Here is a 56,858-nt window from a genome sequence, read left to right on the forward strand (position 1 = left end):
CACGTTCCGGACCGGGCCCGCGGGCCCGTCTCGGTCAGACGGTGGGGTCGGGCATGATCTCCCGCACCTCCTGCGCACAGCGGCACGCGGCAGCGATCTTGGCAGCCCACTCCAGCGCGTCCTCACGCGAGGGCACATCGATGACCGCGAACCCGCCGAGCACCGCCTTGGTCTCCGGGTACGGGCCCTTGGTGACGGTCCCGTCGGTGGACACGACGCTCGCCCGCTGCCTTTGCAGTCCACCACCGAACACCCACACACCGGCGTCCCGGGCCTCACGCACCACCTCGAGCGAGGCCTTGGCCACCTCGGGCAACTCCTCCTCGGGGAAGGTCATCGCACCGTCATCGAACGAGATCAAGTACCGCGACATGCAGGGCTCCCCTGGTAGAGGCCGCCTTCGGCCGCCTCTCACCCTACGACCAGCGCCTCCCTTCAGGACCGGCGCTTCCCCACCTCCCGACACGTGCCCGGGGGGCGGACCCGCCGCCCGCGCGGACGCCGGGAGACGTCAGCGGGCGGCGGTCCGCACCCGGCCGGGGTCGGGTCAGGGCAGGACCAACAGCGCGTTGCCCAGCTTCCGCTCCCCGGTCGCGTCGGAGGGACGGTTGACGACGCCTCCCTCGGCCGTGGTCATCACCGACGACCCGCCGCCGTCGAGGTTCAGTGCCTCCCTGGCCCCCAGGAGCCGCATCAGCTCAGCGGTCTGCGTGGTGCCCAGGCCCTCGCTGTAGCCGGCCTGCCGGCCGTCCACGACGACGAGCATCAGCCGACCCCGTTCGTCCACGCCGATCGCCGACCGTGGGGCGGCACGAATCGCCCAGTCGTAGGTGAGGGTCCTGTCGCCCCCCTCGTGGAGCAGACCGTCGGCGACGGCGTTGACCGACACCCGACCGTCCCGAACGAGGGTCGGTCCGACCTGGAGGATCGTGGTGTCGGGAGTGAGCGGCACCTGGTGTCCCCGGCTGTCCTCGACGCGTTGGGTGACGGTCAGTCGGGTGCCGACCCGCGCGTGGGCCAGCAGCCAGTCGGCGCTGTCGCCGATGGCCTGGATGGTGGAGCCGCCCGCGGGCGCGGCGGCGCCGCGGGTCATGTTCACCGCGGTCACCGTGCCGGTGTGGTCGAGCACCACCTCGGCCCCGGTCCCGGTCGGCGGAGCGCCCCACTCGGGGGTGAACCTCACCAGTTCGCTGTCGTCGGTGCACACCAGGTCGTGCTGCGGGCGCTCGGTCGGCCGGTCCCCGCCCACCCCGCCGCAGTTCTGGATCACCCCGGGGATTCGGTTGACCCCGTCGATCTCCATGGTGTCGCCGCCGGACCGGACCGTGACGTGCGCCGTGTAGGTGTCGACGTCCGCCTTGCGACCACCGTGGGTGAGCAGGACGCCGGCACGCCCCTGGGTCGCCGACCCGAGGACCTCACCGTCCTGGACGAACAGACCGGCGGGGGCTCCCTTGTAGAACCACTGCGCGTTGACGCCCGCGACAGCGTCGGCCGCGGAGGCCAGTTCCGTCAGCCGTTCCGCACCGTTGAGGGTCGGGCCGAAGTCGACGCCGACCGACCCGGTGAACTCACGGAAGTCCACCCTGAGCACGTGGACCTTCTGGGGCGCGTCACTGTCGGTGCCGTCCTGTGCCGTGTAGCGGTTCTGGGCGGTGAAGCCGGCGGCCTTGACCCGGGCCAGGGTGGCCTTCGCGGTCGCCTGGTCCGCCCAGCGGCCGACCCGCACGATCCAGCCCAGGTGTCCGGCCGGGCGGTCCGCCCACTCCGGCGCGAGGACCTCCTCGACGCGCGGCTCGAAGCCCTTGGCCCGCAGGGCGTCGGCGACCCGGTCGGCGGTCTGCCGCGGGCCGATGCTCATGGTCTTGCCCAGGAACGGGCCGTCGGGGGTCGCGGGCAGGGCGACGTGGACGGTCCACACGTCGTCGGCGTCCCGCGCGCCCAGTTCCAGTGAGGTGAGGGTGACGCCCGGGGCGATCTCCTTGGTCTTGGACGGTGCGCTCGTCGGCAGCGAGGAGCCGAAGAACGGCGCGTCCCCGGGCTGGGAGGTGGAGCCGGGTTCGGCGACGAGCACGGCCAAACCCAGGGCGGAAGCCGTCGCGGTGGCGAGCGCGACGAGATGGAGTCTTCGGATCATCCACTTTCTCTCTGTGTCGATCGGGACCGCAGGAACTGCACGGACCGTACCGCCAACGGCAAATGACTGGGGATCAGCCCGCCCGCCCGGGGTCGCCACGGCGCCGGTCCCGGCCGGACCCCCCGGACCGGTGCCCGGGGCCGTCACGCCACGGGAGGCGTCCGGGAGTCGCGGACGCTCCCTCGTCTGCCACCGTGCGCCGGCGTGCGGGCCGCCGTCCTCGGGCAGCCTCACCACGGCCCCGAGCTGGAAGGACGAACGCGCCCATGCATGGACCGCCGCTCGTCGGTTGGCTGCTGGTCGTGCTCACCGGCGCCACCGGCCTGTACGGGGCGCACCGGTTCCTCAGGCGGCCCTCCGCGGCCGGCTCCGGTGCCGCTCGCCGGGCCGCGGGCAGCGAGGCCCTGATGGGGCTGGGGATGGCGCTGATGGCGGTGCCGCCGACCGCGCTGGACACCCGTCCCTGGGGGCCGTGGCTCTTCGCCTGCTACTTCTCCGCGTTCGGCGTGGCGGCCACGGTCTGGGCCGTGCGCGCGCGGGCGGCTGGTCACCGGGCCCACCACGCCCACCACGCCCTCGGCGCCGCGGCCATGGTGTACGCGGCGTTGACGATGGCCGTGGCCGCGGAGGGCGGAGGGCACGCCGGGCACCGCGGGGCGTCCGGTCTCCCCCCGCTCACCGGGGCGCTGCTGGTGTACTTCGCCGGATACGCGCTCTGGGCGGGCACCCGTCTGGTGTCCGCCCGGCCGGAGACCGGGGACCGACCGGGCTCGGGGGGAGCGGCCCCGGGCGAACGGCTGGCGGCCCCCGCCCCGGCGTACCCCGCGGCGTGCGAGGTCTGCCGTGGGATCAGCATGCTGGCCATGGTGCTCACGATGTGACCTGTCGGCGACGGTCCGTGCCGGGCCGGGACCGCCGACCGGGAACCGCCCGACCTGTTCCGGTCCGCGGTGTCCCCGGAGGCGCTCGGGGCCCGGTCGGCCAGGGGCCGGCCAAGATCGTGGTCTACGTCACTTCCCGGTCCGTCGCGTACCGGCGGGTCAGCCCGCGCCCTAGGGTGAGGCCATGACGGTCCTGTTCGCGCTGCTGTGCTTCGGCGGGCTGGTCGCGGCCGTCGCCCCCCGTCTGCTGTCCCGTGCCGACTGGCAGGAGCGCGAGCCGGTGCTCGCGCTGTGGGTCTGGCAGTGCGTGGTGGCCGCCGTGCTGCTCGCCTGCGTGGCGGCCCTGGCACTGAGCGCCGCCGCGGCCTGGCAGTCCGTGCGCGGCCAGCTCTTCGCGTTCGCCCCGCCCGGAGTGGAGGCCGCCTACGGGCTCGGCGACTACGGGCGGTGGGCGGCGCTCTTCGCCGGTCTGCTGGCGCTCGGCGGAGCCCGTACCGCGACGACGCTGGTCCGGGAGGTCCGCGCGGCACGGGCGATCCGCCGCAGGCGCAGGGCGGAGCTGCTCAGACGGGTGCCGGTCCTGCCGGCGGAGCTGGACGCACGGCGTCCGGGAGCCGACCGGCCGACCGAACGCCTGGTGGTGCTGGAGAGCGAACGGGCGGAGACCTGGTGGCTGCCGGGTCCCGAGCCGCAACTGGTGATCACCACCGCGGCGCTGCGCCGGCTGGGTGGCCGCCGGCTGGACGCGGTGGTCGCCCACGAACGGGGGCACGCACGGGCCCGTCACCACTGGTTGCAGTACTGCGCGTCGGCGCTGGCCAACGGGTTCGGGCAGGTCCCGGTGTTCGTCGGGTTCCGGGAGCAGGTGTACCGGCTCGTCGAGCTCGCCGCCGATGACTCCGCCTCGCGCCGGCACGGCCGGCTGACCACGGCCCTGGCGCTGGTCGAGCTCAACGAGGACCGGGGCTCTTTCGGGCCGTGCCCGCCCCCGCACACCCACCTGCCGGTGCGGGTGCACCGCCTCCTGGACCCCAAGCCCCGGCTGCCCCTGGTCAGCCGGGTACGCCTGACCGTCCTCGCCCTGTTGGTCCCGGCCGCACCACTGCTGGTCACCTTCGGGCCGGGTCTGCACGCGATGGCATGAACGGCGCCCGGGTGACCCATCCCGCGAGCGGCGGGGGCACGCCGCCCGGCTCCCCGTCCGGGGCGGCGAACGACGCCGTCGGTGACCGCCGGGCCCGCGCCTGGTGCCTGTCGGTCACCGCCGTGTTGCTGGTCTGCGGCGCGGTGCTGACGGCGCTCGTGGAGGGCGGCTGGGGCCCGTTGGCCGACGCGGACCGCACCGTCGCGCAGGAACTGCACCGGGCCGCCGTCGGCCATCCCGCGTGGACGAGGACCAACCGGGTGCTGACCGACTGGGTGTGGGACCCGATCACCATGCGGTTGCTGACCCTGGCGGTGGTCGGCTACCTCGCCTGGCGGCGTCTCGCCCGCCTCGCCCTGTGGGTGCTCACCACCTCACTGGTCGGTCTCGGCCTCCAGAGCGCGGTGAAGGCGGCGACGGCGCGTCCCCGTCCGCACTGGCCCGACCCGGTGGACTCGGCGCACAACTGGGCGTTCCCTTCGGGGCACGTGATGACCGCGACGCTGACCTGCGCGCTGCTGGTGGCGCTGTACGCGTGGTGCGGTCCACGGGGCGGCGCGGGGCGGGCCGCGGTGTGGGGGGCAGGGGTGTTCTCCGTGCTCGGAGTGGGCTTCACCCGGGTGTTCCTCGGGGTGCACTGGCTCACCGACGTGTTCGCCGGGTGGCTGTTCGGGGTGGCCGTGGTCACCGGCTGCGCCGCGGCGTTCTCCCCCTGGCGGGGCTGCCCCGCCCCGCGATCGACATGACAGGATCGCTGTGACGACGGGCCGTCCCGGTGGCGGGTCCCCCGATTCGCCCGGGGGAACCCTGCGAGTGGGGAAGGAGCGTCGCAATAGGCGATCCCCCGCGTCGCCTATTGCCACGCCCTTCCCGTTCTCAGGCGTCCGCGCAGGGCCGCCCAAGCCAGCGCTGAGTATATTGGCTGGTAGCCAGTCAACGCAGGAGTTAAAGCATGTCCCCTCGTCGCGCATCGGTCAACGAGGAGATGCGGCGCCGCTCGCGCGAGCGCCTGCTCCAAGCGACAATAGACCTGGTCAGCGAGCGGGGTTACGACGAAATTACCCTCGGTGACATCGCTGAACGCGCGGGTGCCGCCCGCGGCCTGGTCTCCTACTACTTCCCGAGCAAGCGCCACCTGCTCCAGTCAGCCGTGCACCGGCTGATGAACATGGAGGTGGCCGGCGCGCTGGAAGCGGCCCCTCCCGACGCCTGCGGACCCGATCTGCTGGCCCGGCTGATCGACTGCATACTCGCCCTGGCCACCGACCGGCCCACGCTGTTCCGGTCCCACATGGCGTCGATCCTCGCCCCGGACACCGCCGGCTTCGTGCAGTGCCCGGAACAGCAGCGGTTGGCACGGTTGATGGAGGACACGCTGGCCAGGTCCGGTGTCCAGGACCCGGAGAAGGACTACCCGATGCTGCGCGCCCTGCTGATGGGCGCCGTGGTCGGGCTGCTGCTGCCCGGGGCGGAGATGCCGTTGCCGCGGATCAGGACCGAGCTGTTCCGGTGGTACGGGCTGGACTGGGAGTTGGGTGTGCTGTCGGCGACCGTGCCGCCTCCGGCGTGAGCCCCACGTCACCGTCACGGCGCGGTCAGTTCACCTCGGCCGCGGCACAACTGCTCCCGGCACGTGGGGTCTTCAGGTCCGTGAGGTAGTCGTCCACGGTGTCCCGTGTGCAGTCGCTGCGGCCGTAGACGCTGTGTCCGGCGCCCTCGTACGGCACCAGGACGGTCCTCCCGCGGGTCTGCCGGTGCACACCGGTGGCCCACGCGTAGTTGTTCGCCGGGTCGTGCCGCGAATGCAGCATGAGGATCGTGGGCGCCTCGGGGACGCGCAGGCGGTGCTGCGGGTTGTTCACCTCCTCCGGCCAGCCGACACAGCCCGCCACCGCGGCGTGGATGCGGGGTGAACCACGCATGTGCGGGGCGGCCGCGAGTTCTTCAAGGGTCTGACGAGTTGGGTCACGGGCGTTGCCCTCGGCTCGAATGTGGCAGCGGGCCGAACGGGGACACAACCGCGCGAGACGGGAATCAGGGAAGGCACCGGGACGCGGTCGGGGTCGTCCTCGGGGCGGCAGCTCAGGGGTGGCCCGACGGACCCCTGAGTTCCCCCTCATCCAGTGCGGCTCCACCAGGGCCGCGGGGCAGTGGCGGCAGGTGGAGCAACAAGATCCACAACTGGGTCCCGGGCCGGGTCCGGCGGGACTAGAGTAACTCCACGTGGCTGGACGACCGTTGAGTGAGATCGTGGAAGCAGGCTGGGCCAAGGCCCTGGAGCCGGTGGCCGACCGCGTCACCGCCATGGGGGACTTCCTCCGGGCGGAGATCGCCGCGGGTCGGACCTACCTGCCGGCGGGCCCGAACGTGCTGCGCGCGTTCCAACAGCCGTTCGACGAGGTGAAGGCGCTGATCGTGGGGCAGGACCCCTATCCGACCCCGGGCCACGCGGTGGGGCTGAGCTTCTCCGTGGCGCCCGAGGTGCGCCCCCTGCCCGGCAGCCTCATCAACATCTTCCGGGAGTACTCCACCGACCTCGGACTGCCCGCGCCCTCCAACGGTGACCTCTCGCCCTGGACCCGGCAGGGGGTCCTGCTGCTGAACCGCGTCCTGACCACGGCCCCGCGCCGGCCCGCGGCGCACCGCGCCAAGGGCTGGGAGGAGGTCACCGAGCAGGCCATCCGGGCGCTGGTGGCCAGGGACAAGCCGCTGGTGGCGATCCTGTGGGGGCGGGACGCCCGTGGCCTGCGCCCCGTGCTCGGCCCCCTGCCAGCCATCGAGTCGGCGCATCCAAGCCCGATGTCGGCCGACCGCGGGTTCTTCGGCTCCCGACCGTTCAGCAGGGCCAACGAGTTGCTGCTCGGTCAGGGCGCCCCGCCGGTGGACTGGCGCCTGCCGTGACCGGGGCCTCCGACACGGCGGCGGGCACGTCTGGCACGCCTGGCGACGGGCCCGGCGACGGCTGGGTCCTCGGCGTGGACTCCGGTGGCTCGGGGGTGCGGCTGGCGCTGGCCGACAGGGGTGACGGTCCTGGCGCCACGCTCCGGCGGGAGGTGCCCGTTCCGATCAGCACCTCGGGGGCCGGGATCGACGCCGCGGGGCTCCTCGCCGTGGTGCTCCCGGCCGCGCGGGAACTGCTGGCGGCCGCGGGAGCCCGGACGGTCTCCGCCGTGGCGGTGGGTGCCGCCGGCATGGCCACCCTCGGGGACGACCTGCGGACGAGACTGCCCGGAGCCTTCACCGAGGCGTTCGGGGCGCGGTGGGTGGTGCTCGCCGCGGACGCGGTGACGGCCTACGCCGGAGCGCTCGGTGACCACCCGGGGGCGGTGGTCGCCGCGGGCACCGGTCTGATCGCGCTCGGCACCGACCTGAGCGGGTGGCGGCGGGTGGACGGCTGGGGTCACCTGCTGGGCGACTGCGGCGGCGGCGCATGGATCGGCAGGGCCGGCCTCGAGGCGGCGCTGCGGGCCCACGACGGCCGACGGGGTGGCTCGACGGCGCTGCTCGAGGCCGCCCGCGCGCAGTTCGGCGATCCACAGGACCTCCCCGGCCAGCTCTATCCCCGGGCGGACCGGCCGGCGGTGCTGGCGTCGTTCGCCCCACGGGTGGCGGACCGCGCCCGCGACGGCGACCCGGTCGCGTCAGCGATCATCCAGCGCGCCGGTGGTCACATCGCCGACGCGGCAGCCGCCGCCTGCCCCGCGGACCGGCCCTGCCTGGTGGCGCACACCGGGGGTCTGTTCGGCATGGGCGAGCTGTTGCTCGGTCCGGTGCGCACGCACCTGGCCGAGGCGCGTCCGCTGGCCCGGCTCGTCCCGGCCGGGAACGCCCCCCTGCACGGCGCCCTGCGGCTCGCCGCAGGGGTGGCCGAGGGGACCCTGCGACTCCCGGTGGAGCCCCCGCTGCTCCGGGTGATCGACCGGTGCGACCCGGCCGCACGCGGGTGACGCGGCGAACACTCCCGCTGGCGGCCCGTAACACCGCGCCAGTCCTTTTGCGACATCGCCGCACTTCCGGGCGGGTGCCGCGCGACCAGGCACGAGCCAGCCACTACGATCCTCGGTCATGAGTTCTCCTGCTGGCCCTGGAAACGGTCTGCCCGTACGAATGCCGCGCCCCCGACAGCCAGGGCGGCACCGCAGGCCGGAACCGCTGTCGGCGCCGGAAGGCGCCCCGGCGCTCGTCCTCGCCGTGCCCGGCCCCTCGTGTGCTTCCGCCCGCGCCCTCGCCGAGGAACTGGTGAGCCTGGTCCGTGCCGACCTGCCCGGCCTCGACGCGCGGTTCGGCTTCCTCGAGGCGGCGGGGGACGAGCCCGACGCCACCCTGGATCAGGTCCTCGCCCAGGCCCCGGACGCGGTGGTGGTGCCGCTGCTGGCCGGACCCGACGCCGAGTTCCTGGGCCGGTTCCGCCAGGTCCTGACGGAGAGCCAGTCCTCCGCCCGGCTCACCGAGGTCCTCGGGCCGCACCCGCTGCTCGCCGAGGCCCTGCACGTGCGGCTCTCCGAGGCGGGGCTCGCCCGGGCCGACCGGGCCCGTCTGTTCACGGTGGCGACCGCGGCCGACGGCATCATCCTGGCCGTCCGCGGCGGCGAGGAGGCCCTGGAGGCCGCCGGGATCACCGGGGTGCTGCTGGCCGCGCGGCTCGCGGTGCCGGTGATGACCGCGGCGCTGGACGTCGAGGGTTCGGTGCGGCACGTCGCGGGCCAGTTGCGCTCCTCGGGGGCGCAGCGCCTGGCCGTGGCGCCCTGCGTGATCGGCCCCGAAGTCAGCCCCGAACTGCTGGTGGGTGCCTCGACCGAGGCGGAGTGCGCGGGCGCCGAGGCGCTGGGCGCCTACTCCTCGGTGGGCAAGCTGGTCCTGAACCGCTACACCTCGGCGCTCGGCCTGGACACCGCGCAGCTACGCGCCCCTGCCCGCTGACCCGTCACGGTCCGGCGGCCCCGGGCCGTCGTCCGGCCGCTCGCCGTGCCCTCAGGGACGGCGAGCGGCCGGAACGGACTCCCAGGCCGCGCTCAGTCGAAGACCACGCACGTCGGGGCGGCCACCCGCAGGGCGCCCCGTTGCTCGGGCAGCCCGGTCTCCGGGTCCACGGCGAACCAGGCCACCTCCCCCGACCTCTCGTTGGCCACGTACAGGCGTCGCCCGGACGGGTCGGCGGCCAGGTGCCGCGGCCAGTCCCCGCCGCAGTCCACCACGGCGAGCGGCTCCAGCAGCTCGCCCGCCGGGGTCACGGCGAACGTGGTGAGGGTGTTCCCTCCCCGGTCGGCCACGTGCAGGAACCGCCCGTCGGGCGAGACCACCGCGTTGGACGGGAAGTGCTCCCCCGCCGCGCCCTCGGGCACCAACGGGACGTCAGCCACCAGCCGGAGCCGTCCGGCCACCGGGTCCCACGCGCAGGCGGTGACCGTGGGCGTCAACTCGTTGACCAGGTACAGCATCCGCCCGCCCGGGTGGAACACCAGGTGGCGCGGTCCTCGTCCGGGAGCCGTCACCAGGACGTCGTGCGGGCGCAGCGACACCCCGGTCGCGCCGAGCTGGTACACGTGGACACCGTCGGTGCCCAGGTCCACGGCGAGGGCCCAGCGGCCCGAGGGGTCGGTCACCACCTGGTGGGCGTGCGGACCGTCCTGGCGGTCCAGGACCGGCCCGGTGCCGTGGTGGTGGAGCACGCCCGCCACCGGGCCGGGCCGCCCGTCGTCGCCGAGGGGCAGGACGCTGACGCTGCCGGAGCCGTAGTTCGCGGTGAGCACCGCCCGTCCGCCCGGGGTCAGCGAGAGGTGGGTGGGCCGATCGCCCGCCACCGGTCCTCGGCCGAGCCGTTCGAGCTGCCCGGGGTGCCCCGCCCGGAACGCGCCGACCGCGCCCCGCGGGGTCTCGGACACGCAGTACAGGGTGCCGCGGTCGGGGGACAGTGCCAGGAACGACGGATCGGCCTCGGCGTCGCTGCCTCCCGCCGCCCGCAACGCACCCGTGTCCTCGTCCACGGCGGCCACGGTGATGCCCGCGCCGCCGGACGAGGTGTAGGACCCGATGTACGCGAACCTTCCCGCGCTGGACCGCCCAACCACTGTCGTCCGCCTCCGCTCGCTCCTGGCCCTCACCCGTTCCCCGGCAACGCCGGCCCGCGCCCGGCTGCCCTTCCGCAAGCATCCCGCACCGGACCCGCGGGGCGGCAGCCGGGCGGCCCCCCGCCGCCGGGGGCCGGCTGTCCGGGGCCGGCCGTAGGGTGCCAGGCTGGTACCCGTGAACCACGCACTCCCCGCGGTCATCTTCGACCTCGACGGCACCCTGGTGGACAGCGAACCCAACTACTTCGAGGCGACCCGGCAGGTGCTCGCCGCGCACGGCGTCCACGGCTTCACGTGGGAACGCCACACCGACTTCATCGGCATCGGCACCCGGGAGACCCTGGACGCGCTCCGTGCGGAACACGGCCTCGGCACCCCCGTGGACGTGCTGCTGGCCGAGAAGAACGACTGTTACCTGCGGCTGGCCCGGCGCTCCACCCGGGTCTTCCCCGGGATGCGGACGCTGGTCGAGCTGTTGCACGGGGCCGGGCACCGGCTCGCGGTCGCTTCGGGCTCGTCCCCGACCACCATCGACCTGGTGCTGGGGACCACCGGGCTCGGCCCGTGGATACCGTGCCGGGTCTCCGCGGAGGAGGTGGAGCGGGGCAAGCCGGCCCCGGACGTGTTCCTGGAGGCGGCACGGCGGCTCGGCGTCGCCCCGCGGGAGTGCGTGGTGGTCGAGGACGCCCCGCCGGGAGCACGGGCCGCGCACCGGGCCGGGATGCGCTGCCTGGCCGTGCCGTACCTCCCCGAGCAGGCGGACGACCCGGCGTTCGCCACGGCGGGGCTGCTGGTGCACGAAGGACACCGGGCGTTCGACCCCCGGGCCGCCCACGACTGGATCACCCGCGGCCCGGTGGACCCCGCCCGGGGGGCGGGGATCGCCAGGGGGTGAACCGGCGCAACGGGGCGGACCAGCGCTTTGCTACGGTTCAGCGCGTGGGTACACACTTTGATGTCGTCGTCCTCGGCGCGGGCCCCGGTGGGTACGTCGCCGCGATCCGGGCCGCTCAACTGGGGCTGAGCACAGCCATCGTCGAAGAACGCTACTGGGGCGGGGTCTGCCTGAACGTGGGCTGCATCCCGTCGAAGGCGCTGCTGCGCAACGCGGAGTTGGCGCACATCTTCACCCAGGAGGCGAAGACCTACGGGATTCGGGTCGATGGCCAGGTCAGCTTCGACTACGGCGAGGCGTTCCAGCGCAGCCGCCGGGTGGCCGACGGCCGGGCCAAGGGTGTCCAGTTCCTGATGAAGAAGAACAAGATCACCCAGTTCGAGGGCCGGGGGAGCTTCACCGACGCGAACACCATGACGGTGACGCGCAAGGACGGCAGCAGCGAGACGGTCACCTTCGCTCACTGCATCATCGCCACCGGCGCCTCGGCCAGGCTGCTGCCCGGCACCTCGCTGAGCGAGCGCGTGGTCACCTACGAGGAGCAGATCCTCTCGGACAACCTGCCCGGGAGCATCGTCATCGCGGGGGCCGGCGCCATCGGCATCGAGTTCGCCTACGTGCTGCACAACTACGGCGTCAAGGTCACCATCGTGGAGTTCCTCGACCGGATGGCGCCGCTGGAGGACGAGGAGATCTCGGCCGAGCTGGCCAAGCGCTACCGCCGGCTGGGGATCGACGTCCTCACCTCCACCCGGGTGGAGTCCATCGACGACTCCGGGGACAAGGTCCGGGTCACCGTCACCAAGGACGGGCAGCAGCAGGTCCTGGAGGCGGACAAGGTCCTGCAGGCCATCGGTTTCCAGCCGCAGGTGCAGGGCTACGGCCTGGAGAACACCGGGGTGCGGCTCACCGAGCGGGGCGCCATCGACGTGGACGGCCGGGGCCGCACCAGCGTGCCGCACATCTTCGCCATCGGTGACGTCACCGCGAAGCTGATGCTGGCGCACGCCGCCGAGGCGATGGGCGTCGTCGCGGCCGAGACCATCGCCGACGCCGAGACGATGGAGCTCGACTACGTGATGATCCCGCGGGCGACGTACTGCCAGCCGCAGATCGCCAGCTTCGGCTGGACCGAGGCGCAGGCCCGGGAACGCGGCTTCGACGTGCAGGTCGCGAAGTTCCCGTTCATGGCGAACGGCAAGGCCCACGGGTTCGGCGACACCACCGGGTTCGTGAAGGTCCTCAGCGACGCGAAGCACGGCGAGCTGCTGGGCGCACACATGATCGGCCCGGAGGTCACCGAGCTGCTGCCCGAGCTCACCCTGGCCCAGCAGTGGGACCTGACCGTCCACGAGGTGGCACGGAACGTTCACGCCCACCCGACGCTCAGCGAGGCGGTGAAGGACGCGATCCACGGACTGGCCGGCCACATGATCAACATGTAGGACAGTCCGTGGTGCCGCCGGTGGCGGTATCCCCGCACGGAACGGGCCTACCTGGTGCGATGCACCAGGTAGGCCCGTTCCGTGCGGGCTTGCGACCCGTGGGGGCGGCGGGCCGGAGCTTCCCCGGCGCGAACCCACGGGTCTCCCCGTGTGTGTCAGGCCGGTGCGTCCGTGGGTTCAGGTGAAACACGAGGATGCCGACCGGGCAGAAACAGCGCGGGCCGGCAGGCTGTGGCTGGCGGCCCCGACATTCACACCGGTGGCTCGGTGAAGAGTTGCAGCAGCCAGTGGGCGCTTTCTGCGGCGCCCGTGGTTGTGGTTGCTCCGGGGAAGAGGCGGCCCCAGGAGCACGCGCGGCCAAGAGCACTCAGTCGCCACGCCAGGGTCACCGCGCGTCGCAGTTCCGCGCTCGTCCGACCGCCTCCCGTCCAGGGTTCCAGGTAGGCGTCCCGGAGCCGTGGCAGAACTTCGGAGCCGTATCGTGCACTGGCTGCCCGGGCCGCGACCGGGAAGCTGCAGAAGGGGTGGGAGACCGCGGCGTCGCCCCAGTCGAAGAATATGAATCGGCCTGGCTCTGGGTTGAACAGCTGGCCGTCGTGCAGGTCGGAATGGTCGAGGGAGTCAGCGATGCCCACGTCGGCAAGTTCCGTGCACCAGTTCACCAGGCGCGGCCGGAGTTCATGGAGTCTCTTGAGGTCGTCCGGCCGAAGTGCGGTGTTCTCCGCGACGACCCGGTCGAAGACGTCAGGAAGCGCGGTGGTGCGCGCGCCGGGGACACCGAGCAGTTCCATCTCGTGAGCGTGCGGAGCAAGCGCGCGCTGCATGCTCGCGTACTGGCCCAGGAGCTCCTCCCAGACCCGTGGATCGGCGGGGCTGCGGTTGAGCAGGTCCCCGAAGAGCTCGCCGCCGTGGGGAAGCAGCGACCAGCCGTGGTCGACATCGACGGCGAGGGGTTGCAACACGTGCTGCGGCACCCAGTGGGCCAGGGCCGAGGTCAGCGTCGCCTCGAAGGCGCTGGCGGGCGGGTTGGCTTTGAACCACACGGCGTTGTGCCCCTCGACCGGCAGGCACACCAGAACAGACCACGGTCGTAGCCGCACGCTCCGTTGCCCCGTCTCGTGTAGGCCGCGAGCAGCGAGCTCGCGCTCAGCCCATCCGAGGGCAGCGTCTCGCCAGGCTTCCTGCTCCCAGGGCGTGACCGCATCTTGGTACTGGCCCCGGTCCACGACCGTCGACGCGTCATGTCGCATCGCGCCATCCCAGCATCGTGCCCGCCGGTTCGCCATCGATTTTCGGCGGTGAGGTTGCGGGTGCCCCGGGTGGTCCAGGGCTTGCCGGCCGGGCAGGGCGGCGTCCCTGGGTCCCCGCGGGCGGTTCATCTCGTCGATCGGCGCCGACCCGAGCCTCCTCGACTTCACCCGATCGCAGACGATCGGACGAAGTGAGAACTGCACCATCCTGAAGTCGCGTCACTGACTCGAAGTACCCCCAAGGTGACAGAACACCCCAGGCCACGTGGGCAGAGACCCAGCGGGGCTCAGCGGAACTCTCGGATGTCGCACAGAAGCCGGTTGGCCGGGAGGTCGCGGTGCGCCCCCCGCCCGGTCAGCCCAGGAAGCTCAGTCTGACCTGGCGACGCGGGTTGTCCACGTTGGTGTCGACCAGCACCACCGACTGCCACGTTCCCAGCGCCAGCTCCCCGCGGACGACCGGGAGGGTGGCGTGCGGGGGGACCAGCGCGGGCAGCACGTGGTCCCGCCCGTGTCCCGGGGTGCCGTGCCGGTGACTCCACCGGTCGTCCGCGGGCAGCAGGTCCCGCAGCGCCGCCAGGAGGTCGTCGTCGCTGCCTGAGCCGGTCTCGATCAGGGCGATGCCCGCGGTGGCGTGCGGCGTGAAGACGTTCAGCAACCCGTCGCGACCCGACGCCACGTCGTGCAGGAACGCCGCGCACTCCCGGGTGAGGTCGTGGATGGACTCGCTGGCGCCGGTGATGACGTCCAGGGTGCGGGAGGTGAAGGTCTCTGCCATGGCTCCATGGTCTCGCGGTCCGGCGCGCCGGGGCGAGCGGCCGGACGCCCCGTCACACCGGGCGCTGGACGGCCACCCGATCGGCGGGCGCACGCCACTCCGTCCGGGCCCCCGGTCCGGGGAGCCACCGAGCCGGGAGCAACGGAGAGGTGCCCCGCCGGCCGCCGCGCAGCGGCGCTTGCATAGCCGGCGGGGGAGGGAACGGTGGAGGGGTGCCCCGCTCAGCGGGGGGCGGGCCCACGGGGCCCGGGGGCGGCGCAGTGCTGGCGGAGCCGGGCGGCCCGGGGAACCCTGGTGCGGGCGCCCTCGTCCTGGAGGATGGCCAGGGCCTCGTCGAGGGGTGCGCGGGCCTGCTCCGGGCTGCCCGCGGCCAGGCGCAGCTCCCCCAGGTCCACCAGGGCCTGCGCCAGCTCGCAGCGGTCGGGCAGGGCCCGCAGGGCCGCGACGGCGCGGTCCAGCGTCCGCCCTGCCTCCCGGGACCGGCCGAGGGCCGCGAGGGCGCGGCTGCGGTGCCGGTCCAGCACGGCGGGGGCGAGCCGGTCCGCGGTGCCGTGCACCAGCTCGGCGGCGGCGTCGAACAGGGCGAGGGCGTCCTGGGGGCGCCCCTGACCCAGCCGGACCAGGCCGAGCCCTTCCACCGCCGCCGCCTCGCCACGGGGGTGATGGGCGCCGCGGTCCAGCCGGGCGGCGCCCCGGAACTCGTCCTCGGCCTGCGCCAACCGGCCCAGTGCCAGGGAGCCGGTCCCTGTCTGCACGCGCATCCTGGCCTCGGCCCGGGGATCGGCGCAGCGGGCCGCGGCCCGCACCCCGCGGTGGTGCAGCGCCACCCACTCCCGGGGTTGGCCGAGGCGGTCGTGGAACGTCCACAGCGCCTCGCAGAGCTGCCAGACCAGGGTGTCGCAGCCGTACTCCTCGGCGGCGCGCACGGCGGCTTCCTGGCCGCCCCGGTCCCCCAGGAGGTCGTACAGCGCTCGGCCGCCGCGGCGGTCGGCGGGGGCCTCGGCCGGGGGCCCGAGCCGCCACCTGCCGGGGGCCGCGGACGCGTCGAGGCGGATCACGTGCCGCAGGTGGGCCTCGAGCATCCGCCGGACCGCGGCCCGGCGGGCGGCGGGCGGCTCGTGCCGGAGCGCCTCGGCCGCCGCGTGGTCACGGACCACCGGGGGCATGCGGTACCGGCCGGCGTCGGCCGGTGCGAGCAACGCGGCGCGGGTCAGCTCGGCGAGGCACCGCGTCACCACGGCGGGACCGGCCTCGACCGCCGCGGCGGCCACGGCCGGCTCGAACCGGGGCTGGGCGTACAGGCCGAGCAGCCGGTAGAGGCGGGCGGCCGGTGGGCCGAGGGCCCGGTAGGCGGAGTCGACCCCGGCGAACCCGGCCGCGGGCGTCACCGCGCGCCCGGCTCCGGCGCTCGCCGCCCCCTGCCCCACGATCGCCTCCGTTCGCCACGCGGTTGACCCGGTGTCACCACCGTAGGGCCCAGCACTGACACTGACGCCGGGTACTCGGGTTCCGGTGGTCGCTCGGGTTGGCCTGACGGCCCCGCAGGTCCGTTACCCGTTCCCCACGGCCCGGTGGGCGCCCACCCGCGCACCGGTCCCGGTCAGCGGTTCGCCGTCGAGCAGGTGTTGCCTGCCCCAGGCACCCAGCGGTGCCAGGGCGTCGTTGAGGGAGACGCCCCTCGGGGTCAGCGAGTACTCGACGCGGGGAGGGACCTGGTCGTACACGTGCCGGTGCACGATCCCGTCCTCCTCCAGCTCCCGGAGCTGGGAGGTGAGCACTTTCTCGGTCACCCCTGGAATCAGCCGACGCAGTTCGCCGAAGCGGGACGGCTTCTCGTTGAGGGCCCAGAGGACCAAAACCTTCCATCTCCCGCCGATGACGTCCATGGCCGCGTCGATTCCACAGTGATGGGCTCCTGGCCGCCGACTTGTTGCCATGCCGTTCCCTCCTGTCGGCCCGCCCCTCGGAAAGCCACTTACCTGGAAGTGCGTACTTGATTGTTTCGTGGGCCGCGCACAGCCTAACTGCATGAACATCAGTACGGATACACGAACTCCGCTCACCCTTCTCGGAACTGGCGCCATGGGGACGGCGCTCGCCCATTCCTGGCTCGGGGCCGGGCATCCGCTGGCCGTGTGGAACCGCACCCCCTCCCGGGCGCAACCGCTCGCCGCCCAGGGGGCCGAGCTCTTCGCGTCCGCGGCCGACGCCGTCGCCGCGAGCCGCCTGGTGGTGGTGTGCCTGCTCGACGACTCCACGGTCGGCGAAGCCCTCGCGGGCGTGGACCTGCGGGGGAAGGACCTGGTCAACCTGACCACCGGCACACCCGCCCAGGCCCGGTCCCGCGCCGAGTGGGCACAGGCGCGCGGGGCGCGTTTCCTGGACGGCGGAATCATGGCGGTCCCGCCGATGATAGGCGCGGCGGGCTCCGGTGGATATGTCTTCTACAGTGGTTCACGTACCCTCTTCGACACCCACCAGGAAGTCCTGGCCGTTCCGGCCGGCACTCTCTTCGTCGGTGCGGACGCCGGATTCGCGGCGCTTCACGACGTCGCGCTGCTGAGTGCGATGACGGGGATGTTCGCCGGCGTCGCACACGCCTTTGCGCTCCTTCGAAAGGACAATGTCCCACCGAGGGAATTCGCGCCCCTGCTCGCCGGTTGGCTCACCGCCATGACGCCCTGGGTGCACAAGGCAGCGGACCAACTCCAGGACGGCGACTACACCAAGGACGTGGTTTCCAATCTCGCCATGCAGGTCGCCGGAAGCGCGACGCTGCTGCGCACGGCCGAGGAGCAGCAGGTGAGTTCGGAACTGCTCGTCCCCTACCTGGCACTGATGGAGCGGCGGCTGGCCGGGGGACACGGCGAGGAGGACATCACCGGGGTGATCGACCTGCTGGCGCGGCCCTCGGTCGCCTGACGGGAGGCGTCCGGCTGACCGGGGGCTGGGCGTCGGCGGCACGCCCGTCCCCGGGCGCGGTCGTCGGCGGCACCGGGCGGGTGAGGACCGGACGACCGGGTGACCCGGTCCTCGACGACCTATTCGGCGAGGAACTCCCGGTCCCCCATCACCACCACCGGGTGCTGCGCCGGGTCCAGGGTGCGCAGCAGTTCGCGCATGGCGGCCCGGGAGACGCTGACACAGCCGGAGGTGCCGCTGCCGTGGTCGAGGTGGAGCCATATCCCACCGCCCCGGCCCTGGCCCAGGGGACGGGTGGGGTCCAGCGGGGAGGTGCCGGGCACCCGGTTGTAGTCGATGGCGATGACGTGGTCGAAGTCGTGGTGGGTCCGCGGCGCCCAGGTGGCGGGCGGGGTGAACGCCGGTGAGGACGTGTAGGGCAGCTTGGCTCCGGGGTCGGGCAGCACGCCGCCCGCGTCGCTGAGGGTGAACACACCGCTCGGGCTCTTCTTGTCGCCCTCGTGGTGTTCGCGGGTCCAGCCGCGCCTCCCGTTGTGGGCGGGCCAGCTCTCGGCCCGGTGCCAACCCCCGTCCCGGCGGAGGTAGAGCGTGACGGTGGAGCTGGCGGACGCGGCGTCACCGCCGTGGACCACGACGACCTGGGTGCTCCGCGCCGGGACCCGTTGCCGCAGTCGGGGGCCGAGGTCCGGAATCTGGCGGGCGTCGGTGGACGGTCCGGGCGTGCCCGGACCGTGGTGCGGGCCGGCGGTCCGGTCCCCGGCCCCGTCGCGGGCGGGGCCGCCGTCCGGGCCACCGCAACCCGCCAGGCCGACCCCCAGCAGGGTCGCCGTGGCGAGCGCCACCGCCGCACGTGTCCGGCGCGAGCCGTGGCTTTTTTCCCGCCCCCGGCGGGTGTGCCCGGCCGGGCCGGGACTCAGGCCCCACATGGCGGTCTCCCCCTTGTCTGCCCCTTCGTGTCCTGATCTTATGATTCCATCGCCTGTTGTCCGTCACGCCCGATCGCCCCCGGCGGCCGAGGTCGAGGCCCCCCTGGGCTTGGGCCCACGGTTGCGGCTAAGGTCAATAAGAACGATTCAATTGCCACTGGGGCACCCTCGAGCCAGGAGGCGTGATGCGTGTCGCCCTCTTCGTGACCTGCGTCAACGACACGCTGTACCCCCGTACGGGGCAGGCGACGGTCACGCTGCTGCGCCGTCTCGGCGTTGACGTGGAGTTCCCGTCCCAACAGACCTGCTGCGGCCAGATGCACTACAACACCGGTTACCGGCACCAGGCGGAACCGCTGGTGCGGGACTTCGCGGAGACGTTCGCCGACTACGACGCCGTGGTGGCCCCGTCCGGGTCGTGCGCCGGGATGGTCCGGGACATCCATCCCCGGGTGGCCCGGCGGTCCTCCGGGCGGGTGGACCCGGAACGGGTGGACGCGGTGGCACCGAAGGTGTACGAGCTGTCGGAGTTCCTGGTGGACGTGCTGGGGGTGACCGACGTGGGGGCCTACTTCCCGCACCGGGTGACGTACCACCCCACCTGCCACAGCCTACGGCTGCTGAAGGTCGGCGACCGCCCGACCCGGCTGCTGCGCGCGGTGCGGGGCCTGGACCTGGTGGAGTTGCCGGGCGCGGACGAGTGCTGCGGCTTCGGCGGAACGTTTGCCCTGAAGAACTCCGCGGTGTCCGCCGCGATGTGCTCGGACAAGCTCAGGCACGCCGCGGACACCGGAGCCGAGGTGCTGTGCGCCGCCGACAACTCGTGCCTGATGCACCTGGACGGCGCCCTGCGGCGGCAGCACTCGGGGGTGCGCACCCTGCACCTGGCGGAGATCCTGGCCCGAACGGAGGACGACCCGCACGGCACGAGCTGGTCGCGGGCGACAAGGAGCCTGGCGTGAGCGTCGTTTCCCTGGGCATGCCCGCGTTTCCCACGACCGCGGAGTCCGCCACCCGCGACGCCCAGTTGCGGCACAACCTGCGGAACGCCACCCACACCATCCGGGACAAGCGCGCCCACGCGGTCGCCGAACTCGCCGACTGGGCCGAGCTGCGGGCCGCCGGGGCCGCCATCAAGGACCGCACCCTGCGCCACCTGGACCACTACCTGGTCGAGCTCGAGATCGCGGTCACCAGGGCGGGCGGCCAGGTGCACTGGGCGAGCGACGCCGCCGAGGCCAACCGCATCGTGACCGAACTGGTGCGGGCGACCGGCGAGACCGACGTGGTCAAGGTCAAGTCCATGGCGACCCAGGAGATCGGACTCAACGAGGCGCTGGCCGACGCCGGGATCACCGCCTACGAGACGGACCTCGCCGAACTCATCGTGCAGCTCGGTGACGACCGTCCGTCCCACATCCTGGTGCCGGCGATCCACCGCAACCGCGCGGAGATCCGGGACATCTTCCGGCAGGCGATGGGCCGCTGGGGCCGTCCGGCGCCCGAAGGACTCACCGACCGCCCGGGCGACCTGGCCGAAGCGGCCCGGCTGCACCTACGGGAGAGGTTCCTCACCGCCAAGGTCGCCGTCTCCGGCGCCAACTTCATGGTCGCCGAGACCGGCACCCTGGTGGTGGTGGAGTCCGAGGGCAACGGCCGGATGTGCCTGACCCTGCCGGAGACCCTGATCTCCGTGGTCGGCATCGAGAAGGTGGTGCCGACCTGGCAGGACCTCGAGGTGTACCTGCAGTTGCTGCCCCGTTCCTCGACCGCCGAGCGGATGAACCCCTACACATCGACCTGGACCGGGTGCACCGAGGGCGACGGACCGCGCCAGTTCCACCTGGTACTGCTGGACAACGGGCGCACCGCCACCCTCGCCGACGAGGTGGGCCGCCAGGCGCTGCGCTGCATCCGCTGTTCGGCCTGCCTGAACGTGTGCCCGGTCTACGAGCGGGCCGGTGGCCACGCCTACGGCTCCGCGTACCCGGGGCCGATCGGTGCCATCCTCACCCCGCAACTCCGGGGCATCGCCAGCGCGCTGGACGCCTCCCTGCCGTACGCCTCGTCGCTCTGCGGTGCCTGTTACGAGGTCTGTCCCGTGGCCATCGACATCCCCGAGGTCCTGGTGCACCTGCGGGAGCGGGTCGTGGAACGGAGTCGCGGACACCTGGGCGAACGCGCGGCCATGCGGGCGGCCCGTTGGGTGTTGCAGGACCCGGACCGGCTGCGCCGCGCCCAGCGGATGGCGGCACGAACCCGACGTCTGCACCCGAAGCGGCTGCCGGGTCCCGGCGCCGCGTGGACCGACACCAGGGACACCCCGCAGGTCCCCGCGGAGTCCTTCCGCGACTGGTGGCGGCGCACCCAGGAGGAGGAGCGGTGAAGTCCAGTCGTGAGGTGGTCCTGGCCAGGGTGCGCGCCGCGCTCGCCGACGTGCCGCGGGACGAGCTGCCGGAGGACGTCCCGGTCCCGCGGGACTACCTGCGTTCCCACACCGACCCGGACCCCGGGGTCGTCGCCGACCTGCTGGCGGAGCGCCTCGTCGACTACGGCGCGGTGGTGCACCGTCCCGCCACCGAGCAGGAGCTGCCCGAGCTGGTGGCCCGCGTGTTGCGGGACCGCGGGGCGAGCACCGTCGCGGTCCCCGAGGGACTGCCCCCGGCATGGCTCCCCGCCGCCGACGGGGTGGAGTTCGTGACGGACGACGGCACGTTGACGGCGCAGCGGCTGGACCGGCTGGACAGCGTGGTGACCGGCTGCGCGGTCGCCATCGCGGAGACGGGCACCATCGTGCTGGACGCCGGCCCTGGGCAGGGCCGTCGGCTGCTCACCCTCGTGCCCGACCACCACCTGTGCGTGGTGCGCCCGGAACAGGTGGTGGCCTCGGTGCCGCTCGGTGTCGCGGCGCTGTCCGCGACCCGCCCCCTGACCTGGATATCCGGTCCGTCCGCGACCAGCGACATCGAGCTGAACCGGGTCGAGGGCGTGCACGGGCCCCGCACCCTGGAGGTCGTCCTGCTGGACCACTGAACGGGTGGACCGGCACGGCCGCGTTCGCGCGGCCGGTGCGCCGCCCCCGCTCGTGAACCGGGAGCGCGAACCCGGGTCGTGGGTCCGGCACGGCGGGCGCGGGACGTGGTCCGGTGGGGGAAAACCCTTTGACGCCGCCCCGTGTTTTCGCCACCCTGACACGGCTCCGCATCCCGACCGGTTCCCATGCCTCACCGGACCTCCAACCCGGGCGTCGTCAGACCCGGCCGACCCGTTTTGGGACGTCATGTCACTGCGCAACCTGCCCCACGCCGACCCGGGCGTTCCCGACACCCGTTCCGGATTCCGGTTCCTGCTGTGGCTGGGGCGGAACCAGGTGCGCGGGCAGGTCCTGGCGATGTTCTGGTTCACCCTGTACACCGGCGCGCTGGCAGGGGTTCCGGCCCTGGTGGGTCTCGGCGTGCAGGCCGCGGTGGACGGGTCGGGGTCGCGCATCGTCGTCGCGGGGTGCCTGACCCTGGCGCTCGGCGCGGTGATCGCCGTCTCCGACTCGCTCGGTCACTGGGCCGCCGTCACCAACTGGATCACCGCCGCCACCCGGGTGCAGCAGCTCCTGGCCCGCAAGGCCGCCGAGCTGGGCTCGGTGCTGACCCGGAGGGTCGCCGCGGGCGAGGTGGTCGCGGTGAGCACCGGCGACGTGGAGAAGATCGGCTGGTTCGTGGAGGCCCTGGCCAGGTTCGCGGCGGCCGTCCTGGCCTGTGTCGGCCTGGTGGTCGCCCTCCTGGTCTTCCAGCCGGTGCTGGGCCTCGCGGTGGCCGTGGCGCTTCCGGTGCTCACCCTGGCCGTGCTGCCGTTGCTGCCGCCGGCCCAGCGCCGCGCCGACGACCAGCGGGAGAAGGCAGGACGGGCGACGGAGCTGGCCGCGGACACGGTGGCCGGGCTGCGGGTGCTGCGCGGCATCGGCGGTGAGGACCTGTTCCTGCGGCGTTACCGCGACGCCTCGCAGGAGGTGCGGGCGGCGGCCGTGCGCAGCGCCCGGATGTGGTCGCTGATCGCGGCGATCCAGGTGGCGCTGCCGGGTCTCTTCCTGGTCGGGGTGGTCTGGTACGGGGTGCGGCTGGCCTCCGACGGCAGGATCTCGGTGGGTGACCTGGTGACCGCCTACGGGTGCATCGCCTACCTCCTCCTGCCGCTGCGCATGTTCGAGGAGATCGCGATGGCCTGGACGTTCTCCAGGACCTCGGCGACGCGGGCCGCCCGGGTGCTGTCCCTGCGCCGGGACACCGAGGTGGACGTCGCCGACGGGGTGCCGGAGGTCGAGGCGTTCGCCGGGGGCGACCTCGTGGACCCTACCTCGGGGCTGACCGTGCCGGCCGGTTCGTTCACCGCGGTGGTCTGCGGCGACCCGGACACCGCCGGGCGGCTGGCGGACCGGCTCGGCGGGCACAGCCCGGACGGCGCGGGCGCCGCCTCGCCGCTGCTGGGCGGGGTGGCCCTGGACCGGGTCCCGTTGGAGACGGCACGGACCGCGGTGCTGGTCCAGGACAAGGACCCGGTGCTGCTGTCCGGGACGTTGCGCGACCTGCTGGACGTGCCCTCCTCGGGGGCGGTGACACCGCAGGCCGCACTGGCCGCGGCGGAGTGCGCCGACGTGCTCTCGGTCCTGGCGCGGACCCTGCCCGGCCCGGACGCGGGGGCCGCGGCCGGGGAGCGGGACGCCATGGGGGCCCGGCTGACCGAACGCGGCAGGTCGCTGTCCGGGGGGCAGCGGCAGCGGCTGGCGCTGGCCCGTTCGCTGGTGGTGGACCCGCCGGTGCTGGTCCTCGACGAACCCACGAGCGCGGTGGACGCGCACACCGAGGCGCGGATCGCCCGCGGGCTGCGGACACTTCGGGAGGGGCGCACCACGGTGGTGTTCACCTCGAGCCCGCTGCTGCTCGGCCTGGCCGAGCGGGTGGTGTTCGTGCCGGAGGGCGAGGTGGTCGCCGCCGGGCGCCACCAGGACCTGCTGCGCACCCACCGGGGCTACCGGTCGGTGGTGACCCGCGTGGAGGACACCGCTTCCGACGACCACACGAGGAGTCCGCGTGAAACGGCCTGACCACGATCCCGCGGCGCCGCAGGAGGCCGACCGGCTGCCGGTCGGCTCACCGAGGACGGTGCGGTCCTACGTCCGTGAGCTGGGCAGGCGGCACCACAGGGCCTTCGTCGTCCTGATCGTGGTCAACTCGGTGGCCTCGGTGGCCTCCATGGTGGGTCCCTTCCTCCTCGGCGACCTGGTGAACGACCTGGCGTCCGGCGCCGAGGACCTCCCCGTGGAGCGCACGGTCGCCGTGTTCGCCGCCGCGCTGGTGGTCCAGGCGGTGTTCGTGCGGCTGACGCGGCTGCGCGGAGCGGTGCTCGGCGAACGGATGCTCGCCGACCTGCGGGAGGACTTCCTGGTGCGGTCGGTGGCGCTGCCGCCGAGCGTGCTGGAGCGGGCGGGGACCGGGGACCTGCTGTCCAGGATCACCACGGACGTGGACCGGCTGTCCAACGCGATGCGCGAGGCGGTCCCGCAGTTGTCCATCGCGGTGGTCTGGACGGGGTTGCTGCTCGGAGCGCTGGCGGTGACCGCTCCCCCGCTGGCCCTGGCGTCGCTGGTGGCGGTGCCGATCCTGCTGGTCGGGTGCCGGTGGTACTTCAAGCGGGGGCCGTCGGCGTACCGGTCGGAGGCGGCCGGGTACGCCGCGGTGGCGGCGGCGCTGGCCGAGACGGTGGACGCGGGGCGGAGCATCGAGGCGCACCGCCTGGGCGGGCAGCGGGTGGCGCTGAGCGACCGGCGGATCGGCCAGTGGGTGGCCTGGGAGCGGTTCACCCTGTGGCTGCGCATGGTGTTGTTCCCGGTGGTCAACGCCACCCACACGGTGGCCCTCGCCGCGGTGTTGACGATCGGCGGTGCCATGGTGCTCCGCGGCTGGATCACCGTGGGGGAGCTGACCACGGGAACGCTGTACATCCAGATGCTGGTCGATCCGGTGAACATGCTGTTGCGCTGGTACGACGAGTTGCAGGTGGCCCAGGTCTCGCTGGCCCGGCTGGTGGGGGTGCGGGAGGTGCCCGCGGGGTCCGGGGACGACCGGGTGACCCCTGCCGGGCGGACCGTGCTCGCCGACCGGGTCCGCTTCGGCTACCAGCGGGACAACGACGTGCTGCACGGGGTGAGCCTGACGGTGCGGCCGGGGACGCGGATGGCGCTGGTGGGTCCTTCGGGCGCGGGCAAGTCCACGCTGGGGCGGTTGCTGGCCGGGATCTACGCGCCCCGCGCCGGCGCGGTGACGCTCGGCGGGGCGGCACTGTCCGAGATGCCGGCCGAGCGGGTGCGCAGCCACGTCGCCCTGGTCAACCAGGAGCACCACGTGTTCGTGGGGTCGCTCCGGGACAACCTGCTGCTGGCGAGGACCGACGCGGGTGACGCCGAGCTGTGGGCGGCCCTGCGGGCGGTGGACGCCCACGCCTGGGCCGAGGCGTTCCCGGAGGGCCTCGACACCGAGGTGGGTTCCGGCGGGGTGGCGCTGACGCCGGCGCAGGCCCAGCAGGTGGCCCTGGCCCGGCTGGTCCTCGCCGATCCCCACACGCTCGTCCTCGACGAGGCCACGTCACTGCTGGACCCCAGGGCCGCTCGTCACCTGGAACGTTCGCTGGCCCGGGTGCTCGAGGACCGCACGGTGGTGGCCATCGCGCACCGGTTGCACACCGCGCACGACGCGGACCTGATCGCTGTGGTGGAGGACGGCCGGATCGTGGAGCTGGGCAGTCACCAGCAACTGGTGGCGGACGGCGGCGCCTACGCGGCGCTGTGGCGGTCCTGGCACGGGGACCGGGCAGAACGGGACGGGGGCGCCGCGGAACGCGACCTGGACCGGGCGGAACCGGGCGGGGACGGCCTGGTGGGCCGCGCGGGGGCGCTGGAGGCCTGAGTCCACGCCGGCCCGGGCGGGCTCCTGGCCCCGGCACGCTGCGCCGCCCACAGATGAAACGTCGCCGTTCCATCTGTGGGCGGCGTAGGGGCAGCCTCGCGATGGTGATCGGCCTGGCGGTCGGCATCGACCACGCGCTGTTCATCGTCTCCCGCTACCGCTCCGAGCTGGCCGAGGGCCGCGAACGCGGGGACGCCGCCGGGCTGGCCGTGGGCACCGCGGGCTCCGCGGTGGTCTTCGCCGCCCTGGACGCCCTCACCCTCATCCCCGCCCTGCTCGCCTTCGCCGGTGCCAGGGTCGTGCCGCGACGGGCACGCGGGGACGCGGGGACGCGGGGAGCAACCGCCCCGGTGGTCGGCGCCGGAAGGACACGGCGGGCCGGTCCGCGGCCCAACGGCCCGCTCACCGGCCCCCTGGACGGCCGAGCAGGGCACGGAGCCGGCCGGGGGGCAGCCCCGTCTCCGCACGCAGCACCCGGCTCATGTGGGCCTGGTCGTAGAACCCGGTGTCCGTGGCGAGGGCCGCGAGGTCCGGTTCGCCCTCGAGCAGCCGTTCCAGGGCCGCGGCGACCCGCAGCCGGGTGCGGTACTGGCTGAGCGTGACACCGGTGACGGCCCGGAAGGTCCGGCTGAGGTGGTACGGCGAGCAGCCCAGCCGGCGCCCGAGTTCGGTGAGGCCCACCTGCCAGTCCTGCGCCAGCGCCGCCCGTGCCTGATCGACGAGGCGGCGCCGGGCGGCGTCGGTCGCCGGCGCCCCGCTCGCCGCCCGCCGTGGGGCGAGGCCGGCGAGGACCTGGCCGGCCAGGGCGACGGTGCGCTCGGTGAGCTCGAAGGCGTCGGCGTGGCCCCGCGCCCGGGTGAGCAGCAGCCGCTGGGCCAGCGCGGCGGCGGGGGTGGCCAGCGCGAACCCGGCGGGCGCGGTGGGGTCGCCGCCGAGCATGCCGGCGAGCAGCGGCTCGGACAGCACGATCTCCGTGTAGGTGTCACCCCCGTACGGATGCGCGAACTGCTGCTCGGTGCCGAGCCGTTCGACGAAGACGGTGGCCGGGTCCATGACCTGGGTGACGCCCTCGGCCCTGGCCAGCACCATGCCCCGGCGGACCAGGACGAGTCCGAAGACCGTCGCCGGCCGGGTCTCGCTCCACCCGTGGGGAGGGCCGGCGCAGTCCACGTCGGCCAGGTACAGGTCGTCGTCCCGCAGCAGGGTCCGTCGGTGCACCGTCATTCGCCGCCCCCGTCCGTCCGGCTTGTGCCACGCGTCCGCCGTCGGACAAGACGGTACAAGAGGCCGCTGGGTCCGCCGCGCCAGCATGCGACGCACGACCACGATGCTGGAGGCCGAGATGAGCAACCCCACCTATCCCCGCCACCGCACCCGCAGAGGGGTGCTGACCGGTTCCGCCGCCGCGCTGGGAGTCGCCGCGCTGCCCGCCTGGACCCTCCCGCGTTCCCACGGCGGTCTCGAGGTGCTCGCCCTGCTCGACGCCGCCGGACCGTTCCCCTGGAAGAGCGCCGCCGCGTTCCCCGACGCCACCACGGACGACTGGGCGCGGGCGAAGCGTCTCGACCCGGCCGCGTTCGGGCCCGACGACGGCTGGAACCTCGTCTTCCGGTGCTTCGCGGTCCGCCGCCCCGGCGGCCGGGTCACCCTGGTGGACACCGGCGTCGGCCCCGAGGGCAGCCCGGCGTCGAGCTGGGCGCCGGTGCCGGGACGACTGCCCGACGCGCTGTCCGAGGTGGGCATAGCGGTGTCCGACGTGGAACGGGTGGTGCTGACGCACCTGCACGAGGACCACTACGGCTGGGCCGTGCTGCCCGACGGCACCCCGATGTTCCCCGACGCCCGCTACGTGGTGCAGCACGCCGAGGTCGCGTCGTTGGACGCTGGCTCCTCGTCGATCAGCTACGTGGTCGATCCGCTGCGGCGGGCCGGGCAACTGCACGAGGTGCAGGGCCGGGTGCGCGTCCCCGCGGCCGGCGGGAGCCTGACGCTGTTGCCGACCCCCGGTCACACCGTGGGACACCAGTCGGTGTTGGTCGAGGGCGGGCGCCGGCGGATCCTGATCACCGGTGACGTCCTGGTGCACGCCGTGCAACTGGCGGCCCCCGAGGTGAGTTACGCCCTCGAGGCGGACCCCGCGACGGCCCGTCGCAGCCGCCTGGCCCTGTTGGAGCTGGCCCGGGAGCGCCGGGCGCTGTTGGCCACGGCGCACCTCAACCACCCGTTCATCGAACCCCGGTGACGCCGGGTCGGACACGGAGGTCGGTGGGGCCGGCGCGTTCGGCGTGCGCGGGTGGGTGGCGTCAGTACAGGATGCCGAGCGCGCCGGCCCCGCTGACCCCGCCGACCACCAGGAAGGCCGGCATCAGGACCTTGTTCTCCACCCAGGCGCCGGCGCGGAACCGCATCGCGCGGGGCGGGCCCAGCGGGTACCAGCGTTTGCGACCGATCGGTATCGGCCAAAGGATCGGGCACCCCGAGATGGTCAGTGCGTCACCGACGCAGTGCACCAGCACCCCGAGCGCCACCGGGAGGCCCAGCCACAGGTACTCCTGCCCCGGGTCGGTGAAGAGCCAGTCCGCGCCGTCCTCGACGAGCACGTCGGACATGACGTAGGTGCTGGCCGCGCCGAGCAGCCACACCAGGACGTCGCTGGAGGCCCGTGCCTGACGCCACAGCAGCCCCTCGATGGCGAGCACCATGTGCACGAAGAGCACCACCAGCACCGCCCAGCGTCCCCCGAGGACCGCCAGCGCCGAGGTGCCGGCCCCGAGCAGCGCCGCCCACACCCAGGTGTGGGTGAGGGTGCGGTGCCCGCCGGAGCGCCGGGGGTCCCCGGTCTTGCGGGTCGCCCGGTAGACGCCGTAGGAGAGCTTGTCGACGACCCCGCAGGCCACCTTGGACACCGGTCCGAAGGACCGGGATATCGTCGCCGCCTTGTGGTCCAGGTCGGGGGCGAGCGCCGCACCGGCGCAGATGATCGCCCCGATCAGCAGCACCGGCCAGGGCATCGGCTCCCCCGCCGCCTCGGTCACCGCCCCGACGACCAGCCACGCGGTGGCCCCGGACAGCGAGTGCGCGGGCCCCATCATCGTCGTTTCCCCCCCAGGTGCGCCCGAACCCCCCGGTCCGGCGAGGGCAAGGCTAGCCGGCTGGCCGACACGTTCGATCATCCGGGGCTCGGCAGGCACTATGGGGAGTGTGAGCCTCATCGACCGGTTGCCAGACAGCCCGGACCCCGACGCCCTGTTCGACGCCTTCTCCTCCTGGGCCAGAGACGGCGGGATCACCCTGTATCCCGCCCAGGAGGAGGCGTTGATCGAGGTGGTGTCGGGGTCCAACGTGATCCTGAGCACACCGACGGGTTCCGGGAAGAGCCTGGTCGCCGCGGGGGCCCACTTCGCGGCCCTGGCGGACGGTCGCCGTACCTTCTACACGGCCCCGATCAAGGCCCTGGTGTCGGAGAAGTTCTTCGACCTGGTCAAGGTGTTCGGCACCGAGCGCGTCGGGATGATGACCGGCGACGCCAGCGTCAACCCGACCGCGGACATCATCTGCTGCACCGCGGAGGTGCTGGCCAGCATCGCCCTGCGGGACGGCGAGCGGGCCGACGTCGGCCAGGTCGTGATGGACGAGTTCCACTTCTACGCCGAGCCGGACCGGGGCTGGGCCTGGCAGATCCCGCTGCTGGAACTGCCGCACGCGCAGTTCCTGCTGATGTCGGCGACCCTCGGGGACGTGGAGCGCTTCGAGCGGGACCTGACCCGGCGCACCGGCCGCCCCACCACGGTGGTCCGGTCGGCGACCAGGCCGGTCCCGTTGGCGTACGAGTACCGGACGACCCCGCTGCACGAGACACTCCAGGAGCTGCTCGAAACCCGGCAGGCACCGGTGTACATCGTGCACTTCACCCAGGCGTCAGCGATGGAGCGCGCCCAGTCGCTCATGAGCATCAACATGTGCACCCGGGCGGAGAAGGACGCCATCGCCGAACTGATCGGCAGGTTCCGGTTCACCACCAGGTTCGGCCGGAACCTGTCCCGCCTGGTGCGGCACGGCATCGGGGTGCACCACGCCGGGATGCTGCCCAAGTACCGCAGGCTGGTGGAGCGGCTGGCGCAGGCCGGGCTGCTGAAGGTGATCTGCGGCACCGACACCCTGGGCGTGGGGGTCAACGTGCCGATCCGGACCGTGTTGTTCACCGCGCTGAGCAAGTACGACGGCTCCCGCGTGCGGCTGCTGCGGGCCCGGGAGTTCCACCAGATCGCCGGCCGCGCGGGGCGGGCTGGTTACGACACCTCCGGTCTGGTGGTGGCGCAGGCGCCGGAGCACGTGATCGAGAACGAGAAGGCGCTGGCGAAGGCGGGGGACGACCCGAAGAAGCGGCGCAAGGTGGTGCGGAAGAAGGCGCCGGAGGGCTCGGTCAACTGGAGCCAACAGACCTTCGAGAGGCTCATCGCTGCCAGCCCCGAGCCGCTGACCTCGCGTTTCCGGGTCAGTCACGCCATGCTGCTCTCGGTGATCGCCCGGCCGGGCAACGCCTTCGAGGCGATGCGCCGGCTGCTCGAGGACAACCACGAGGACCGCCGCGCCCAACTCCGGCACATCCGCCGGGCCATCGCGATCTACCGGTCGCTGTTGGCCGGCGGGGTGGTGGAGCGCCTGGACACACCGGACGACCACGGCAGGATCGTCCGGCTGACGGTGGACCTCCAGTCGGACTTCGCCCTCACCCAGCCCCTGTCCACGTTCGCCCTGGCCGCGTTCGAGCTGCTGGACCGGGAGTCCCCGACGTACGCGCTGGACGTGCTGTCGGTGGTGGAGTCCACCCTCGACGACCCCCGGCAGATCCTCGCCGCCCAGGAGAACAAGGCCCGCGGGGAGGCCGTCGCCCAGATGAAGGCCGACGGGGTGGAGTACGAGGAGAGGATGGCCAAGCTCCAGGACATCAGCTACCCCAGGCCCCTGGAGGACCTGCTGTTCCACGCGTACGGCGTCTACCGCAAGGGACACCCGTGGGTGGGCGACCATCCGCTCAGCCCCAAGTCGGTCGCCCGCGACCTGTACGAGCGGGCGCTGACGTTCACCGAGTACGTCGGTCTGTACGAGCTGGCCCGGGCGGAGGGGATCGTGCTGCGCTACCTGGCCAGCGCGTACAAGGCCCTGCAGCACACCGTTCCGGAGGACGCCAAGAGCGACGACCTGAAGGACCTCATCGAGTGGCTGGGCGAGTTGGTGCGCCAGGTGGACTCCAGCCTGCTGGACGAGTGGGAGCAGTTGGCCAACCCGCAGGACGAGCCGGCGGACGCCCAGGTGCCCGACGACCGCCCGGCCCCGGTCACCGCGAACGAGCGGGCGTTCCGGGTGCTGGTGCGCAACGCGATGTTCCGCCGGGTGGAGCTGGCGGCCCTGGAGCGCTACGCCGAGCTGGCCGAGGTGAGCCAGGACGACGGGTGGGACGCGGACACCTGGGCGGACGCGATGGCCCCCTACTGGGAGGAGCACGACGACCTGGGCACGGGGCCGAACGCCCGGGGTCCGCGGATGCTGTTGATCGACGAGCAGCCCGGAGCGTGGGTGGTGCGGCAGGTCTTCGACGACCCCGCCGGGGACCGCGACTGGGGGATCACCGCCGAGGTGGACCTGACCGCCTCGGACGAGGAGGGCCGTGCGGTGGTCCGGGTCACCGGGGTGAACCGGCTGTGAACCGCCCGCCGCGTCACCGCGGTCAGCGGTTGCCGGAGGGGAACCGTTCCACCCGCACCGCGCGCACCCGGGTGGCTTCCGCGCTGGCGCCGCCGGCGTCGTGTTCCGGGTGGTGCTGGGCCGTCCCCCTGGCCGTCTGGCCGGCCGCGAGCGAGCTGACGTCGCCGTAGACGTCAGCCACCCGGTCCCCCCGTCGGTCGAGCAGCTCGAAGGCGATCACGTAGTCCGAGGTGGTGTCGGTGCTGTTGCGCACGGTGAAGTCCACCCGGTAGACCCGTGCCCCGCCGGGCTCGCTGACCCAGCGCCCGGCGGCTGACCGGACGTCGCTGAGCGGTTCGCTGCCAGGCCCGCTCCTGCGGGACGGCGCCGCGTCGTCGTGCGGCTGTTCCCCGGTGGCGCCAGCGGTGACCGTGGTGGTGGCGGTGACGGTCCGGGACGGGGCCGCCCCGCCCCCACCGCACCCGGTGAGGACCAGCAGGGCGAGGACGGCCAGGCCTCCGGGGACACGGAGCATGATGCCTCCTTGGAATCGAACGGTCGCTGAGCGTATCTGCCCGGGAACCGACCGTACTCGCATCGACGCCGATCGGTGGTGACGGCGGGCCGGCCGGGCACTCGAAGGACGGTCCCCTCCGTCGGGCCACCCGGCCCAGCACGGTCTCGACGGGAACGCGACACCCTGCGTACCCTCGTCAACAGAGCGTGATCGAACAGGGGAGCGGTGATGGACACGACCGGGACGAGCACGACCGGGACGGAGCACTCTGCGCCCAGCACGACCAGCGCCGACACCGGAGTGGTCAGCGCCGGCCCGACCGACGAGGACCTCGTCTGCTACGCCGGGGTCGCCGGGCAGCTCGCGATGCTGGAGCGCGGCGAGCTCTCCTGCCGCGAACTGGTGGAGCTGACGCTCCGCCGCATCGGGGCGGCGGACCGGGAGCTCAACGCCTTCCGGGTGGTCAACGCCTACGCCGCGCTGGCCGCCGCGGACGCCGCGGACCGCGCCCGTGCACGGGGGGACCACCGCGCCCTGCTGGGCATCCCGATCGCGGTCAAGGACGACACCGACGTCGCCGGCGAGAGCACCACCCACGGCACGTCGGTGCGGCCGGTGCCCGCCGCGCGGGACGCACACCTGGTGGCGCGGCTCCGCCAGGCCGGGGCGGTGATCGTGGGCAAGACCCGGATGCCGGAGTTCGGCCAGTGGGCGTTCACCGAGACGGCCGGCGGTGGTCACACCCGCAACCCCTGGGACCTCGCCCGCACCACCGGGGGCTCCAGCGGCGGGAGCGCCGCAGCGGTCGCCGCGGGTCTGGTGCCGGCCGCCACCGGCACGGACGGCGGCGGGTCGATCCGGATTCCCGCCGCCTGCTGCGGGCTGTACGGCCTGAAGGTCCAGCGGGGCAGGGTCAGCACCCAGCCGCGGTCCGCCCGCTGGTCCGCGCTCGCCGTGGTCGGGGCGCTGACCAGGAGCGTCGAGGACGCGGCGGCCCTGTACGACGTGGTCAGCGGCGCCCTTCCGGGCGATCCCTGGCTTGCGGCTCCCCCACCGGTGCCGTTCCGCCAGGCGGTGTGCGCCGGGCCGGGTCCGCTGCGGATCGGGGTGGCCCCGCGCCCCACGGTGCCCGGGGTGCGGCTCGACCCGGAACAGGAGTCGGCGCTGTGGGCCACCGCGGACGCCCTGGCCGACCTCGGCCACCAGGTGCGCCTGGTGCGGCCCCGGTACCCGGAGTTCCTGTCCGTCTGGACCACCCAGGCGCTCGGCGCCCTGGGGCCCGACGCCCAGGACCTGTGCGCCGCGGCGTCCCACCCCGACGCCCGGCACGTGCTGGAGCGCCGCACCCGGGAGAACCTGGCGCTGGCCCTGCGGATGCCGGCGGCGGCGTCCGCCTGGGCGACGCGCCGCGCGGAGCGGATCACCGCCGCCGTGACCGGCATGTTCACCACCATGGACCTGCTGCTGACCCCGGCCATCGCCGAGGTGCCGCGGCGGGTGGGCGCCCTGGACGGGGTCAGCGCCCGGCGGGCCTCACTGCGCAGCCTGCCGTCGATCGCCTACACCGCGCTGTGGAACCTCACCGGCCAGCCGGCCGCGGCACTGCCCGCCGGCCTCTCCCGGGACGGGCTCCCGCTGGCGGTGCAGCTCGTCGGGCGGCCGGGCGACGAGACCACGGTGCTGCAGGTCTCCGCCCAGCTCGAACGGGCACGGCCGTGGGCCGCGCTCCGGCCGCCGGCGCTGCCGCCCCGGTGACCCGCCCCGCACGGCCGCCGCCCCCCGGGTCGGTGGGGCCGCGGCCCGCCCTCAGCGCCCGCCCCCGGCCGGGGCGCCGCTGTGACACCGGGGCGCGCCGGACGTCACCGGGGAACCGCCGGGCGTCCAGCGGTCGGCGCCACCGGCCGTGCACAGCGCGCTGATTCGTTCCGGCGGACCCGGCCGCGCGAAGAACCACCCCTGCGCCGTCTCGCACTCCAACGCCCGCATCCGCTCGGCCTGGAGCTCGGTCTCCACTCCCTCCACGGTGACCGCGAGGTCCAGGGTGTGGGCGAGGGAGACCAGGCCCGCGACGATCTTGAAGTCCCTGGGGTGCTCCGGTGAGTCGGGGTCCTGCAGCCCGCTGATGAACGAGCGGTCGATCTTCAGGGTGTGCACCGGTATCCGGCGCAGGTAGGACAGGTTCGAGTAGCCGGTGCCGAAGTCGTCCAGGGCCAGGCCGATGCCCATGGCGGTCAGCTCCCGCAGCGCGTGCAGCGCCTGGTCCTCGGCACCGATCAGGGCGCTCTCGGTGATCTCCAGGTGGAGCCGGGAGGCGTCCAGCTCGGTCTCCTTCAGGATCCGCGCCACGTCGGCGACGAGCCCCGGGTCACGGGCCTGCCGCACCGACAGGTTGACGTTGATCAGCGGCGCCCCCTCGGCCAGCTCCAGTTGCCAGGCGCGGGCCTGACGGCACGCCTGCTCCAGCACCCAGTAGCCCAGGGGGACGATCAGCCCGGTCTGCTCGGCCAGCTCCACGAAGCGGTCCGGGCCCAGCACCCCCTGCTGCGGGTGGCGCCAGCGCACCAGGGCCTCCGCCCGCCGCACCCGGCCGTCGTCCAACCCCACCAGCGGCTGGTACTCCAGGAAGAACTCCCCCTCCTCGAGTGCGGCGGGAAGCCGGGTGGTCAGGCCGTAGCGGGTGATCTCCCGGGCGTTGACCTCGGCGTCGAACACGGCCAGCCGGTTGCCGCCCTGGGCCTTGGCCCGGTACAGGGTGATGTCCGCCGCCTGCACCATCTGCGCGGCCCGCATGGACGTGGCCGAGCACTCCAGCACGCCGATGCTGACGGTTGCCGACAGCTCCCGGTCGTCGATCCTGATGGGGGCGGCGAGCGCGCCCAGCAGCCGACGGGCGAGGTCCGCGACCTCCTCACGGTCAGCGGGGTCGGTGACCAGGGCCACGAACTCGTCCCCGCCCATCCTGGCGAGCAGTTGGTTCCGGTCGGTGAGGCAGGCGGCGAAGCGTTCGGCGATGGCGACCAGGAGCCGGTCCCCCACCTCGTGCCCGAGGCTGTCGTTGACCGCCTTGAAGCCGTCGAGGTCGAGGTAGCACAGGCCGATCCGGGTGGTGGGCGAGCCGGTGTCCAGGACCCTGGTCAACGTCTCGAAGAACAGGGCGCGGTTGCCGAGGCCGGTGAGCGGGTCGTGGGTGGCCTGGTGGCGCAGCCGGTCGTGGAGCAGCCTGCGTTCGGTGATGTCCTCGAGCATGGCGACCTGGTACTGCGGGGCGCCTGACTGGTCCCGGATCAGGGAGACCGTCAGGTCAGCCCAGATGGCCGTGCCGTCCCGGCAGTAGTAGGGCTTCTCGAACCGGTAGTGGTCGCGGTCGCCGCGGACGAGCTGCCGGTAGTGCTCCCAGACCTCGGGATCGTCCTCGGGGTGCACGAAGTCGCTGACGTTGCGGTCCCGGAAGTCCTCGGGGCGAGCCCCGAACATCCGGGCGAGGGACTCGTTGACGTCCATGATCCGGCCGTCCACCGCCCCGATGCCGATCCCGATGGCCGCCTTCTCGAACAGGGCCCGGAAGCGGGCCTCGCTGGCGTGCAGTGCCTGCTCCGCCTTGGCCTGGGCGATCAGCGAGGCACGGGCGATGGCCTCCTGCTCGGCCAGGGTGCGGTCGCGCAGCGCCTCGGCGAACCCGGCGGCGAACGCGTGCTGCATCCGGGCCAGGTGGGCCCGCGCCACCTCGTGGTCCACGCCGGATGCCGGTGGGTGGTACAGCAGCAGGTAGGAGTCGATGACCGCCAGGCTCTGGGCCAGTACCTGGGGGTCGGTGCAGTGCGCGGCCACCATGGACCGGCCCACCCCACCCGCCGATCGGGGGTCGAACGGCAGGGAGTCCAGGATCGTGACCAGCCGCCGGGTCTGTGTGAAGAGGTGTTCCTCGAGCTCGACCCTGGTCATCGAGGTCGCGGTGAGCGGGTCGATCACCCGGCTCCAGATGGCCGCGAACCGTCGGCTCGGGTCCGCGGGCTCGTCCGGACCGGCGACGCCGTCGGCAGCGGAGCCGGTGGCGCGCAGACTCATCACTTGATTCCAAAGCCCGCGTAGCCGCTGTACCTGGCGGGGTCGCCCGCCTCCTCGGACTCTGCGTCGGGCTGCCACTCGCTCAGGAAGACCACGCCGGGATCGACGAGCGAGAAACCGTCGAAGAAACGCTCCACCGCATGGCGCGAGCGCATGATCAGCGGGCTCCCCATCCGCTTGTAGACGTCCTTGTCCTCCTCCAGCTCGCCGTACTGCCCCTCGTCGGTGGCGTGGCTGACGATCAGGCAGCTCCCCGGTGCCAGGGTGTCGCGGAGGTGGGCGACGATCTCCTCGGGGTGATCGGCGTCCTGCAGGAAGTGCAGCACGGCGACCAGCAGCAGGGCCACGGGCCTTTCGAGGTCGAGCAGGCCGCTGACCTCGGGGGACTGGAGGATCTCGGCGGGTTTGCGGATGTCGGCCTGGAGCACCGCCGTCCTGCCGTCCCCGGCGATGATGGCCTGGCTGTGCGCCACCGCCACCGGGTCGTGGTCCACGTAGGCCACCCGCGCCTCGGGGTTCGCCGCGCGGGCCACCTCGTGCACGTTGCCGAAGGTGGGGATGCCGGAGCCGATGTCGAGGAACTGGGTCACGCCGCACGCGACCGCGTGGCGCACCGCGCGACGCATGAAGGCGCGGTTGGCACGCATGATCGCCGGCAGGTCGGGCCAGACTTCGAGGGCCTGTCGGGCGGCGGCGCGGTCCACCTCGAAGTTGTGAGATCCCCCGAGGTAATAGTCGTACATACGAGCCACACTCGGTCGGGTGAGGTCGATACCGGGTGGAGCCCATGCAGGCCGTTCCATCGAGGTCTCCCCTATTTCCTTGGCGTCTTATCGGCGAATTCCAGCCGCACTTGCCAGTGGCATATCGGCGACACACTACGGGCGAAGGCTACCTCCGCTAAAGATCCGCACTGTTCGAACAAACGGAACCGGCCATGCTGTTTTGGCCATCCTTCGACGCGGTTTGACCCTGATGAACGGGCGTTTAGCGGGATTTTACCGACCAAAGCACTGAGACCCAATGCAGCGAGGCGTCCGGTCACGGTACGCCGGCGCACTTACCCATGAGTCGAGCGCCGGGTCGCGAACCACCCTGTCAGCCCTCCAGAGGCATCGACATAACGCCACTACCAACCCAAAACCCCCAGGGGAACCGACACCCCGCCACCCTCCCGGCGCCCGCCCAACTCCCCGCCACCCCCGGGCGGGCGACTCCGATCGATGCTCGAGCGCGTCTCAAGGTGTAGGCAGAATCTGTTTGAGTCCGGTCCTAGGGTGCTGCGGACGGCTCCACTCCCGCGGGTAGCCGACCGACACCTCCTCGAATCGAACTCCGTCGTGCCAGGTCGTTCTGGGAATGTGCAGGTGCCCGTAGACCACGGTTTTCGCGTGGAAGCGCACGTGCCAGTCCGCGGTGCGGTCCGTTCCACACCACTGGGCGAACTCGGGATACCGCAGGATTCGCGTGGGTTCCCGGACCAACGGGAAGTGGTTGACCAACACCGACGCCGGGCCGTCCGGGCCGCACGCGTCCTCAAGGCGCCGCTCCGTCTCCTCCAGGCGGGCGCGGCACCAGGCGTCCCGGGAGGGGTAGGGGTCGGGGTGGAGCAGGAACTCGTCACTGCACACGATGCCCGCCTTGTACGCCTGGGCCAGCGACTCCTCCTTGGTGGATGCCGTGGGGGTGCGGAAGCTGTAGTCATAGAGCACGAACAGCGGTGCGACCAGCACGGGCCCTCCGGCGCCCTCCCACACCGGGTACGGGTCCTCCGGCGTGACCACGCCCAGGTCCCGGCAGAGCTGCACCAGGTGCCGGTAGCGGGCGTCTCCCCGCAACTGGACGGGGTCCCGGCGCGGCGTCCACAACTCGTGGTTGCCCGGCACCCATATCACCCGGGCGAACCGGCGGGCGAGCACCCCGAGCGTCCAGGCGATGTCCTCCACCAGTTCGCCGACGTCCCCCGCGACGATCAACCAGTCCTCGTCCGTCTCCGGCCGCAGGTTCCGCACGATGTCACGGTTCTCCGGATACGCCACGTGCAGGTCGCTGACGGCCAACAGCTTTCCCTCAAACATCGTCTGAGAGTATCCGGATGACGTGCCGTCAGCATCGGTCGGGCGGGTACCGCGCCAGACGTCACGCCAGCGCGGCTGCCTTGCGCAGCAGCACCGACCGCTCGCGGACGTTGCGGCACAGCCGGGCGGCGAGCTCGAGCTCGGCCCGTGCCTCGGCGGTCCGGCCGAGCCGGGCCAGCAACTCGCCACGCACGCTCGGGAGCAGGTACGACCCGGACAGCCGGCCGGAGACGACCAGCTCGTCCACGATGGCCAGCGCCTCCCGCGGTCCGTGCGCCATCGCCACCGCCACGGCCCGGTTGAGCTCGACGACGGGTGACGCGGCCACGCGGCCGAGCACCTCGTAGAGCAGCACGACACGCTCCCAGTCTGTCTCCCCCACCGAGGGCGCCGACGCGTGGCAGGCGGCGATGGCCGCCTGCAGCCCGTAGGGGCCGAGACCACGCCCGACGGCCTGGGCCCGGCCGAGCGCGGCCAGACCGCGACGGATCGCCGACCGGTCCCACAGGCGCCGGTCCTGGTCCTCCAGGAGCACCGCCTCGCCGTCGGGCCCGGTGCGTGCGGGGAAGCGCGCGGCCGTGAGCTCGAACAGGGAGAGCAGCCCGTACACCTCCGGCTCGTCGGGCAACAGCGCGGCCAGCGTCCTGGCCAGCCGGATCGCCTCGTAGGCGGCGTCGGGACGCAGCAGGGAGTCGCCGGTGGTCGCCGTCGACCCCTCCGTGAAGATCACGTACAGCACGCCCAGGACACCGCCGAGCCGCTCGCGTCGTTCCTCCGGCGGTGGCAACTCGAACGGCACCCCCGCCGCGGCGATCGTCTTCTTCGCCCGCGTGATCCGTGCCTGGACCGTCGGCACGGGGACCAGGAACGCCCGGGCGATCTCCTCGCTCGACAGGCCGCCGACCACGCGCAGCGTCAGGGCCACCCGGGCCTCGGGCGAGAGCACCGGGTGGCAGGCCACGAACATCAGCGCCAGGACGTCGTCGTCCATCCGGTCGGGGTCCCACGGCAGGTCGTCCGTCCGGTCCCGCGACGGCACCGCACCGGAGCTCGCCTCGCCCTCGGAGAGCTGGCCGGCGAGCAGGGCGTACCGGGCGTCGAGCGCCGACCGGCGGCGGAAGCCGTCGATGGCGCGCCTGCGCGCGGTCGAGAGCAACCAGCCCACCGGGTTCGCCGGCGCCCCCTCACGCGACCAGGTGACCAGCGCCTCCGCCACCGCCTCCTGGGCGATGTCCTCGGCGAGGTCGAAGTCCCTGGTGTAGCGGGTGAGCGCGCCGACGATCCGCGCGGACTCGATCCGCCAGACGGCCTCGACGGCCCGCCGCGCCGACTCGGCGCTCGACGGGCCACCGCTGGCCGTGGGCGTCAGAGCTGGCCCGTCCGCTCGCGCCACGCCCGCTCCCTGGCAACCCACTCGTTGTCCTGCGGGAACTCGTCAATGGCGGGCACGCGGCGGACCTCACACTTGCTGCCGGCGAACGCCGGGAGGCGCTTGGCCCACTCGACGGCCTCCTCCTTCGAGGCCACGTCGATCAGGTAGAAGCCGCCGAACAGCTCCTTCGTCTCCCCGTAGGGACCGTCGGTGACCACCGGTGCCTCACCGCTGAAGTCGACCACCACGCCCTGGGACGGGTCGTCCAGGCCCTCGACGGCGACGAGCACGCCGGCCCGGATCATCTCCTCGTTGAAGCGGCCCATCGTCTCGAGCATCTGCTCGAAGGGCGTCTCCATCATCTTCGCAACGGACTCGTCCGTGCCGCGCATGATCAGCATGTACTTGGCCATCGTTGGTCTCCTTGCCACGGGTCGCTCCTCGACCCTCACACCGAGGTCGAACGGTGCAGCCGCAGATCGACACCACGGACGAGGGTGCGGACCAATTTCTTTGATCCTGACCCGGGGTCGGAGTCGGAGGTTCGGTCCCTGTGGAGTACTAGCCGCGGGCGGCCTTGCGGGCGAGCAGGGCCTCGCGGCGTTCGTCGAAGCGGACGGCCTGGGCCTCGAGGCCGTCCAGGTACAGCCCCAGCTCCTCCTGGGCCTGCTGCCCCTCGGGGCCGAGCCCCTCCAACTGGAGCGACTTCAGGTGGCGCAGCACCGGCTGGAGCACGTCGTCCTGGTGGATGCGCAGGTTGTAGATGCCCCCTATCGCCATCCGGGCCGCGGCGCGTTCGAAGCCGGGAATGCCGTGGCCGGGCATGCGGAAGGCGGTCACCACGTCGGCGATGGCCCGCATCGCCTGGTCCGGCGCCAGTTCCAGGGCCGCGGCCAGCAGGTTGCGGTAGAAGACCATGTGCAGGTTCTCGTCGGTGGCGATGCGGGCCAGCATGCGGTCCGCCACCGGGTCGCCACAGTGGTGACCGGTGTTGCGGTGCGAGACCCTGGTGGCCAGCTCCTGGAACGCCACGTAGGCCACCGAGTGCAGCACGCTGTGCCGGTTGTCGGACTGGAACCCGGCGCACATGTGCTCCATGCGGAAGCGTTCCAGGGCCACGGGATCGACCGCCCGCGTGGTGAGCAGGTAGTCCCGCATCACGATGGCGTGCCGTCCCTCCTCAGCGGTCCAGCGGTGCACCCACGTCCCCCAGGCACCGTCCCGCCCGAACAGGGTGGCGATCTCGTGGTGGTAGCTGGGCAGGTTGTCCTCGGTGAGCAGGTTCACCACCAGGGCGGTGCGGCCGATCTCCGTGACCTTGGACTGCTCCGGGGACCACGCCTCGCCGCCCATGACGCCGTCGAAGTCGCGCCCCTGGCTCCAGGGCACGTACTCGTGCGGCATCCACTCCTTCGCGGCCTTCAGATGGCGGTTGAGTTCGGTCTCCACCACCTCTTCCAGCGCATGCAGCAACTGGGTGTCGCTCCATCCCGATCCGGCACGAACGGCGGGGGCAGTGGTCACATCGGCTCCTGACGACGACGGATACCTACGGATACGTAGGTTACGAAACCGTAGGTTGAGGATCGCGGAAATGGCAACACCGCTGGTAGGCGAACCGGGAGCCGGCAGTTGATTCGAGCCGGTCTCCAGCACCTCCTCGCCGAGCATAACGGCTGGCGATCACACGAACGCGGACCGTGCCCCGTCCGCCACCGACGCGCCGGGACCGGCCCTGGCAGTGACGTCCGGGACCCCTCAGGAGCCGTCCCAGCGCCAGTCGCGGACTTCCGGCAGGTCGATGCCGTGGGTCCGGATGTAGTCGTGGTGCTCGGCCCGCAGCTCCCGCATCCGCTGTCGGAGTTCCACCGCGGTCAGGGCCAGCCCGGGGGTCCGGTCGATGACGTCGATGACCAGCCGGTAGCGGTCCAGGCCGTTCCGCACCACCAGGTCGAACGGCGTGGTGGTGGTTCCTTCCTCCCGGTAGCCGTGGACGTGGAAGTTGTCGTGTCCGTGCCTGCGGTAGATCAGCCGGTGGATGAGCCACGGATACCCGTGGTAACCGAACACCACCGGCCGGTCGGTGGTGAAGAGCGCATCGAACGTGGTGTCGTCCAGACCGTGCGGGTGCATCTCGGGCGGCGGCAGCCGGAGCAGGTCCACCACGTTCACCACCCGCACCGCGAGCCCGGGCAGGTGCCGGCGCAGCAGGGACGCCGCGGCCAGCACCTCGAGGGTGGGCACGTCACCGGCCGCTGCGAGCACCACGTCCGGCTCCCGTCCGGCGTCGGTGCTCGCCCAGTCCCAGACACTGACACCGCGGGCCACGTGGTGCACCGCCTCGTCGATGGGCAGCCAGTCGAAGGTGGGTTGCTTGCCGGCGATGACCACGTTGATCAGGTCGGTGGCGTCCAGACTGGCCGCGGCGACCGCGAGCAGGGTGTTGGCGTCCGGCGGGAGGTAGACCCGGATGGTCTGCGGACTCTTGTTGACCACCTGGTCCACGAAGCCGGGGTCCTGGTGGGAGAAGCCGTTGTGGTCCTGGCGCCACACGTGCGAGGTGAGCAGGTAGTTGAGCGCGGGGATCGGCGCCCGCCAGGACTGCTCCCGGGAGCCCTTGAGCCACTTGGCGTGCTGGTTGGCCATCGAGGTGACGATGGGGACGAACGCCTCGTAGGACGTGAACAGGCCGTGCCGGCCGGTCAGCAGGTACCCCTCGAGCCACCCCTGGCAGTTGTGCTCCGACAGGGTCTCCAGCACCCGGCCGTCCCTGCTCAGGTACTCGTCCACGGGCCAGATGGCCGCCTGCCAGCCGTTGCCCGTGGCCTCGTGGACCGCGGAGAGCTCGTTGGAGTCGATCTCGTCCGGGGCGAAGATCCGGAAGTCCCGCCGGTCTGCGGTGCGGCGCAGCAGGTCGCGCAGCAGGCCGGCGAGGACCTCGGTCGGGTGGTGCAGGGTGGCGCCGGGGCCGGTGACCTCCACGGCGTACTCCCGCACGCCGGGCAGCGGCAGGGCACGCCGCAGCCTCCCCCCGTTGGCGTGCGGGTTGGCGGCGAGCCTGCGGGCGCCGGCGGGGACGTTGCGCAGCAGCCCGCCCGTCGGCCGGCCGGTGGCGTCGAACAGTTCCTCGGGCCGGTAGGAGCGCATCCACTCCTCGAGCCGGCGCAGTCGCCCCGGGTCGTCCCGCACCCCGGAGAGGGGGACCTGGTGGGAACGCCAGGTGGCGGCCACCGGGCGGCCGGCGACCTCACCCGGTCCAGTCCATCCCTTGGGGGTGCGCAGGACGATCATCGGCCACCGGGGGCGCTCGGTGACCCCGCCCTCGCGGGCGGCCCGCTGGGCGTCGGTGATCAGGTCCAGGCAGTGGTCCAGTGCGGCGGCGAACGCCCGGTGGACGGCGGGTGGCCCCGCCCCGTCGCCGCGCTCGGTGCCGTCGCCGACGTACACCGGGTCGTGGCCGAGACCGCGCAGGAGCTGGTCGAGTTCCTCCTCGGGGATACGGGCGAACACCGTCGGATTGCCGATCTTGTACCCGTTGAGGTGGAGGATGGGCAGCACGGCCCCGTCGTGCACCGGGTCGAGGAACTTGTTCCCGTGCCACCCGGTGGCCAGCGGACCGGTCTCCGCCTCCCCGTCACCGATGATCGCGGCGACGACCAGGTCCGGGTTGTCGAACGCCGCCCCGTAGGCGTGGCTGAGGGCGTAGCCCAGTTCACCGCCCTCGTGGAGGGAGCCGGGCACCTCGGGGCCGTTGTGGGTGGGGAGCCCGCCGGGGAACGAGAACGACCGGAACAGCCGGCGCATCCCGGTGGCGTCCCTGGGCACCTCCGGGTAGGTCTCGCTGAAGGTCCCGTCCAGCCAGCAGCAGGCGAGGGTGGCCGGTCCCCCGTGCCCCGGTCCGGTAATGTGGATCATGTTCAGGTCGCGGGTCCTGATGACCCGGTTCAGGTGGGTGTAGACGAAGGTCAACCCGGGGGTGGTCCCCCAGTGGCCGAGGACCCGGGGCTTGATGTGCTCCGGGCGCAACGGCTCGGCGAGCAGCGGGTTGTCCATCAGGTAGAGCTGGCCGACCGCCAGGTAGTTCGCCGCTCGCCAGTACGCGTCCAGGGCGGCGAGCTCGTGGTGGTCGAGCACGGCGTCGGGGGGCGCGGCGCCGCCGGTGACGGTGCGGCCGGGCGCGGAGGACGAGGCGGTGGCCACGGTGTGGTCCTTCCTGGTGTCGGCTGCGGCGCGCCGGCACCGGGCCGGTCCACGCCCCTGGACCGCCTACGGGTACCCGGAGCCGCCCCGATCATCCCCGTTCCGCGGCACCCGCCCGTGGGTGCCGCGGGCGGCCCGTCCCTACTTGGTCGCCACCACCATCTGGTCGGCCCCCGCAAGCGGGGCCACCCAGCTCTCCTGGAAACCCGCCTCGGCCAGCCAGCCCCGGCAGTCCGCCGCGGTGAAGTCGAAGCCGCCCTCCGTTTGGAGCAGCATGTTCAGGCTCATCAGCATGGCGAACCAGTTGGTGCGCCGCTCGTCGTCGATCAGCGCCTCGTAGACCACGACGGTGCCGGACTCGGGCAGCGCCCGGTGGGCCTTGGCCAGCAGCATCCGCTTGGTGTCCAGGTCCCAGTTGTGCAGGACGTGCCCGAAGACGATCACGTCCGCGGGGGGCAGCTCGTCGGTGAAGAAGTCGCCGGGGGTGAAGGTCACCCGGTCGGCGACCCCGCGCTCCCGGGTGAGTTCCGCGAACAGGCCCTGAACCGGGGGCAGGTCGAAGCCGACGCCGGTCAGGTGCGGGTGGCGCACCGCGAGTTCGGCGAGCAACGCCCCCTGGGAGCAGCCGATGTCGGCCACCGTGTGGTACCGCTCCCAGGGCAGCCGTTCCGCCAGCACCCTGCCGGACCGGGTGGAGAAGTCCGTCATGGCCCCCACGAAGGCCCTGCGCTTGTCGTCGTCGCCGTACACCGCGGGGTACAGGCCGGCCTCGGCCACGTCGTTCTGTGGTTGCCCCGTCCGCAGCGCGTCGGTGAGCTGGGCCCAGAACGGGTAGACCCGCTGGGCGGCCATCTCCAGCAGCCCCTGGTAGGTGGGCTTCCCGCGGACCAGGAAGAGCTCGCTCTCCTCGGTGTTGGAGTAGGCGCCGTCCTCGTCCCGGTCGAGCAGGTCGAGGGCGACCAGGGTGTCGAAGAAGTCACGGGCGCCACGCGGGTGCACGCCGAGCCGCGCCCCCAGCGCCCCGGCGGTCCCGGGCCCGTTCGTGGAGAGCTCGGTGAAGACCCCGAGCTCAATGGCGGAGAGCAGCACCCTGGACTCCCGGAAGGCCAGGGCGAGGTGCCTGATCCGCTCCGGGACGGGCACCGCCGCCCGGTCCGTGTTCCGCTGTCCACCGGGCGTGCTCGCTGATGTCACGTGTCCTCCGTGCGTCGGAACGACCAGGAAATGACGGCGGGGGCCGGTGCGCCACGGCGCGCCCCGGGTATGACGGTGCTACGAAGGACACCGGCCCACCAGGCTCTTATTCAAATTTCAACTTTGTCATCGTCTGGTTGAGTCCTGGCGGAGCCGGGCCTCGGGGACGCGTCCCGCGTCGGGACGGACGCAGCGTCTGAGACGCCGCCAGACGCCGAACGTAGGGAGAAGATCTGATGCTGGTCGCATTCTCAGTCGCACCGAGTGGGACGGGCGATGCCGACGGCTCGGTCTCCGAGGCCGTTGCCGCTGCGGTCCGGGTGGTGAGGGAGTCGGGGCTCCCCAACCGAACTGACGCGATGTTCACGACCATCGAGGGCCCTGACTGGGACACCGTGATGGACGTGGTGAAGCGCGCGACGGATGCCGTCGCGGCCTACGGGTCGCGGGTGTCGCTGGTGCTGAAGGCAGACATTCGCCCCGGATACGACGGCCAGATCGACGCGAAGGTCGAACGCGTCGAGTCCGCGCTCGCCCGCTCCGAGGAATCCTGAGTCACGAGTCCCATGCGAAACGCCATGGCGGCGCGTGGACGCGGTCGTGACCACTCCCTCTCATGGACAACGATCTCGGGGGCAATTGAGTTGAGGGCGGGCTGGCCTGGGGGGTCGGCCGGTGGGTGATTCAGCGGGTCATCGTGCGGACGGGCACCAGGGCGGTGCTGGCGCGTCGTCTGCTGGGTCGCTTGGCGGAGCGGTCGGAGACGATGCCAGCGATCGCTGCGTGGGTTTCGGCGTAGGTGTCGCGGCGTCTGGTGAAGCGTTGGAGTGGGCGCCACTTCTTCAGCTCGGCGTTGGTGTGCTCGATACGGATCCGGGCCGAGGACTGCCTCCGATTCGCCTCGCGCCAGGCCCGCTTCTCGCCGTCGCAGCCGTCGTCGGCGGGCTGCTTCGGCGGGCTGCTTCGGCGGGGCGGAGACCTGATCGGGGAACTCGTTCGCCAGGCCCCGGTAGCCGTCGTCGGCCTCGGCTTCTACCCCGGGATGCTGACGGAATTGCTCGGCGATTCCTTCGCTGCGCACGCTTGCGGCCGGGCCGGTGTGCCTGGGGGCGGCGGACTTGGACCTCGGTCCCGTCGATCCGCAGGTCGATGTCCTCGGCTTCGGCGTCGGCGAACAGGTCCTCTAGCGTACGGAGACGCAGCCCGGGACGGTCGGGGACGGCGAACCCACGCTCAGCGAGCAATGCCCGCATTTCCCGCACGGCGGTGGAGACGGTGGAGCGGTCCACCGAGTACAGGTCGGCCAGTGCCGCATGGGGCGGCTGATGGCGCAGACAGATCAGGGGTGATCAGCAGCCGGTCAGTGAGCACCAGTTTGGGCTTGCGCCCGGCTCCGGCTGCCCTGCGGCGTTCGCCTCCGCGGCGCTCGGTACGGTCGGACTCCCGGGACGCCTCCCAGCGCGGCGCCAGCTCGGCGAAGGGTTGGCGTGTTACGCCCGTGAAGGCAGGATGCGACAGGGCGGCGCGATTCAGGGCGGGAGTCACATCTCCCGATCGTGCCGCCCGCCACTGACATCCCGTCAGTCCCGCTCAACGGCCTCAAGGCCGAACGCGGGCATCACTGAACGACGCACACCTTCCAGGAAGTGAGACACCCGTGGCACCGTACGACGTCAAGCGAGAGCGGAAAGAGTTCTACGCGCCCAAGAACACGGCGTGGGCCGTCGTGGACGTTCCCGAACAGCAGTTCATCGCCATCGACGGTACGGGCAACCCCAACACGGCGCCCGCCTACGTCAGCGCGGTCGAGGCCCTCTACGCGGTCGCCTACACCCTCAAGTTCGCCAGCAAGCACACGGCGGACGGCGACTTCGTCGTCGCTCCGCTGGAGGGACTGTGGTGGGCGGACCAGCCCGAAGCCTTCACCACCCGGGCCAAGGACACCTGGAAGTGGACCATGCTCATCACCATGCCCTCCTGGATCACCGAGGAGATGATCGAGGACGCCCAGCAAACCGCGCTGGCCAAGAAGAAGAACCCCGCGATCTCCCAGCTCCGGCACCTCACCCTTCACGAAGGCCCCAGCGCCCAGGTGCTGCACATCGGCTCCTACGACGACGAGGCACCCGTGCTCCGCGAACTCCACCACACCTACCTCTCCGCCAACGGCCTGCGGCCAACGGGCCTGCACCACGAGATCTACCTCAGCGACCCCCGCAAGACCGCTCCCGAGAAGCTGAAGACCATCCTGCGCCAGCCAGTCGAAGACCTCGACAGGTAGGCCCTGGTGCCCACCGCACGACGACCCGCCCTCACCTCAGTTGCCCCGAGGTCGTAAGGGGACTTCTCGTTACGCCGTGTGGCTTCGCGACGGACCAGCCGGCCCGTAGGACGTACGGGGCGGGGCGCCGGGCGGTGGCGAGGTCCGGCGTGCGTCCGCGGAAGTCGGCCGGGATACCGTCGAGGTGAGGCGCCGGAGGCGGGTCCGGTGACCGGCGACACGAACCCGCCCCGGGGTGTCGGTGCTGGGCCGCGGGGACCTCGTGGCCGTCCCCCCGGTCTGGCTGACCCACGGCCCCGGCCCCCACTGGCGGGTGCCGTTCTCCGCCGACGCCCACCTCACCGACCAGGACCGGCTGCGCGGCGCCCTTGCGGCCGCCATGGGCAGGCTCGGGGCACCGGAGGCGGACGACGCGCTGACCGGTCTCAGCGCGGCGCAGCGCGCTCGCCGGAACGCGGTGTTGAGCGCCCGGCTCCGGGAGGTCAACCACCGCAGCGTCACGCGGGAGGTGCGGCCCTGGTGAGGCACGACCTGCCGTGCCGTGACCGACCGCCCGGGGCCGCGCGGCAGCGAGTGTGCCGCTGCCGGCGGCCCCGGTCGGGTCTCACAGGGTGAGGAGGGTGCGACTGGCCATGGTGGTGTCCCGGAGCGGTCTGACCGCGAGGCGCACCAGGGCCAGGGCGTTGTCGTCGCCGGCGATGCGGTTGGCGCTGAGCTCACCGCAGGACAGGCAGTGGTGGATGATCATCCACTCACCGTCCTGCCGTACCGACAGGCTCAGCGCCTCCATCCGTCCACGGCAGCCCGAGGCCCGGTCACCGGGGACGCGGTGGTCCACGTGGAGGCTGGTCAGGCAGGTGGGGCAGTGGTTGCGGTGGGCGGTGCCCGGGGCGTCAGGGGACACCTCGAGCCGGCAGCCGACGCACCGGAAGGCGTTGCCCCGGTGCCCGCCCTGGGTGTGCAGGACGTCCTTGTGCCGCTGTGGGCGCCGAAGTCGGTTCCGTTCCCGTGGCAGTTTCCGTCGTGGCATGGTCATCTGGTCCTTCCGGCCCGGGTCACAGGGTGCCGAACGCTTCGAGCGGGAACGGCGCCTGCGCCAGCGGCCGTACGGCGATGCGCATCAGGATGAGCTGGTTGTCGTCCGTGCAGACCGGGTTGGACGTGAGCTCGTCGCAGCGCACGCAGCGGTGGATGACCATCCAGTCGCCGGTGCGCAGCACGGCGATGGCGATCGGGGTCATGCGTGCGCGGCACTCGCTGGTACCGCCCTCGACGTGGTCGGTGACGTGCTGGGAGTGCAGGCACGAGGGGCAGTGGTTCCGCCGGGTTCCGTCGGCGGCGAAGGTGGAGACGGTCAGTCCGCACCAGGCACAGGTGAAGGTCCCGACCTTCAGGGTGTGCTGGTGGCTGCTGGAACGGGGGTTGTTGGGGTTGGACACCCGGGGTGCTCCTTGCTGGAACGTTGACGATGACAGCAAGAGCAGGCCGAGCGCCCTCGACGTACCCGGTTGCGGGCGAGGAAGGGCACCACGGATCGCCGTCCGGACGCCGCACGGAACGGTGGCGGAGGGAACGGACGGTTACGCGGTACGCCGAGGGGTGCTCGGCGCGGGCCGGGGCATCAAACACTCTTCCTAGGGCGAACAGCCCGGGTGACGATCGGTACGGGACCGTCAGCCTAGGACGGCCCCGCGGGCCGACGCCAGCGAATTATCCGGCGGTTCAGGCCCTGGTCACCAGCGTCTTGGTGTGCTCGCGGACCTTCTCCCGGGACATGTAGGAGTCGGTGTACTCGAAGTCCTGGAGCCGCGCCGGGGTGCTGGCCAGGAACCCGGTGCGGACGAAGTCGTCGCCCGCCACCGCGTTGAGCAGCCAGTTGGCGCCCACCCGGAACTTGGCCACGCCGGTGCGCAGCGCGATCAGGTGGTAGCCGCGGGCGACGGCCTGGGCCGGGAGGCCGGTCAGCTCGATGCCGAGGGGCTTGGAGACGGCGTCCGCGCCACCGAGGTCCACCACGAGGCCGAGGTCCCGGTGCCGGTAGGGCTCGAGGGCACGGCCGCGCAGCGACGCCACCACGTTGTCCGCGGCGGTCCTGCCCTGCCGCTGGGCGTGCTGGGCGGTCGGCGGGCAGATCGCCCCCTGCCCCTGCACCAGGTCGGGCACGGCCGCCGCGTCGCCGAGGGAGAAGACCCCGTCGAGGTTGGGCACCGCGAGTTCCGGGGTGACCACGAGACGTCCCTTGATCGTCTCTGCCCCGAGCGTTCCGACGAGGGGACTCGCCGCCACCCCGGCGGTCCAGATCAGGGTGCGGCAGGGCAGTACCCTCCCGTCGGTGAGCCGGACCCGGTCGGCGGTGACCTCGTCCACGGACACCTCGAGGGAGACCTCCACGCCGCGGGCCCGCATCAGGTCCAGGGCGCGGTGGCCGAGGCGCTCCCCCAGCTCGGGCATCAGGCGCGGCGCGATGTCCACGATGTGCCAGCGGACCAGTGAGGGGTCAAGACGGGGGTACCGCTCGCGGCAGGCCGCCGTGGTGAGCCGCTGGAGGTGGGCCGCGGTCTCGGTCCCCGCGTAGCCGCCGCCCACCACCACGAACTGGAGCCGGGACCTGCGTTCCTCCTCGTCCGTGGTGGCCGACGCCAGGTCGAGTTGGGCGATCACGTGGTCCCGGATGTAGGCGGCCTCGGCGAGGGTCTTCATGCCCCTGGCGTGCTCGTCGAGACCGGGGATGTCGAAGGTGCGGGTGATGCTGCCGGGAGCGAGGACGAGCCGGTCGTACGGCACGTTGACCATCTCGTCGGTGATCTTCCGGACGACGCAGACCTTGGCCTGGGTGTCCACGCCGACCACCCCGCCGGGGATGATGTCCGTCCGCCTGAGCACCCGGCGCAGCGACACGGCCACCGACTGGGTGGTGAGCACGCCGGAGGAGATGTGCGGGAGCAGCGGCAGGTAGACCTGGTAGCTGTACGGCGTGACCAGGGTGATCTCGGCCTCCTCGGCGGTCAGCCTGCGCTCCAGGCGGCGCGCACAGGTGACGCCGGCGAAGCCACCGCCGACCACGACGATTCGGGAGCGTTCCATGAGTCATCCCTCGCTGGCGCTGGTGTGGGCCCGGCGGTGGTGTGGGCCGGCGGCCCCTGGGGTGCCGGTCCTGCGACCACGGTCGCCACACCGCCGGGGGGCGGGTCCGCGCGACACGGCCCGCGACCTCTTCGGCCTCTTCTGCCCGTTCCGTCCTTCCCCACACGTTCCGTCGGACAACCGGGTTCCCGGCCCGGCGGCTCCCATGCCGGAGCGGTCGTGGTGCTCCGCTCGGCGGCCAGCGGTTTGCCGCGCCGCCCGGCCCGTCCGAGGATGGGCACAAGATCCTCAAAGCACACACACCGACAAAAGGTGATCGGGGATGAAGGACCTGGGGTGCGACACCGGCCGGGCGACACCCCGGCGCCGGTTCCTCGGCTACTGCGCGGCCGGTATCGGGGCGCTGTCCCTTGCGGGGTGCGACCGTGCGTCCACGGACGGCCACCGGGACTCCTCGCCGGCGGAGCGCGACCTGCCGGGCACCTCGGACTGGCGGGTCGTCGACCGCGGTCCTGACGACGCGATCCTCGGGTACGCCGACCAGGTGAGCGTGCGGCCCGGCCAGCCGCTGGCCCTGCGGGTCTCGACGACCGCCCGTCGTTTCCGGGTGTCCGCCTTCCGGGTCGGCTGGTACCAGGGCGCCCAGGCGAGGCTGGTGTGGCGTTCCGAGCGGGTCCCGGGACGGGAACAGCGGGCACCGGACCTCCACCCCCTCACCCGCACGGTGCGTGCCGGCTGGCGCCGGACGCTCACCGTGGACACCGAGGGCTGGCCGGAGGGCGCCTACCTGCTGCGTCTCGACGCCGACGAGGGCCACCAGCGCTACGTCCCCGTGGTGGTCCGCTCGGCCAGCGGCGCGGGACGCACCGTGCTGCTCCACGCGCCGGCGACGTGGCAGGCGTACAACGGCTGGGGCGGCTACAGCCTCTACTCGGGGCAGGACGGCGGCTACCAGCAGCGGTCCACGATCGTCAGCTTCGACCGGCCCTACGACGGCAGCGGCGCCGAGAAGTTCCTGGTCTACGAGCGGGCCGCGGTGGTGCTCGCCGAGCGCCTCGGCATCCCGTTGGCCTACACCACGGGCATCGACGTGCACCGCGACCCCGGTGTGCTGAGGAAGGCCACCGCGGTGGTCGTGCTCGGCCACGACGAGTACTGGACGCCCCGTCAGCGCCGGGAGCTGGTCCGGGCGCGGGACGCCGGAACGAACGTCGCCATCCTCGGCGCCAACACCTGTTTCCGCCGGGTCAGGTTGGAGACCCACGGCGACGAGCCCGGGCACCGCCCCGGCCGCAGCGTCGTCTGTTACAAGAGCTCGTTCGCCCGGGACCCGAGTTACCCGGCCCGGCCCGATCTGGTGACCACCGACTTCCGCTCGGGTCCCGGTGCCGATCCGGAGTCCTCGTTCACCGGCGTCCTGTACGAGGGGTTCCCCACGGACGCGCCCTACGTCGTCCACCAGCCCCGCCACTGGCTCTTCGAGGGAACCGGCGTGCGGCAGGGACAGGCGTTCGACCACCTGGTCGGGGTCGAGTACGACCGGGTCACCCCGACGGCCCCCACGCCGCGGCGCATCGAGATCGTCGCCCACTCGCCCCTGCGGTGCAACGGCGAACGGAGCCACCAGGACTCGGCGTACTACACCGTGCCCAGCGGCGCCGGCGTCTTCGCGACCGGCACCATGCGCTGGGTCGAGGCGTTGATGGCCGGGACCCGGGACAACGGCCGCAACCACGCGATGGACGCGGCGACCGGCGCGTTCGTCACCCGGACCACGGAGAACCTGCTGCGCGCCTTCGCCGAGGGCCCCGCCGCCCGGCACCGACCGCAGCCGCGGCGCAACGTGGAGGAGGTCTACGGGCGGTCTTGAATCCTCCCGGGAGCTCAGCCCCGCTGTCTGCGGCGGCGGCTCCACTCCAGCAGTTCGTCGGCCGAACGGGTGTTGATCACGCGTTCCTCCGGCACGCCGCACTCCGCGGCGCGGACGCAGCCGAGGATCTGCCAGTCGAGCTGCCCGGGGGCGTGGGCGTCGCTGTCGATGGCGAAGTCCACCCCTTCCCGCAGGGCCTGGCTGATCAACCGGCGTGGCGGGTCCGCGCGCTCCGGCCGGCAGTTGATCTCCACCGCGGTACCCGTCTCGGCGCAGGCGGCGAAGACCGCGGCGGCGTCGAACGCGCTCTCCGGCCGGCCGCGCCCGGTGAGCAGGCGGCCGGTGCAGTGCCCCAGGACGTCCACCCGGGGGTGCCGCACCGCGGTGACCATCCGCTGGGTCATCGCCGCGGCCTCCGACCTGAGCCCGGAGTGCACGGAGGCGACCACGATGTCCAGCCTCTCCAGCAGCTCGGGGTCCTGGTCCAGGCTGCCGTCGCTGAGGATGTCGCACTCGATCCCGGTGAGCAGCCGGAACGAGGACAGCGCGGCGTTGAGCTCGGTGACGCGGTCCAACTGCACCCGCAGCCGCTCCGGGGACAGGCCGCGGGCCACGGTCAGCCGGGGCGAGTGGTCGGTCAGCACCGCCCACTGGTGCCCCAGGTCCCGGGCCGCGAACGCCATCGTCTCGATCGGGCTGGCGCCGTCGGACCAGTCCGAGTGCAGGTGGCAGTCCCCGCGCAGCGTCTCCCGCAGCGCCTGGCCGGCGGGGGTGTGCTCGACGCGGCCGCGCTCCTCGAGCACCGCCAGGTAGTCGGGGACACCGCCCTGCATGCTCTGGTGCACCACGGCGGCTGTGGTCACCCCGATGCCGCGCAGCTCGGTGAGGGTGCGGGTGCGGTGGCGGCGCAGCAGTTCGTCGCCGCGCAGTGCGGCCACGGTGGCCGCGGCGGTGCGGAACGCCCGCACCCGGTAGGTGGGGGCCCCGTCCCGTTCCAGTAGGAACGCGATCCGCTCCAGTGCCCACACCGGGTCCGTCCCGGTCATCTCGCGCCTCCTTCCGTCCCCGCCCGCCAGCAACGGGCCCCCCGGCGTCACGGCACCTCCCGGTTCCCCCCGCTCAGCCCGCGCCACACCGGCTGCCGCAGGTACCCCGAGTCCGTCCACTCGCGGAACTCGACCCTCGCGGTGAGCACCGGACGCACCCACCGCACGGGTTCGGGGCGGTCCAGGGCCTGTCGGGCGTTGACGAACGGGGGCTCGGTGGTCTGCAGGCGGGACAGCACCGCGCCCAGCCTGCGCCGCTCCACCTGGGTGAAGCCTGAGCCCACCGCCCCGCAGTACCGCAGCAGGGCGCCCTCGTCCACGCCGACCAGCAGCGACTTCACCTCGGTGGCCCGGGGGCCGGCCGGAATCCAGCCGCCGATCCGCAGCTCCTCCGTGGTCTGGTGCTTGATCTTCAGCCAGTCCCTGGAGCGCACCCCGGGCCGGTAGACGGAGGTCAGCCGCTTGGCCATCACTCCTTCCAGGCCCATCTCCCCGGTCCACCGGGCGGCCTCGTCGCCGTGGCCCTCCCAGATCGGGGGGACACTGATCCGTTCCGCCTCGAGACCGAGGTCCTCGAGGCGGTGGCGCCTGGCCGTGTAGGGGTGCCCGGTGAGCAGTTCCCCGGACGCCCACAGCACGTCGAAGAGCATCAGTGCCACCGGGGTCCTGCGGGCACCGGCCCGGATGGCCGCGGGCCCGTTGAGGTGCATCCGCTCCTGGAGCCGACCGAAGCTGGGCCGTCCCGCGCGGTCGGGGGCGATGATCTCCCCGTCCAGGATCAGGTCGGTCCCGGGCAGCAGCGCGGAGAGTTCCTCGAGCTCCGGGTAGCGGAAGGCGACCTGGAGGCGGTTGCGCGAGACCAGGCGCAGCCTGCCGTCGCCGGGGAGGTACGCCACCACCCGCATGCCGTCCCACTTCACCTCGAACGCCCATGCGGTCTGGTCCCTGGGCAGCTCGGTGGCCGGTGTGGCCAGCATCGGTGCCAGCACCGGCAGCTCGCCCGGGGTGGGCTGTCCGAGGGCCATGACCGCTCAGGACGCCCGACGTCGGGGGGCCGGCTTCTTCCCCTTGTCCCCCTCGGCCTTGCCGCTCGCGCTCCTGCCGGAGGTGGTTCCCTTCCCCGCCGTCTTCTTCGCCGCCGTCTTCTTCGCCTGCGTCTTCTTCGCCGCGGCCCTCCCGGCGGTCTTCCGGCCCTCCCCCGCCGACTTCCCGGCGGCCTGGCCCGCCCCCGCGCCCCCTGCGGGCTTCCCGCCCGCGGCCTGCTTCGCCGTCCTGCGCCCGCCGCCCGTTCCGCCCCCGCCCGCCGCCAGCCGCTGCTCCTCCTCGGGCTCCTCCTGCGCCCCGGCGGCCCTGGCACGTCCCCGGGCCGCCTTGACGCTGCCGCGGAGCGCCGCCATCAGGTCGATGACCTCGCCCTCCTCCGGCCGTGCCGCCTCCTCGTGGGGCAGCTCGACCCCGTGCAGCCGGGCCTCGACCACCTGCCGCAGCGCGTCCTGGTACTCGTCGTGCAGCTCCCCGAGGTCGAAACCCTCACTGAGGGTGTCCATCAGCGACCTCGCCATCTTCAGCTCCTGGGGGCGCACCGAGGTGTCCCCCTCGGGGGCGGCGTCCTCGGCGGGGCGGATCTCGTCGGGCCAGAGCATCGTCTGCAGGACCAGGACGTCCTGCCGGGCGCGCAGCACCGCCAGTGACTCCCGGGTGCGCAGCGTCACCTTGGTGACGGCCAGTTGCCCGGCCTCCCGGAGGGCCTCGCGCAGCAGCACGTACGGTTTCGCGCCGGCCCGGTCCGCGCCGACGTAGTAGCTGCTGGAGAGCGCCACCGGGTCGATCTCGGAACTGTCCACGAACGCCAGGACGTCGATCAGCTTCTTGCTGGGCAGCGGCAGGTCGGCCAGGTCCTGGTCGTCGAGGACCACGGTGCGGCCGTCCGGCGACTGGTAGCCGCGGGCGATCTCCTCGTAGGGAACCTCCTTGCCCTCCTTCTCGCAGAACCGGTGCATGCGGATGCGGGAGCCATCCCTGGCGTGCACCTGGTGGAGCGGAACACGATGCTCCTGGGTGGCGGAGAAGAGCTGGACCGGGATGCTGACCAACCCGAAGGAGATTGTTCCTTTCCATATACTCCGCATGCTTTTGTCCCTCCTTGGGGACCTTCAGGTTATGCCGGAGCGGACCGTGACGACAGTGGACGGCCGCCGTCTGGTCCTGTCCAACCTGGACAAGGTGCTGTGGCCGCGGACCGGGACCACCAAGGCGGAGGCCCTGCACTACTACGCCCGGATCGCCCCGGTGATGCTGCCCCACCTGCGACGGCGCCCGGCCTCCTTCCTCCGGTTCCCGGACGGGGTGGACGGGGAGCGCTTCTACATCAAACAGCCCCCGCCCGGCCTGCCGCAGTGGGTGCCGACGGTCCCGGTGCCCAGCGGCGCGGGGGCGCGGCGCCACGTCTCGGTGGACGACCTGCCGTCACTGATGGCGATGGCGAACCTCGCGGCGCTCGAGCTGCACGTGCCGCAGTGGCGGGACAGCACCCCCGAGGTCCACGACCGGCTGGTCATCGACCTCGACCCCGGTCCGGGCATGGACCTGGTGGCCTGCTGCCGGGTGGCGCTGCTGGTCCGTGCGGCGCTGGCCGAGGACGGCCTGGTCTGCTGGGCCAAGACCAGTGGCGCCAAGGGACTGCACCTGTACGCACCGCTCGCCGACGTGCCGGCGGCACGGGTCACCGACTACGCCAGGGCGCTGGCCCGGCGGCTCGAGGCCGGCCACGGCGACCTGGTGGTGCACCGGATGGCCAAGGCCCTGCGTCCAGGCAAGGTCTTCGTGGACTGGAGCCAGAACGCCTCCGCCAAGACCACCGCGGCGCCCTACACCCTGCGGGCCCGCGGCACGCCCGCGGTCTCCGCCCCGGTCACCTGGGAGGAAGTCGCCTCCTGCACCGACCCGGAGCAGCTCGCGTTCGACCCGGACCAGGTCGTCGCCCGGGCCGAGCGGGACGGGGACGTGCTGGGCGGACTCCTTAACCCGGCCCTCGCGGCACGGCTGTGACCCGGTCGCACCCGGACGGGCCGGGTGGCGACGGCCCGTCCCTCCCCCGGATGCGCGGGCCGCACCGCCTCCCTAGGCTCGGGAGGGGGCGCTCGCCGCGGGTGTGCGCACGGCGAGCGAACGAGTCCGCCTCCCAGCACCAGGAGGGAGCCCCCGCGTGGAACTCTTCCCCCCGATCCCGTTGTCCGAGTGGCGGGATTCCAAGGAGACACTGCACCGTTTCGCCCAGGTGATCGGAAAGATCCGGCTGGCGAGCAGCGTGCGGCGCAACCACTGGTGGAACGTGGCCTACCACCTGACCGGCCGGGGCATGACCACCCGCCCGATGGGTCTGGTGGACGGGAACCCGATCTTCACCATCGACTTCGACTTCGTCGACCACCTGCTGATCGCCCGCTCCGTGGACGGCCGCACCGCGTCGTTCCCGCTGATGGGCCAGTCGGTCTCCGGGTTCTACCGGAACACCCTGAACACCCTGGAGGCGATCGGCGTGCGGCCGGTCATCACCCTCCCGCACCCCTTCGACCTGCCCGACCAGGACCGCCCGTTCGAGCAGGACACCGCGCACGCCGCCTACGACCCGTTCTGGGTGAACCGGTACTGGCAGGTGCTCAGCCAGGTCAACCTGCTGCTCGAACAGTTCGCGTCCGGCTTCTCCGGGAAGATCAGCCCGGTGCACCACTTCTGGCACACCTTCGACATCGCGGTGACCCGCTTCTCCGAACAGCGGGTGGACCAGCCGACGTCGGTGGACCCGGTGACCAGGGAGGCGTACTCCAGGGCGGTGATCAGCTCGGGGTTCTGGTTCGGGGACGACAAACTCCCCCGGCCGACGTTCTACTCCTACGCGGCGCCCGAACCCGCCGGCCTCGCCGATCGACCGCTGCACCCGGCGAGCGCCCGCTGGATCCCCCAGGACTCCAGCCACCTGGCGGTCCTCGACTACGACGACGTCCGCCGGGAGAAGGACGCCTGGAACCAGGTCCTGGACTTCTTCGAGTCGGTCTACGCCGCCGCGG

The 56,858-nt window shown here is 72.8% G+C and carries 50 protein-coding genes and 1 pseudogene (1 of these 51 only partly in view); 25 read left to right on the forward strand and 26 right to left on the reverse strand.

The features are described from left to right. Positions 1 to 34: 34 nt before the first annotated feature. Positions 35 to 373, reverse strand: a complete 339-nt coding sequence (locus A3IG_RS0120235) for a YciI family protein (RefSeq protein ID WP_018385415.1) — start codon at positions 371 to 373, stop codon at positions 35 to 37. A gap of 174 nt (positions 374 to 547) precedes the next feature. Beyond that, complete coding sequence (locus tag A3IG_RS0120240) at positions 548 to 2,137, reverse strand: phosphodiester glycosidase family protein (RefSeq protein ID WP_018385416.1); 1,590 nt, start codon at positions 2,135 to 2,137, stop codon at positions 548 to 550. Between the two features lie 266 nt (positions 2,138 to 2,403). On the opposite strand from A3IG_RS0120240, the gene A3IG_RS0120245 reads away from it, so the two are divergent. The 4 genes from A3IG_RS0120245 (at position 2,404) to A3IG_RS30625 (ending at position 5,732) form a co-directional block, all read left to right on the forward strand. Further along, positions 2,404 to 3,018, forward strand: a complete 615-nt coding sequence (locus tag A3IG_RS0120245) for a DUF5134 domain-containing protein (protein ID WP_018385417.1) — start codon at positions 2,404 to 2,406, stop codon at positions 3,016 to 3,018. 184 nt (positions 3,019 to 3,202) lie between these two features. After that, positions 3,203 to 4,162, forward strand: coding sequence for a M56 family metallopeptidase (locus tag A3IG_RS0120250; protein ID WP_018385418.1), 960 nt, complete (start codon positions 3,203 to 3,205; stop codon positions 4,160 to 4,162). A gap of 11 nt (positions 4,163 to 4,173) precedes the next feature. Next, on the forward strand, positions 4,174 to 4,908 hold the full coding sequence (locus A3IG_RS30620) for a phosphatase PAP2 family protein (protein ID WP_018385419.1): 735 nt from the start codon (positions 4,174 to 4,176) through the stop codon (positions 4,906 to 4,908). A 206-nt stretch (positions 4,909 to 5,114) separates the two neighbouring features. After that, positions 5,115 to 5,732 carry a TetR/AcrR family transcriptional regulator gene (locus A3IG_RS30625; protein ID WP_040911969.1) on the forward strand — a complete coding sequence of 206 codons (618 nt, stop codon included), beginning with the start codon at positions 5,115 to 5,117 and terminating at the stop codon, positions 5,730 to 5,732. Between the two features lie 25 nt (positions 5,733 to 5,757). On the opposite strand, the gene A3IG_RS35350 is transcribed toward A3IG_RS30625, so the two are convergent. Beyond that, the gene (locus A3IG_RS35350) at positions 5,758 to 6,084 is read right to left on the reverse strand and encodes an alpha/beta hydrolase (RefSeq protein ID WP_018385421.1); all 327 of its coding nucleotides are present in this window, start codon (positions 6,082 to 6,084) and stop codon (positions 5,758 to 5,760) included. A gap of 301 nt (positions 6,085 to 6,385) precedes the next feature. Here A3IG_RS35350 and A3IG_RS0120270 point away from each other — a divergent pair, with 301 nt between their 5' ends. From A3IG_RS0120270 to A3IG_RS0120280, 3 genes are all read left to right on the forward strand, one after another. Next, complete coding sequence (locus A3IG_RS0120270; protein ID WP_026220471.1) at positions 6,386 to 7,063, forward strand: uracil-DNA glycosylase; 678 nt, start codon at positions 6,386 to 6,388, stop codon at positions 7,061 to 7,063. Continuing rightward, on the forward strand, positions 7,060 to 8,109 hold the full coding sequence (locus A3IG_RS0120275; RefSeq protein ID WP_018385423.1) for an N-acetylglucosamine kinase: 1,050 nt from the start codon (positions 7,060 to 7,062) through the stop codon (positions 8,107 to 8,109). The genes A3IG_RS0120270 and A3IG_RS0120275 overlap by 4 nt, the downstream gene beginning before the upstream one ends. A gap of 118 nt (positions 8,110 to 8,227) precedes the next feature. Then, positions 8,228 to 9,082 carry a sirohydrochlorin chelatase gene (locus A3IG_RS0120280; protein WP_078500746.1) on the forward strand — a complete coding sequence of 285 codons (855 nt, stop codon included), beginning with the start codon at positions 8,228 to 8,230 and terminating at the stop codon, positions 9,080 to 9,082. A 92-nt stretch (positions 9,083 to 9,174) separates the two neighbouring features. Here the strand turns inward: A3IG_RS0120280 and A3IG_RS0120285 are convergent, their stop codons facing one another. Further along, positions 9,175 to 10,230, reverse strand: a complete 1,056-nt coding sequence (locus A3IG_RS0120285) for a lactonase family protein (RefSeq protein ID WP_018385425.1) — start codon at positions 10,228 to 10,230, stop codon at positions 9,175 to 9,177. A gap of 175 nt (positions 10,231 to 10,405) precedes the next feature. Here A3IG_RS0120285 and A3IG_RS0120290 point away from each other — a divergent pair, with 175 nt between their 5' ends. After that, positions 10,406 to 11,125, forward strand: a complete 720-nt coding sequence (locus tag A3IG_RS0120290) for an HAD family hydrolase (protein WP_018385426.1) — start codon at positions 10,406 to 10,408, stop codon at positions 11,123 to 11,125. Between the two features lie 44 nt (positions 11,126 to 11,169). Beyond that, entirely contained in the window at positions 11,170 to 12,570 is a 1,401-nt protein-coding gene (gene lpdA / locus A3IG_RS0120295) for a dihydrolipoyl dehydrogenase (protein ID WP_018385427.1), read from the forward strand. A 251-nt stretch (positions 12,571 to 12,821) separates the two neighbouring features. On the opposite strand, the gene A3IG_RS0120300 is transcribed toward lpdA, so the two are convergent. The 4 genes from A3IG_RS0120300 to A3IG_RS0120315 all read right to left on the reverse strand — a co-directional run bounded on the left by A3IG_RS0120300 (position 12,822) and on the right by A3IG_RS0120315 (position 16,535). Continuing rightward, on the reverse strand, positions 12,822 to 13,820 hold the full coding sequence (locus A3IG_RS0120300) for an aminoglycoside phosphotransferase family protein (RefSeq protein ID WP_026220473.1): 999 nt from the start codon (positions 13,818 to 13,820) through the stop codon (positions 12,822 to 12,824). Positions 13,821 to 14,175: 355 nt separating this feature from the next. Continuing rightward, positions 14,176 to 14,598, reverse strand: a complete 423-nt coding sequence (locus tag A3IG_RS0120305) for a secondary thiamine-phosphate synthase enzyme YjbQ (RefSeq protein ID WP_026220474.1) — start codon at positions 14,596 to 14,598, stop codon at positions 14,176 to 14,178. Between the two features lie 221 nt (positions 14,599 to 14,819). Next, positions 14,820 to 16,025: a tetratricopeptide repeat protein gene (locus A3IG_RS35750; protein WP_018385430.1), complete on the reverse strand. Its 1,206-nt coding sequence runs from the start codon at positions 16,023 to 16,025 to the stop codon at positions 14,820 to 14,822. Positions 16,026 to 16,148: 123 nt separating this feature from the next. Then, positions 16,149 to 16,535: a winged helix-turn-helix transcriptional regulator gene (locus A3IG_RS0120315; RefSeq protein ID WP_040911973.1), complete on the reverse strand. Its 387-nt coding sequence runs from the start codon at positions 16,533 to 16,535 to the stop codon at positions 16,149 to 16,151. Between the two features lie 91 nt (positions 16,536 to 16,626). On the opposite strand from A3IG_RS0120315, the gene A3IG_RS0120320 reads away from it, so the two are divergent. Further along, entirely contained in the window at positions 16,627 to 17,520 is an 894-nt protein-coding gene (locus tag A3IG_RS0120320; protein WP_026220475.1) for an NAD(P)-dependent oxidoreductase, read from the forward strand. A 119-nt stretch (positions 17,521 to 17,639) separates the two neighbouring features. On the opposite strand, the gene A3IG_RS0120325 is transcribed toward A3IG_RS0120320, so the two are convergent. After that, positions 17,640 to 18,362: a L,D-transpeptidase family protein gene (locus A3IG_RS0120325; RefSeq protein ID WP_018385433.1), complete on the reverse strand. Its 723-nt coding sequence runs from the start codon at positions 18,360 to 18,362 to the stop codon at positions 17,640 to 17,642. 269 nt (positions 18,363 to 18,631) lie between these two features. On the opposite strand from A3IG_RS0120325, the gene A3IG_RS0120330 reads away from it, so the two are divergent. The 6 genes and pseudogenes from A3IG_RS0120330 to A3IG_RS32830 form a co-directional block, all read left to right on the forward strand. Beyond that, a complete protein-coding gene (locus A3IG_RS0120330; RefSeq protein ID WP_018385434.1) occupies positions 18,632 to 19,408 on the forward strand; it encodes a (Fe-S)-binding protein in 777 nt (258 codons plus the stop codon). Continuing rightward, positions 19,405 to 20,832 carry a lactate utilization protein B gene (locus A3IG_RS0120335; RefSeq protein ID WP_018385435.1) on the forward strand — a complete coding sequence of 476 codons (1,428 nt, stop codon included), beginning with the start codon at positions 19,405 to 19,407 and terminating at the stop codon, positions 20,830 to 20,832. The genes A3IG_RS0120330 and A3IG_RS0120335 overlap by 4 nt, the downstream gene beginning before the upstream one ends. Further along, on the forward strand, positions 20,829 to 21,479 hold the full coding sequence (locus A3IG_RS0120340; protein ID WP_018385436.1) for a LutC/YkgG family protein: 651 nt from the start codon (positions 20,829 to 20,831) through the stop codon (positions 21,477 to 21,479). The genes A3IG_RS0120335 and A3IG_RS0120340 overlap by 4 nt, the downstream gene beginning before the upstream one ends. Before the next feature lie 247 nt (positions 21,480 to 21,726). Then, positions 21,727 to 23,541, forward strand: coding sequence for an ABC transporter transmembrane domain-containing protein (locus tag A3IG_RS0120345; protein WP_018385437.1), 1,815 nt, complete (start codon positions 21,727 to 21,729; stop codon positions 23,539 to 23,541). Next, positions 23,528 to 25,399, forward strand: a complete 1,872-nt coding sequence (locus tag A3IG_RS30635) for an ABC transporter ATP-binding protein (RefSeq protein WP_018385438.1) — start codon at positions 23,528 to 23,530, stop codon at positions 25,397 to 25,399. The genes A3IG_RS0120345 and A3IG_RS30635 overlap by 14 nt, the downstream gene beginning before the upstream one ends. A 77-nt stretch (positions 25,400 to 25,476) precedes the next feature. After that, positions 25,477 to 25,794 (forward strand): annotated as a pseudogene (locus A3IG_RS32830) (MMPL family transporter); the annotation flags it as partial. A gap of 7 nt (positions 25,795 to 25,801) precedes the next feature. Here A3IG_RS32830 and A3IG_RS0120355 read toward each other — a convergent pair. Continuing rightward, positions 25,802 to 26,623, reverse strand: coding sequence for a helix-turn-helix domain-containing protein (locus tag A3IG_RS0120355; RefSeq protein ID WP_018385439.1), 822 nt, complete (start codon positions 26,621 to 26,623; stop codon positions 25,802 to 25,804). Positions 26,624 to 26,708: 85 nt separating this feature from the next. On the opposite strand from A3IG_RS0120355, the gene A3IG_RS0120360 reads away from it, so the two are divergent. Continuing rightward, the gene (locus A3IG_RS0120360; protein ID WP_104530805.1) at positions 26,709 to 27,641 is read left to right on the forward strand and encodes an MBL fold metallo-hydrolase; all 933 of its coding nucleotides are present in this window, start codon (positions 26,709 to 26,711) and stop codon (positions 27,639 to 27,641) included. A gap of 61 nt (positions 27,642 to 27,702) precedes the next feature. Here the strand turns inward: A3IG_RS0120360 and A3IG_RS0120365 are convergent, their stop codons facing one another. Further along, positions 27,703 to 28,491: a metal-dependent hydrolase gene (locus A3IG_RS0120365; protein ID WP_018385441.1), complete on the reverse strand. Its 789-nt coding sequence runs from the start codon at positions 28,489 to 28,491 to the stop codon at positions 27,703 to 27,705. 100 nt (positions 28,492 to 28,591) lie between these two features. On the opposite strand from A3IG_RS0120365, the gene A3IG_RS0120370 reads away from it, so the two are divergent. Then, positions 28,592 to 31,105, forward strand: a complete 2,514-nt coding sequence (locus A3IG_RS0120370; protein ID WP_078500753.1) for a DEAD/DEAH box helicase — start codon at positions 28,592 to 28,594, stop codon at positions 31,103 to 31,105. A 22-nt stretch (positions 31,106 to 31,127) separates the two neighbouring features. Here the strand turns inward: A3IG_RS0120370 and A3IG_RS0120375 are convergent, their stop codons facing one another. Next, positions 31,128 to 31,619 carry an FxLYD domain-containing protein gene (locus tag A3IG_RS0120375; protein WP_018385443.1) on the reverse strand — a complete coding sequence of 164 codons (492 nt, stop codon included), beginning with the start codon at positions 31,617 to 31,619 and terminating at the stop codon, positions 31,128 to 31,130. A gap of 210 nt (positions 31,620 to 31,829) precedes the next feature. On the opposite strand from A3IG_RS0120375, the gene A3IG_RS0120380 reads away from it, so the two are divergent. Then, a complete protein-coding gene (locus A3IG_RS0120380) occupies positions 31,830 to 33,356 on the forward strand; it encodes an amidase family protein (RefSeq protein WP_018385444.1) in 1,527 nt (508 codons plus the stop codon). Between the two features lie 51 nt (positions 33,357 to 33,407). Here A3IG_RS0120380 and A3IG_RS0120385 read toward each other — a convergent pair whose 3' ends face one another. The 8 genes from A3IG_RS0120385 to A3IG_RS0120420 form a co-directional block, all read right to left on the reverse strand. Continuing rightward, positions 33,408 to 35,666 carry a putative bifunctional diguanylate cyclase/phosphodiesterase gene (locus A3IG_RS0120385; protein ID WP_018385445.1) on the reverse strand — a complete coding sequence of 753 codons (2,259 nt, stop codon included), beginning with the start codon at positions 35,664 to 35,666 and terminating at the stop codon, positions 33,408 to 33,410. Further along, positions 35,666 to 36,469: an SAM-dependent methyltransferase gene (locus tag A3IG_RS0120390; RefSeq protein ID WP_026220477.1), complete on the reverse strand. Its 804-nt coding sequence runs from the start codon at positions 36,467 to 36,469 to the stop codon at positions 35,666 to 35,668. Before A3IG_RS0120390 ends, A3IG_RS0120385 begins: the two co-directional genes overlap by 1 nt. Positions 36,470 to 36,904: 435 nt before the next feature. Next, on the reverse strand, positions 36,905 to 37,744 hold the full coding sequence (locus A3IG_RS0120395) for a metallophosphoesterase family protein (RefSeq protein WP_040911975.1): 840 nt from the start codon (positions 37,742 to 37,744) through the stop codon (positions 36,905 to 36,907). A 61-nt stretch (positions 37,745 to 37,805) separates the two neighbouring features. Next, the gene (locus A3IG_RS0120400) at positions 37,806 to 39,137 is read right to left on the reverse strand and encodes an RNA polymerase sigma factor (protein ID WP_018385448.1); all 1,332 of its coding nucleotides are present in this window, start codon (positions 39,135 to 39,137) and stop codon (positions 37,806 to 37,808) included. Then, positions 39,110 to 39,529, reverse strand: a complete 420-nt coding sequence (locus tag A3IG_RS0120405; RefSeq protein ID WP_018385449.1) for a YciI family protein — start codon at positions 39,527 to 39,529, stop codon at positions 39,110 to 39,112. Before A3IG_RS0120405 ends, A3IG_RS0120400 begins: the two co-directional genes overlap by 28 nt. A gap of 148 nt (positions 39,530 to 39,677) precedes the next feature. Continuing rightward, positions 39,678 to 40,640 carry an acyl-ACP desaturase gene (locus A3IG_RS0120410; protein ID WP_026220478.1) on the reverse strand — a complete coding sequence of 321 codons (963 nt, stop codon included), beginning with the start codon at positions 40,638 to 40,640 and terminating at the stop codon, positions 39,678 to 39,680. A gap of 234 nt (positions 40,641 to 40,874) precedes the next feature. Beyond that, entirely contained in the window at positions 40,875 to 43,316 is a 2,442-nt protein-coding gene (locus tag A3IG_RS0120415) for a phosphoketolase family protein (protein ID WP_018385451.1), read from the reverse strand. Positions 43,317 to 43,457: 141 nt separating this feature from the next. Then, positions 43,458 to 44,510, reverse strand: a complete 1,053-nt coding sequence (locus A3IG_RS0120420; RefSeq protein ID WP_040911978.1) for a methyltransferase — start codon at positions 44,508 to 44,510, stop codon at positions 43,458 to 43,460. A gap of 236 nt (positions 44,511 to 44,746) precedes the next feature. On the opposite strand from A3IG_RS0120420, the gene A3IG_RS0120425 reads away from it, so the two are divergent. From A3IG_RS0120425 to A3IG_RS30640, 3 genes are all read left to right on the forward strand, one after another. Beyond that, a complete protein-coding gene (locus A3IG_RS0120425; RefSeq protein ID WP_018385453.1) occupies positions 44,747 to 45,064 on the forward strand; it encodes a thiamine-binding protein in 318 nt (105 codons plus the stop codon). A gap of 1,103 nt (positions 45,065 to 46,167) precedes the next feature. Next, positions 46,168 to 46,791: a GyrI-like domain-containing protein gene (locus tag A3IG_RS0120435; RefSeq protein ID WP_018385455.1), complete on the forward strand. Its 624-nt coding sequence runs from the start codon at positions 46,168 to 46,170 to the stop codon at positions 46,789 to 46,791. 235 nt (positions 46,792 to 47,026) lie between these two features. Next, entirely contained in the window at positions 47,027 to 47,314 is a 288-nt protein-coding gene (locus tag A3IG_RS30640; protein WP_018385456.1) for a hypothetical protein, read from the forward strand. Positions 47,315 to 47,395: 81 nt separating this feature from the next. Here A3IG_RS30640 and A3IG_RS0120445 read toward each other — a convergent pair whose 3' ends face one another. From A3IG_RS0120445 to A3IG_RS0120455, 3 genes are all read right to left on the reverse strand, one after another. Continuing rightward, positions 47,396 to 47,821, reverse strand: a complete 426-nt coding sequence (locus A3IG_RS0120445) for an RNHCP domain-containing protein (RefSeq protein WP_026220479.1) — start codon at positions 47,819 to 47,821, stop codon at positions 47,396 to 47,398. A gap of 25 nt (positions 47,822 to 47,846) precedes the next feature. Next, entirely contained in the window at positions 47,847 to 48,230 is a 384-nt protein-coding gene (locus A3IG_RS0120450; protein WP_018385458.1) for an RNHCP domain-containing protein, read from the reverse strand. Positions 48,231 to 48,513: 283 nt separating this feature from the next. Next, positions 48,514 to 49,875: an NAD(P)/FAD-dependent oxidoreductase gene (locus tag A3IG_RS0120455; protein ID WP_018385459.1), complete on the reverse strand. Its 1,362-nt coding sequence runs from the start codon at positions 49,873 to 49,875 to the stop codon at positions 48,514 to 48,516. A gap of 322 nt (positions 49,876 to 50,197) precedes the next feature. Between A3IG_RS0120455 and A3IG_RS0120460 the strand changes: the two genes are divergently transcribed. Further along, positions 50,198 to 51,745 (forward strand): N,N-dimethylformamidase beta subunit family domain-containing protein, encoded by a 1,548-nt coding sequence (locus A3IG_RS0120460; RefSeq protein WP_018385460.1) that lies wholly within the window; start codon positions 50,198 to 50,200, stop codon positions 51,743 to 51,745. Between the two features lie 14 nt (positions 51,746 to 51,759). On the opposite strand, the gene A3IG_RS0120465 is transcribed toward A3IG_RS0120460, so the two are convergent. The 3 genes from A3IG_RS0120465 to ku are packed head-to-tail and all read right to left on the reverse strand — an operon-like array spanning position 51,760 to position 54,920. Further along, positions 51,760 to 52,791 (reverse strand): PHP domain-containing protein, encoded by a 1,032-nt coding sequence (locus A3IG_RS0120465; RefSeq protein WP_018385461.1) that lies wholly within the window; start codon positions 52,789 to 52,791, stop codon positions 51,760 to 51,762. Positions 52,792 to 52,838: 47 nt separating this feature from the next. After that, entirely contained in the window at positions 52,839 to 53,816 is a 978-nt protein-coding gene (gene ligD, locus A3IG_RS0120470) for a non-homologous end-joining DNA ligase (RefSeq protein ID WP_018385462.1), read from the reverse strand. A 6-nt stretch (positions 53,817 to 53,822) separates the two neighbouring features. Beyond that, complete coding sequence (gene ku / locus A3IG_RS0120475; protein WP_026220480.1) at positions 53,823 to 54,920, reverse strand: non-homologous end joining protein Ku; 1,098 nt, start codon at positions 54,918 to 54,920, stop codon at positions 53,823 to 53,825. Positions 54,921 to 54,951: 31 nt separating this feature from the next. Between ku and ligD (A3IG_RS0120480) the strand changes: the two genes are divergently transcribed. Further along, the gene (gene ligD / locus A3IG_RS0120480) at positions 54,952 to 55,839 is read left to right on the forward strand and encodes a non-homologous end-joining DNA ligase (RefSeq protein WP_018385464.1); all 888 of its coding nucleotides are present in this window, start codon (positions 54,952 to 54,954) and stop codon (positions 55,837 to 55,839) included. A gap of 157 nt (positions 55,840 to 55,996) precedes the next feature. Continuing rightward, positions 55,997 to 56,858, forward strand: the 5' portion of a protein-coding gene (locus tag A3IG_RS0120485) for a DUF5996 family protein (protein ID WP_018385465.1). It continues 83 nt past the right edge of the window; the window shows 862 of its 945 coding nt (coding positions 1-862); the start codon lies at positions 55,997 to 55,999; the stop codon falls past the right edge of the window.

It is taken from the genome of Wenjunlia vitaminophila DSM 41686, assembly GCF_000380165.1.
In the GTDB taxonomy this organism is placed as follows: Bacteria; Actinomycetota; Actinomycetes; order Streptomycetales; family Streptomycetaceae; genus Wenjunlia; species Wenjunlia vitaminophila.

Coding starts and splice junctions, on each gene's coding strand:
- A3IG_RS0120235 (WP_018385415.1), bottom strand. CDS start 373: ATGTCGCGGTACTTGATCTCGTTCGATGACGGTGCGATGACCTTCCCC.
- A3IG_RS0120240 (WP_018385416.1), bottom strand. CDS start 2,137: ATGATCCGAAGACTCCATCTCGTCGCGCTCGCCACCGCGACGGCTTCC.
- A3IG_RS0120245 (WP_018385417.1), top strand. CDS start 2,404: ATGCATGGACCGCCGCTCGTCGGTTGGCTGCTGGTCGTGCTCACCGGC.
- A3IG_RS0120250 (WP_018385418.1), top strand. CDS start 3,203: ATGACGGTCCTGTTCGCGCTGCTGTGCTTCGGCGGGCTGGTCGCGGCC.
- A3IG_RS30625 (WP_040911969.1), top strand. CDS start 5,115: ATGTCCCCTCGTCGCGCATCGGTCAACGAGGAGATGCGGCGCCGCTCG.
- A3IG_RS35350 (WP_018385421.1), bottom strand. CDS start 6,084: ATGCGTGGTTCACCCCGCATCCACGCCGCGGTGGCGGGCTGTGTCGGC.
- A3IG_RS0120280 (WP_078500746.1), top strand. CDS start 8,228: ATGAGTTCTCCTGCTGGCCCTGGAAACGGTCTGCCCGTACGAATGCCG.
- A3IG_RS0120300 (WP_026220473.1), bottom strand. CDS start 13,820: ATGCGACATGACGCGTCGACGGTCGTGGACCGGGGCCAGTACCAAGAT.
- A3IG_RS0120305 (WP_026220474.1), bottom strand. CDS start 14,598: ATGGCAGAGACCTTCACCTCCCGCACCCTGGACGTCATCACCGGCGCC.
- A3IG_RS0120315 (WP_040911973.1), bottom strand. CDS start 16,535: ATGGCAACAAGTCGGCGGCCAGGAGCCCATCACTGTGGAATCGACGCG.
- A3IG_RS0120320 (WP_026220475.1), top strand. CDS start 16,627: ATGAACATCAGTACGGATACACGAACTCCGCTCACCCTTCTCGGAACT.
- A3IG_RS0120330 (WP_018385434.1), top strand. CDS start 18,632: ATGCGTGTCGCCCTCTTCGTGACCTGCGTCAACGACACGCTGTACCCC.
- A3IG_RS0120345 (WP_018385437.1), top strand. CDS start 21,727: ATGTCACTGCGCAACCTGCCCCACGCCGACCCGGGCGTTCCCGACACC.
- A3IG_RS0120355 (WP_018385439.1), bottom strand. CDS start 26,623: ATGACGGTGCACCGACGGACCCTGCTGCGGGACGACGACCTGTACCTG.
- A3IG_RS0120360 (WP_104530805.1), top strand. CDS start 26,709: ATGCGACGCACGACCACGATGCTGGAGGCCGAGATGAGCAACCCCACC.
- A3IG_RS0120365 (WP_018385441.1), bottom strand. CDS start 28,491: ATGATGGGGCCCGCGCACTCGCTGTCCGGGGCCACCGCGTGGCTGGTC.
- A3IG_RS0120370 (WP_078500753.1), top strand. CDS start 28,592: ATGGGGAGTGTGAGCCTCATCGACCGGTTGCCAGACAGCCCGGACCCC.
- A3IG_RS0120375 (WP_018385443.1), bottom strand. CDS start 31,619: ATGCTCCGTGTCCCCGGAGGCCTGGCCGTCCTCGCCCTGCTGGTCCTC.
- A3IG_RS0120380 (WP_018385444.1), top strand. CDS start 31,830: ATGGACACGACCGGGACGAGCACGACCGGGACGGAGCACTCTGCGCCC.
- A3IG_RS0120385 (WP_018385445.1), bottom strand. CDS start 35,666: ATGAGTCTGCGCGCCACCGGCTCCGCTGCCGACGGCGTCGCCGGTCCG.
- A3IG_RS0120390 (WP_026220477.1), bottom strand. CDS start 36,469: ATGGAACGGCCTGCATGGGCTCCACCCGGTATCGACCTCACCCGACCG.
- A3IG_RS0120395 (WP_040911975.1), bottom strand. CDS start 37,744: ATGTTTGAGGGAAAGCTGTTGGCCGTCAGCGACCTGCACGTGGCGTAT.
- A3IG_RS0120405 (WP_018385449.1), bottom strand. CDS start 39,529: ATGGCCAAGTACATGCTGATCATGCGCGGCACGGACGAGTCCGTTGCG.
- A3IG_RS0120425 (WP_018385453.1), top strand. CDS start 44,747: ATGCTGGTCGCATTCTCAGTCGCACCGAGTGGGACGGGCGATGCCGAC.
- A3IG_RS0120445 (WP_026220479.1), bottom strand. CDS start 47,821: ATGCCACGACGGAAACTGCCACGGGAACGGAACCGACTTCGGCGCCCA.
- A3IG_RS0120455 (WP_018385459.1), bottom strand. CDS start 49,875: ATGGAACGCTCCCGAATCGTCGTGGTCGGCGGTGGCTTCGCCGGCGTC.
- A3IG_RS0120460 (WP_018385460.1), top strand. CDS start 50,198: ATGAAGGACCTGGGGTGCGACACCGGCCGGGCGACACCCCGGCGCCGG.
- A3IG_RS0120465 (WP_018385461.1), bottom strand. CDS start 52,791: ATGACCGGGACGGACCCGGTGTGGGCACTGGAGCGGATCGCGTTCCTA.
- ligD (WP_018385462.1), bottom strand. CDS start 53,816: ATGGCCCTCGGACAGCCCACCCCGGGCGAGCTGCCGGTGCTGGCACCG.
- ku (WP_026220480.1), bottom strand. CDS start 54,920: ATGCGGAGTATATGGAAAGGAACAATCTCCTTCGGGTTGGTCAGCATC.
- ligD (WP_018385464.1), top strand. CDS start 54,952: ATGCCGGAGCGGACCGTGACGACAGTGGACGGCCGCCGTCTGGTCCTG.